This is a genomic window from Aquiflexum sp. TKW24L, assembly GCF_023502205.1.
In the GTDB taxonomy this organism is placed as follows: Bacteria; Bacteroidota; Bacteroidia; order Cytophagales; family Cyclobacteriaceae; genus Cognataquiflexum.
On the sequence record NZ_JAMFLG010000004.1, the window covers coordinates 57672 to 115342 of the forward strand.

Consider the following 57671-nt stretch of genomic DNA (forward strand, 5'->3'; position numbering starts at 1 on the left):
ATAATCATCTGTAGCTGTGTAAGTAGCCAATTTGTAATCCTCCCCAATCTCAAAACCAAAATGTTCTTTCGGGGTCGGAATGCTTTGGGAAAAGGCAGTAGTAAAGGTCATCAAACCTACTATTGCCCACAAGAAGTAATGTTTTCTCATAAGTCTTTGGTGTTAGGTATTTTTTTCAATTTAATACAGACCTTTTTCCCATGCAAAAGCGGGATTGTAGTCGGAAAGAAAAAGGTTTGACTGGTCATATTCCAAAATTCTAATTGGTTAAATTTGGTCTATTCCTATTTCTCAGTTTGCTGCGGGTGTGTTTTGCTTCTCTTTTACCGCCAACAATTTGAATTTTAAACAGTTCTAACCAAAAAACTAACCCTATGTACAAAATCATCATCTACCTCAATCTGATCCTTATTGGCCTCCTTGGCTGGAAAGTTTCAGAAAAAGAAACCGTAAGCGGTTCTGAAGAAATCACCATGTGCCACACCGGCCCTTCCGAAATGATCGCATTTTTAGATGATCCAAAGTTTGTGGCATTTCATCCATCACCTGTTCCTTTTGACTTCGATCCATTGGGTGAGATGACAACTTTCCCAACCGCAGATGGAAAAAAAGCCAACGGATATCTGATCAAAGCAAAGAAACCATCCAACAACTGGCTTTTTGTCTACCAAGAATGGTGGGGTCTCAATGACAATATCAAAGCCGAGTCAGATAAATTTTATACTGACCTTGGAGGAAATGTCAACGTGATCGCCATCGATATGTATGACGGCAATGTGACTTCAAATCCCCAAGAAGCGATGGGTTTTATGAGGGGAACAAATGAAAAAAGACTGGAGACAATCGTCTTAGGCGCAAAGGATTTTGCAGGAAAAGATGCTAAAATCGCCAATGTGGGTTGGTGCTTTGGAGGAGGTTGGTCGTTGAAATCAGCGCTTCTGCTAGGCAAACAAAACGTAGGTTCTATCATCTATTACGGCATGCCGGTCAGGGATGTGGAGCAATTGAAAACGCTGAACTCTGATGTTTTGGGACTTTTTGCAACAGAAGAAAACATCTCCAAAGCAGTGATTGAAGAGTTTGCTGTTGCGATGGATAAAGCAGGAAAAGACCTTGAGTACAAAATATTTGACGCAGTCCATGGATTCTCCAATCCCTCCAATCCAAAATATGACAGTGAAGCTACCACAGAAGCTTATGGTATGGCCTTGGGTTATTTGAAGGGGAAGTTTGAGTGAGGAGATTGGAAGATTGCAAGATTGAAAGATTGAGTCCCCTCCGAAATAATAATTTTACTTAAAATAGTTCCTTTTTGATCAAATTAGAGGGGTAGTTTTCTGATAAAAGAGTTCTCGGAGCAGACTCAAGATTTGTAAGTAGAAAGATAAAAGATAGGAGTTATTTGAAGGTTGAAAAAAAGAAAGATAAGTTGATACATTACTCCAACTTATCTTTCTTCCATAATTATATTAAAAAACCGGGGGATCGATACGCAACTTTCAGCTTTAAAGTTTTTTTAGAATTAGAATCTGATCAGCAAAATCCACTTTTTTCCAGAATTATTTCTCTTCATATTTTTTATGATTGAAAGGCGCAACAGGGTACCCATCTATTGAAAATAAATTCGGTTTCCCATATCCCATCCAAAAGTATCTCACCGACACCGGATTGGTCACTTCATCGGCTTTGGCTTCAATTGTACTACCTTCCAGCTTTGCTTTCGCAGGATAAAACACCCCATCAATTCCGGCAATTTCAAAATATTTGGGATCCTCATTCCCTGAGGTCATCAATCCACTTTCGGCAAAATGGAAGGTTATCAGCACTTTATCGTCTTTGATGATGACCTGATCAACCCTAGGACTGCTGAACCTAAATTCTTTTTTATAAGTCTTTGCCAAGGCTAAATATGCCAATCTCTGACCAACCTCTGTTTTTCTTTTGGGATGAATGTCATTTTCCTCTCCAAGATCAATGGTGGTGATCAAGCCAACCTGTGGCATGCTATCGGCAATACTTTCTTGGATCAACCTGAATTCCTGCCATTCTCTTTTAAATGAGGGCAACTGAACCATGTAAAAAGGCATATCCTCTTGCTCAAAATCCCGGCTCCAACCTTCAACCAAGGTCTTGATGAGTAATGGATAGGAGGTCATTCTAGCAACATTATTTTCGCCTTGGTACCAAATCACTCCTTTGATATTGTATGGTATGAGAGGATGAATCATACCATTGTACCAACTTGAAGGGTATTTGGCTGGTTCGGGAGTGTACAGCGTCCTGACGTTTTCCGGTAATGCATTATAGCTCTCTTTTTGAATCCATTCTTCAGCGCCTGAGGCTCCTCTTGACGCCGAAATGACCCCTATGGGAACATTCAGATTTTGATGCAAAGTCAGCGCATAATAATAAGAAACAGCAGAAACTGTCCTGATATTTCCCTGATCCGCTCCCGAAATCCATTTCCCTCCATTGAGTCGGTCGAGAGGAAATTTGGAATCCTGAACAGGAACTGTGAAAAATCTGATTTCGGGCAATTTATCCAGATCCTTTATTGATACATCGATTTCGTTCAATCTCATTTGCATATTGGATTGCCCTGATCCAAGCCAAACCTCCCCAATAAGCACATCTTCAATATTATTGTCATTGACTTGGATTTTGTAAGGTCCTCCTGCATTTGGAGTTTCCAATTCAAAGACAAATTTTCCTTTATCATCACTTTGGCCAGAAAGCTCGCCTACAAACCAACTAGCTTTTAAGACCAATGCCTGATTTGGTTTTGAAAAGCCAAAAATCGAAACTTTGCTATTTTGCTGAAGTACCATACCATCCGAAAAAATAGCATTGAATTCAACAGTTTGGGCAAATAGAGAACCCCCGTTTGAAAGGATAAATATGAGGACTAAATTTAAAATTATATTGATACTGCCGTTGTTCATAGATTCCTCTGGCTTTTATTCCCAATTTATTAAGGAAGCAAAGGGCTGATTATAAAACCAGCCCTTTATCCCATTTGCTTATTCCACAATCAGTCTCTTTGCAAACCATTGATTGCCATGCTGAACCATGACTACATAAATCCCTTTGTTCAAGGTATTATTCAGATGTATCAATTGGGTCTCTGTGTTGTTCACTGCTTCTGCAAAGATGGTTCTTCCGGTCATATCCGTAAGTCTTACCAAAATAGAGGCATCTGACAATTTGACTCCAGGTACCTGAATTGTTACCGATGCACCACTTTTGACAGGGTTTGGAAACACATTAAATTCCTTGTTTTCCAGTATTTTTTCAGTGGTCAAATCCATATTCCACTCGGTGCTGATTTTCCGCATCACCTCTCTTTCCGGTTCTTGGCTGGTAATTACTATCTTATCCATGATAGGTGCATCACCCTCGATTGGGGTAAGTTGAATCACATTATCACCAGCCTCTAACTGGAGTTCAACAGTTTGTTTACCCGGAACTCCTCCCGCAAAACAGAAAGCGCCCGTAGGTTGGAAGTTCACTGTTCTGGCAACACCATTGGTGATGATTCTTAATTTTCGCACAACATTTGAGAAATAATGGAATTCCACATTGTAAGCACCTGATTGGACGACATTAACTTCATTGAACTTAATCGCATTGCCGGTATTGAATCCCATATTTACGATAAATCCATTAGAAGCTGTGCCGCAAGCCGGACTTGGAAAGGTGCCAATCAATTGTGCTTTTTCTGCTTCCAAAGAAATGAATGAAGGAGCAATCTTGACGGATTTCACAAGTTTGATCTTATCGATAAAAGGTGCATCTCCGCTGAATGGGTTAACCTGAATAATATTTATACCCTCATTCAATTGAACATTGATCTCCCAAATCCCGGGTACTCCTCCTCCAAAACACCAAGCCCCCGAAGAAGTCGCCACCTGTTGTCCTAGATTTTCACCATTGACTGTGAGCCTGAAATTTCTTTGGACAGCGCTCATATAGCTAATTTGAAGCCTATACGCTCCGGCGGTTTCTGCGACAATTTGATCAAACTTAACCCCATTGGTATTGAGGTTTCCCATATTGACCTGCTTTCCATTCGAGGACGATCCACAGTTTACAATTTGTGCTGTACCCAAAATGGTGGCTAGTTCCGCTTCCAACTCAAGGTTTTCCACCAAGTTGACTACATCAGGATCTACATCGGCCGGATTTTTCCCTTTAGTAGCTAAAGCAATTCTATCTATGGCCACAGTTCCCGAAGCGTAAGCGATTTTGACTTTATGTAGTCCTGCTTCCAAAAAGTAGGAGAAGTTTCTTGCTTCAGAAGCATAGCTATAATGGAATTTTTTCCAATACCAGATGAATAAATCATTTTGAAGATCTGACCACTTTCTAAATGGATTATCATCCACCGAGATCCAAAGTGCGCTTTCTCCTTCCATGGTCAACGATTGGATTTTTGCCCATATCTCATATTCATCTGTTGTTTCTACTTCAAATTCGAATTCTACCATTCCCGGCCCTTGCGGAGCTTCCTCCAAAGATGAGTTTTGATCAGCAGTCATGATAAACAAGCCATTGATGGCTTTGGCATCGACTTCCGCTGTCCAGTCTGATCCAAATTGTGCTGTTTCGGCTTCATAGAAATCTAGGACATCAGATTGCTCCAAACCCCAAAAATTATCAGTTGGAAGGCAATAACCCGGTTCTTGGACAACTCCTTCTAAACTGAAGCTTCCATTGATCAATGCAACTTGATCCAATCTGATTGCGGTATTAGGGAATTCAAGGGTGAGCCTGTGCTTGCCTTCTCCCAAGTCATATATTCTTGGCACCTGAAACCAAATAAACTCATTTGAATTGAAAGGTACAATTTGCTCCATTGGCCCGTTGTCCATTTTGAATCTTAGGGCTCCGTTTATTCCTGGTGTAGAAAATGCCTTGATCCAAACCCTGTAGCTATCTGCACCATCAATTTCAAAATCAAAATGAACCTGCCCTGCGATAGGGCTAGCGCCATCATTCTCGAGATTACCTCTAAGAAATTTCCCGTTGGATGCAGTCGCATCATCCAAAATATCCCATTTGGATCCCAAATAATTACCGCACTCCACTTCAAAAATCATTGAATTAACTTCCTTAGGAACAAAGGGCAGATCCAGACCTTCCAAACTATTATTTGGAGCATAATTGGATTCTTTGATGGAAGGTGTGGATTGATGGCTTAGATAAAGTTCACCTATATTGGTAAGGTTGCTGTTCTCATCATAATAGAATGCGGTTGTGACATTTGGATTTGAAGAATTATTTGGATTTGGTTGAAAATAGGCATATCGCTCCACGTAGTCCAAGTTTTCCAGATAAGGCAACGCCAGTTCCAAAAAAGCCTGTTGAATCTCATTTCCCCTGTTTGGATTGGCGTTGAATTCGGTGATCCAGATTGGCATCTTGTAGATGTTATGGACATTTTCTAGGTAGTTTTTGAATCTGTTAAAAATATCCTGAGGATTTGCATTTGGACTATTAGCCGGATTTGAGCCCCAATCATACCAGTGAACAGCAACAAAATCGAATCTTACGTCACGCTCTTTGGCTATATTATAAAAATCTCTCAACCAGCCTGTTGGTCCGTTTTCTCTTGGAGCAGGGCTTCCAAGCCGTAATCCAGATCCCATCAGACTTTCATAGTAGGCAACTGCTACGGAAGGTTGACATAAATTATTGAATTGACCGGATTCACCGCTGCAATTGTCCGATTCATTGAATCCAAGGAAGTGAGTTATATTTTCCTTTAAAATGACACTTTGCACGCTTGCAGGTGAAGCACCACCGGCACCCCAAGCCATTGGGACATATTCATAATTCGGTCTTGATGTTGATCCAAGCCCCCAGTTATAATACCAACCGGCATCAAGTTGATCAAAAAAACCTCCTGTACCTTTTTTTGTCACCCAGTTCCATGGAATAACCCTAATAAACCTGACATTTCCTTGCAATGCCTCTGGCAACGCTTCCACATACATGTCTTCCTCTGAGGCGATATAGACTTTACCTTTACTTGTTCCATTTTCATTGACGGCAAAAGTAGCCATATATCCTCTTTTGAGTACAAATGAATGGGTGGCTTTATCCATCCCATTGGGGATTTGTGCCCCTTTATATATAATAAGTTCGTTAAGTTCTCCTTTATTGCCGCCAAAGTCTATATCAGAGAAGACAGATAAAGCAGTGTAATTGGCATCAATAGGTCTGATCAAAGCGCCTTTTTGGTAATATTGGTTTATTCTATAGCCTGACCCTTTAGTTGTTTCAAGTCCATTGATTTTAATATGATTGTCCAATGAATTTCCAATTAAATCAGGTGTGATACCATTCCAATAAATCCAAGATGCCGCATCCAAAAAGTCAAACTTTAAAGCTAAGGGGATTTTTGAAGCGGATATTTTCAAAGTACTTTCATTATCTAAGGAAATCACCCCCTGAGAAATAACAAAATCAGATTCAAGTTTTGCACCTGAAAGTGTCAATCCAAAATCTGCACATCCAAAAACAATCTCTCCATTTGCGAAAATTTCCGAACCCTCGATATATAAGTTAAAAGAAATAGGTTGTCCAGGAGTTAAACTCCCTGGTCTCGGAATTTTATCCTCATCAGGATTGTGATCATTTAGGCAAATGGTATTAGGTTTTTTATTTGCCCCCGGAAGGCACTCCGGTTTTGCTGATTGGCCGGGAATTCCAGTTTGCCCGGGAGGGTTAGGAGTTGATGGTTTTTGTGTGGTTTCTCTCCAATTCAATTCATTGAAGAAATCATTATCCACATCTCCCACCCAATACAAGTATCGTGAAGAATTATTGCAGGGATTTCCATTCTCTTGAAATCCCCAAACCGGGGATGAATAAACTATTCCTGAAATAATAAGGAAGAGCGCAAACAGGTTGGTTCTGTAAAACTGTTTCATGGTTAAATTGGCTTTATTGTTAAAATTACGCGTTGAATCTGCAACTAAAGTACTCCTAACCAATCCATTCCTTCAGGTCAAATCATTCATTCCAAAGGAGTAAAAAGTCTTATTCACGTTATTTCGATCAATTGTTTACCGTGCAGGTGTTTTCAGTATATTCATAAAAAAAAAATCCGGAGATAATTTCCCCGGATTTAGTAAAATCAACATAACCCAAAAATCTACTTTAATTCCAATTGTTCTATTTTACTATACCCCACGCCTCTCAATTCTTCAAACCTTTGCTTCAGTTTCTCAAGCATTGCCGGTTCTGACGTCGCTAGGTTATTTTTTTGCCCGGGATCCACCTTGATATTATACAGTTGATAATTACTGTCATTGCCTAATTCAATATTGACAGCTGTATTTATGGCAGGTCCGTTATAAGGAGGAATCATGATGTAATCCCCGCTTCGAAGGGCTGTTCTTGTGGTAGCCTCTAAAATAACTTCTTCTCTTCCCAAATCCGATTCACCCATCAAAAGGGTCAACATGTCCTTACTATCTTCTGTGGTAATATCACTTCCGACTAGCTTGGAAAGAGATGACAACAGATCCAATTGAGAGACCAAAGCATCTGAAACCCCAGGTCTGATTTTTCCTTTCCAATAAGTGACCAAAGGCATTCTAGTCCCAGCCTCAAAAAGACTGTATTTCCCACCTCTAAATGGCCCCCAAGGCGTATGATTTCCAAGTTTTTCGACAGCATCATCATAATATCCATCATTCAAAACGGGACCGTTGTCACTGGAAAAAATCACAAGGGTGTTTTCCAAAAGACCTTCTTCCTCCAAAGTCTTCATCAATTCTCCAATTGCCCAGTCTGCTTCCAAAATCACATCTCCCCTAGGTCCCATACCTGAAGATCCTACAAATCTTGGGTGCGGCGTTCTTGGCACGTGTGGTTGCTGCATGGCAAAATAGAGGAAAAATGGATTTTCATCATTTTTCTTTCCCCTGATATAATCCTGAGCTTTGATCAGAAAATGGTCAGCCATATCCTCATCCACCCATTTGGCTTTTTCTCCACCTTTCATAAATCCAATCCTTGGGATACCATTCACAATGCTGCTATTATGTCCATGGTGCCATTTCATTTTCAATAATTCAGGATTATCGATACCCGTTGGTTCACCTTCATAGTTTTTGTCATAATCCACCAAAATGGGGTCATCTGCTTCCAATCCAACCACATGGCCGTCTTGAATATAAACAGTAGGAACCCTATCCTGGGTCGCTGCCATGATATAAGAATAATCAAAACCAACCTCATTTGGTCCCGGAGAAACTCTTTGGTTCCAATCGACATTTCCATCTCCGAGACCCAAGTGCCATTTACCAACAATGCTTGTATGGTAACCCTTGGTCTTCAACATTTTTGGAATTGTCATCTGATCTACAGCTATCAAAAGTGGCGCTGTTCCAGCTAAGATTTTGGCATTCTCGTTTCTCCAAGGATAGATTCCCGTGAGCAAAGCATACCTGCTTGGCGTACAGGTGGCAGAAGTGGCATAGGCATTTGTGAATTTCATCCCTTCATTTGCCAGCCTGTCCATATGAGGAGTCTGTATTTCGGTGGCACCATAAGCACTCAGATCTCCATATCCCAAATCATCCATGTATATGATGACGATGTTTGGAAGACTATTCTCCTCGGTTTGGGTGGCCTTTTCATTACAGCCTACCGAGAGTGGTAAAAGAATTACTGCTAGAAGTTTTTTAATACTTTTCATTGGATTCAGGGTCTTAGTTGAATTAATTGTTACCAACTATTTTTGGTTGGGTAATCGAATATGGTTGATCGTAGAGATCAAGCTGCTTTGGCTTCCATTCTGCTCCTTCCAAAAATAAGGGATGTGGCAGAGACATGTCCCAATCCCCTAGTTTTTTCAAAAGAGATCTGGTCACCTCTATGTTTTCCAAAGCAACATTATGCTGTTCGGATAGGTCTTGGGACAGGTCAAACAGAAGTGGGAGTCTGTCCGGAAGCCGGATCAGTTTCCATTTGTCTTCCAATATTCCTGCACTGATCGTAAACCTCCATTTTAAGTTTTCATGTGGGGAAAGATTATTTTCACTTTTGAGGAAAGGAAGTAAATCCACGCCATCAAGTTGATCTGTTGAAGTAGGTTTTATTCCGGCAATTGCCAAAAATGTCGGCATAAGATCTAAAGATGAAATGGCTTTTGAGTAGGTTATTCCTGCAGGAAGTTCACCTTTCCATTTGATGATAAAAGGCACCCTAATTCCCCCTTCAAGCAAAATTCCTTTTTGACCGTTGTAAGGCGCATTGAGAGATGCGTTTTGATCCGAAGGCCCACCATTGTCACTCAAAAATACAACCATGGTATTTTCTTCCAGATGCTCTGATTTTAGGGCTTGGATGATTTTGCCAATATTCAAATCCAACCTATGGACCATAGCGAGGTATGTCCTTCTCTTTTCATCTTCGATATGTGAAAACAAGGCTAAATCATCTTCCAAAGCATGCATCGGTGCATGAGGAGCATTGAACGATGCATATAAGAAAAAAGGACCGTTTTTGTGTTTTTTGATAAAATCCACACACTCATCCCCTTTGTCATCGGTGATGTAAGTGATGGGCTGAGGGGTTTTATAATTGCTGATAATAGGTCTGAGATAACCTTGCCCATTTTCCTCACTTTTGAAATAATGATGCCCCCCGCCTAGGTAACCCCAAAATTCATCAAAGCCTCTTCTTACAGGATGAAACTGTTCCTTTTCCCCGAGATGCCATTTTCCTATCAACCCCGTCACGTATCCTACTTCTTTCAGCCTGTCAGCCATTGTCATTTGCCCAACGGGTAATCCACCATATTCAGGGTCAAAACCTGTTTGGTTGGCAGCAAGATTATTGTCGTATCCAAATGAAACCTGATTTTTTCCGGTTAATAATCCCGCTCTCGAAGGGCTGCAAACCGGGGCTGAAACATAAGCTTGGGTAAAATTTACACCCTCCCTCGCCAAAGCATCAATATTTGGGGTATTTATCTGCAACGAACCGGTCAAACTTAAATCAGCATATCCCAAATCATCTGCTAAAATCAGAATGATATTAGGCTTTTTGGGATTTTCCTGACCAAATGTGTGGAAAGAAAAAACCAAAATTGCTATGACTGATAGAAGAGTGTCTTTACTATTTCGCATGTCTACTCTATTTGTTATCAAAGAAAGATAAATCCCATTGGTCATACCACCTGAGGACAGGTGTGCTGTTATCAAATTCCACAGGAAGCCAGATGTACCTTCCATCTATGGGATTGTCAGGATTCCACCTGTCCGCCATAAATATAAATGCATCCTTTTTCCCAATTACCGGCAAAACATAGGTGCTTTGAGACCAAAATGTGGTATTCATTTCTTCCTCTGTGCCGACACACATATTGCCCAAGGAAGTCCAAGGCCCCATCGGATGGTCTGCTACCGCGGATTTGCCGGGATTGGGTTTCCATCCGGTAAGACCTGATGAAAACATATAATATTTGCCGTCTTTTTTGAAAATGGCAGGTGCTTCGTTTTGTTCTCCATGGAGAACCCTGGTATAATTGCCGCTAAAATCAAGATAGTCTTCCGTGAGTTCTGCGACGTGTAGGGTCTGGTTGTTTTCTGACGAATGGAAATGATAAGCTTTTCCGTCATCATCCACATAAAGAGTCATGTCCCTTGCCATCTGCCCTTTCTCAAAATCCCTTCTCAAAAAGACACCATCAACCACCGCGTCTTTCCACTCTTGGGAAGGCCTTTTGTATTTTTCCAAATCCACAGGCTTGGATTTTAGGCTATCGGGATAATTTGATGGCCATAGCCCTGCATGGGGATTTACACTTTTGATATAGGTATAAGGCCCGGTGACATGGTCGCTGGTGGCGAGTCCTGTCATAGCTGCGTCATATCCACGGTCTTTTATTTCATGGTGAAACCACATGACATATTTTTTTGTATTCTTATTATAAATCACTTTTGGCCGCTCAATGATGCAACCTTTGACCAAAAGAGAATTAGGGTCATCATGAACTTCAAGTGCGATACCTTCATTTTTCCAGTTGTAGAGGTCCTTGGAAGAATAGACACTCACGCCAACCTGCGCCTTATTCCCTTCTTTCCCTTCTATCTTATGTTCACCAAACCAGTAATAAGTATCTCCCTGGATCAAAAAACCACCTCCGTGGGCATTGATATGCATTCCTTTATCGTCAAGCCAAAGTTCGCCCGGGGAAAAGTGATTAGATTTTACCTGACTCAAAAAAATCAGAAAAACCATTGCCAAAATATTTTGTATGCTTAAGTACATAATCGTTTTTTTTATCTGTCCATTATCATAATTGCTCCTAATCCCACTCCATCACCAATCTGATTCCCAAGAAAATCTTCAACCATTTGAAGGCCATTGGTCAATCCAAAAAAATCCCCCTCCAAAAGCGGAATTTCGATTCCTTTCCTTACTAAATCTTTGTTTAAAGGGATGTAATCTTCGGCATTTAATCCTCCCGGGTTTTTGAAATCTGCCGAGCCCATGATCGGTGTAGCATCCCGGGCCATTGCATCTTTTGGCCAGTTTTTATCATTTAAGAAAAGGTTATTTTCAAAGAAAATCCTTTCTAATGAATCATTGGAAGATTCATCCGGTCTATATTGATCTCCTGAAACCATCTCAACAGGACCTTCCAAATGAAAAATATTGTTGGCAATCAGGATTCCTTTGGACCTGTTATCAATGGCGATTTTTGATGTTTGACCTGATTTGACATAAATGGTATTGTTGTAGAAATAGGAATTAACAGGACCTTTCCTTTCCTTTTTTTCTCCTTGATAACCACTTAGCCAAAAAATCTTACCCTCCTGAAATGCACCGTTTTCTCCCTTTATTCTATGACCATCATTGACGCTGATATTAAACCGATAGGCACAGTTGTAATTGTTTCCCAGAATTTCGCAGAAACCTCCGGCATTATTTGCACTGAAATTGTATTGTAGGACGATATTGTCACAATTAAAATCAATATGGGCTCCTGCCGAATCTCCCGGGCCATTGGCATTCAAAAATCGGTTCTTTTCGATCAGAACATTTGAAGAAGTCCAAGTCCATAGTCCCGATCCCCTGCCCCACTTCCGTGAATCATCATCACTACCGGAATAATTGACTTCATTTTCGGCCACATAGACATATTTGACACCTGACATCTGGATTCCCGGGCCTCCGGTTTGGAAAATCTGATTGTTGGTAATGCGGATCTGCCTGATATTTTGTTGGTTTGCCCCTGTCAGCTTGATACCTGTATGGCTGACATTAGAAATTTTAGAATTGGAAATAAGGACATTTTCAATCGAGGAAGCCGGATCTGATGCAATCAGCCGGATGCCCCATCCATATTTCTGTGTTCCATTGGCTGATTTGACTTCAGCTGCATCTCTTGTGAATCCTTTCGCCTCGTAAAAAATATCATGGACATCCATGTTTTCAAAATGAATATTTTCAATTTTCCCTATATTTTTTGTATCGATCAAAATCCCTACTCTCATATTCCCTTCGCTCTGATTCCCGGAAGGACCATTGGCAGTGATTTCAAGGTTTCTGACCCTGATAAAACTGGAATTTTGAACGTGAATACCATTTAAATTACCAGTTGCATCTATTTTAGCTTTCTCATGTTGGGCTTTCCCTGCAGCGTTGTAAGTATCAATTAGGATAGGCCTGTCGAATGAACCATGACAATTTTCTAAAACCAATGTGCCATAAAACACTTCCCCTGCCGCAAGCAAGATTCGGTCTCCAGGTTGGAGATTCAGGTCCCCCACTTTGGATAAAGTCTTTAGAGGTTTATCAATAGCGTTTCCTAAATGGTTGTCATTTCCACTTTTTGGATGGAAATAATAATCTTTGGCCTGAAGTTCAAGAATTGAAATCAGGATAAAAACCAAGAACATACTGAAGGAAAATTTTGTCATAAGGAAAAGGAAATTAATTTTTAGTACATAAAGGAACAGCGCAGTATCAGACCCCAAGAGGGTCTGACACGGACTGTTATGGAAAATGGGCTTTTCAGATCAATTCCAAACTGGATTTTGGATCAGGTTTTTGTTTGCATCCAATTCTGACTGAGGAATTGGGAATACTTCAGACATTCTACCTTTGTACACAGGGTTGTATGGAGGAACGGGGTCAGCGGTAGCTCTGTCATAGGCAGCCTTCACTTCTCCCCATCTTTTCACATCAAAGAATCTTAAACCTTCAAAAGCAAATTCCACCCTTCTTTCATGCCTTACTATTTGTATCAACTGCGTTTGATTCAAACCGGCACCTTCTACATTTTCAATCTTTGGCATGGAAACACGTGCCCTAACCTGATTGACTAGGTCATATACCTCGCTAAATTGTCCTGTCTCGGCCAATGCCTCGGCTCTCATCAACAAAACATCTGCATACCTGATCACATAGAAATCTTGTCCTCCCGGTGAACCTACCCCAATTCCTTCCGGTGATAGGTTGTTTCGGGTATATTTTTTTCTTGCAAATCTGGTTGCTGTATTGCCTTGAAAAGCTCTGTTTAAGTGAATTAAAAAGATATCACCTTGAAAATAAACGGTGGAGCCAAGTCTTGGATCTCTGTTAACTTTAATATTATTTGGATTATAAAGAGGAGATTCATTGATTGGCAAGCCATCTGTACAATAGTAATCATTGACCAAATTCCTCATCGGCTGTTCATTGACTCTTGGAATTCCTTCAAAAGTAGCGGAGAATGTCTCGCCGTTATTGGATTGATTTTGGATAAATCTAACCGAAAACACAATTTCATTGGATAGCTCCCCGGCTTGGGAAAATAACTGACCGTAATTATTGTAGAGCCCATAACCCAATGACATCACCTCAGAGGTCAGGGTAATTACTTCTGCAAAATTCTTATTGTACAAATGGAATCTTGCAAGCAGAGAGAGAGCCGCTCCTTTGGTAGCATAGCCAAATTGATCAGCTGGGTACCTTTCGGGTAAAGAAGCAATGGCTGTTTGCAGATCTGCAATGATAGCAGTCTGCACCTCTGCATAGGTATTTTTAGGTACATATGCCTGTTCTAAAGTCTGCACTTCCAATATCAATGGTACATCCTCAAAGTAAACTGCAAGGTTGAAATAAAACATGGCCCGTAGGAAATGCGCCTGTCCCAGTAAAACTTTCCTTGCATCTTCAGTGATATTAGTACCGGATATCTGTTCAATGTTTTCTATAGCGGTATTTGCTCTGCCTATACCTCTGTAATTAGCCGCCCAAAAAGCATTGAAATAAGCGTTGGATGGGTCTAATCTTCCTTCAACGAAGTTTCCCGGCCCTTCAAATTTGTAGTTATTGTAAGCATTGTCTGCAAAGCAGTCATGCTGGGGGATTCCTGCCAGTGCATTAAGGTTGCCGCTGTAGAGTACCCTATCCTGCAATGCCGCATAAATGCCATTGACCCCTAGTTGCGCATCTGACTCACTCTGCCAGAAATTTCCTGAAGCCAATTCAGTCAGAGAGCCACGGTCCAGATAGTCCTCAGTACAAGCTGAGAATGCAAGGAGTACGATTAAAGTTATATATCTAAAATTTTTCATGACAATTAAAATTTAAGGTTGATACCGGCAGTGTAAACTTTATAAAGAGGAGTGGTTCTATCTGTGTTGATTCCACTAGGTCTTTCAGGGTCAAAGTTTTTCACTTTGGTGAAGGTGAGCATGTTCTGACCACCCACGAATATTCTTGCTCTTTGGATCAAAACCCTTTGGGATATTGCAGCAGGCAGAGTGTAACCCAATTCCAGGTTTTTCAACCTCAAAAACGACATATCTTCAATGTAAAAAGAAGAAATAACCTGATTATTTACCCCTCCTAATTTTGGCAGTTCTGTCGAAGGGTTATCCGGTGTCCATCTGTCAAGCCAATAGGACAATGCATTGTTTCTGTCATCCAACATAGGTAGCTGACCGTTGCCGATCATCAGGCGATCTACTCGTCCGATTCCTTGGGCCAGGATCGATAGGTCAAAGTTTTTGAAACTCAATGCAGCATTGAAATTGTAAATCCATTTTGGAAAGGGATTTCCAATGATCACTCTGTCATCGGCATTTATCAATCCATCATCATTGATATCAGCATATCGGATATCTCCTGGTAAAGTAAGGTTACTTCCAAACTGGGTGGGTGCGCCATCCACTTCCTCTTGGGATTGAAAAATTCCAATCGCTTGGTATCCAAAAAAGGAATTGAAAGGCGCTCCAATTCGGATGATGTTGGTATTGGTAATGGTTTCTTCTCCTCCGGGACCCAGGTCGGTTACTTTATTATCCGCCATTCTGGTGACATTGGCACCTAGATCCAATTTAAATCCTCCAAAATTCTGCCGGTAATTCACATTCAATTCCAATCCGCTGTTTTCCATTCCAGCTGCATTTTGTGCAGCCAAATTGGTCACGCCAATAGAACTTGGAATGGGGAAATTGGTGTAAAGAATGTCCGAACTGATTCTTTTGAAATAATCGGCTGTGAAGTTTACTTTGTTTTGCAACAAAGCGATATCCATTCCAATGTTATATTGCTCTATTGTCTCCCATGTGATGAAAGGATTAGCCAATGAAGTCAAAGCTACAGCTCCAACCACAGTACTTTGGCCTAAATGATAATCTAAACCTGTATTGTAAGTCTGCTCATAAATATAGTTTCCGATCCTGTCATTGCCACTTAGGCCCCAGCTAGCCCTAACTTTCAAATCAGTTATCAAGTCGGAATTGGCTAAGAATTCTTCTCTCCCAAGATTCCAACCGGCAGATAATGATGGGAAAGTACCATACCTGTTATTTGGACCAAATTTGGAAGAACCATCTTTTCTCAAATTGAACTCAAAGAGGTATTTGTCCTGAAAGTTATAATTCAATCTCCCAAAGAAAGACTGCCATGCTTCCTCAGACGCTCCCCCACTCACAGAAGGATTCAAAACACCGCCACCGTTAAACTCTTCAATATTATCTGTCGGGAATCCCTGAAGTGAACCTTGAAAACCATCTACCTTATCATAAATGATGGCATGTCCCAATAATAATCCGAAGTTGTGAGAATCATTGAAAGATTTGGTATACCGAAGGATATTCTCATTCAATAATCTGTAGTTGAAGTTTTGGGTATTGCTTAAGGAGTTAATGATATTTTGATTTACAATCTGACCTTCCCAATCCCTTGTAGTCCTTGTTGGATTGAAATTGGAAATGTTGGCAAAGTTGAGTACCAAACTTCCACTGGTTTCAAATTCTAATCCTTCTATTATTTTTGCACCTAAGCCGATTCTTTGGCTCAAATTGATGTTATCATTCTCATAATTACCACGATTACCGGTTTCCAAAACATGGTTGATCGGAAAAGAAAAGTTGACATTTTGATACGAACCATCGACGAACGCAAGTTCTCCATTGGGATAACGTACGGGAATGGTGGGTGAAGACCGTTGAAATTGATTGATGATACCTGTTTCGCCTGTGATGGCATCAGCACCTCCATTTGGTCCTACAAACCTGGACCAAAAAGCATTGGTTACATTGGTAACTTTTAACCACTTGTTGGGTGTTGAAGTCAAGTTGATACCCAAATTATATCTTTCATTTTGGAATTTTCCCTGAACAACCGCTTCCTGATTGAGATAGCCCAAAGAAACCCTATAAGTAGTGTTTTCTCCTCCGCCTGAAAATGAGAGGTAATGGTTTTGGATCGGGGCATCTCTAAGGGCGACATCCGCCCAATTGGTATTGGCAAATCTTTCGGGAGAAGATCCATTTCGGATTGCATTGATATCTGCTTCAGAATATCTCAATGGCGAATTCACGCCGTTTACATTGATATCGCGTTCATTCCTCAACAGTGCATAATCAACCCCATCTAAATACTGGGGAACCACCGTCACCCTTTGAAAACCAATGAAGTTATTATAATCCACCGAGAAGCTACCTTTAGTTCCTTTCTTGGTAGTCACCACGATGACGCCATTGGCACCCCTTGCACCATAGATAGCAGCAGCGGAGGCATCTTTAAGAACTGATATGCTTTCGATATCAGATGGTGCTAGATTATTGAATTCCCTAAGGCTTTCATACTGTATGTTATCGATGACGACCAAAGGATTTGAGCCACCGAATGTCCCGATACCACGGATGATTACAGAGGATTGGTCTCCACCCGGTAATCCACTTGATTGGGTCAGCTGAACACCTGAAAATCTTCCGTACATCAATTGCGCTGAATTGGTTACAGGTTGATTGACGGCGTCATCGAAACGCACCGTTTCCACCGCTCCTGTAAGGTTAAGCTTCTTTTGCTCTCCATAACCCACCACCACAAACTCATCCAAAAGTGCCTCGCTTTCTTTTAGGTTTATATTGATGGTTGATTGGTTTCCAACTTGAATTTCTTGTGGCTCGTATCCGATAAAGCTGAATACTAATATAGATTCAGAAGATGGCACATCGAGCTTGAATTTGCCATCGATATCAGTGACCGTTCCACGGTTAGTACCTTTGACGGTGATTGCCACTCCAGGCATCCCATCGGCTTCGGTTTGGGAAGTTACAGTTCCCGAAACCTGTCTGCCCTGCTGAAAGGCCTCGGCTTGATAAGCTATACCAATAAATATGGGTAAGATTAAGCATAGACTCTTTCGCCAGCAATGCGAAAGATAACTATCAAGTCGACTCTGGGTAAATGATGAGTACATAGATATTATTTTAGGTTTATTATAGTTGTCATGGATATTTTCCACAACCAAATATCTTTTTTAACCTTCTATTTTGATGGTATCAATCATTCAACATAGGGGTGAAATCAATCATAATCAAAAAAAAGCCTCCCAAGTAGGTTTGGGAGGCTACAATTAAAGCAATTTAATCCCTTCAAATATCTTATTCTTATATTCTGAGGGAAGGCATCCAAATTGTTGTTCAAAAGAATTTTTGAAGTATTTGTAATCATTGAATCCTGATTCGTGTGCGACTTGGCTGAGTTTTGTATCAGATTGGAGAATCAATTCTGCAGCTTTTTTAAGCTTGATCGATCTGATAAACCCTGTAAGCGACAATCCAGTCAGCGATTTGATTTTCCGAAACAGGGTGGACTGACTCATAAATAGCTGGTCTACCATTGTTTCAATTCCAAATCCCTCATTTTGAAGATTGTCATTGACCAATTGGATTGCTTTTTCAATAAACTCTGCATCAAGGCTGGATTCCTGCACATTTTCGGTATTCGGTTGGAACCTGACCTTATTGAAGAAGTACTCACGCAACTTTTTCCTGTTTTCCAAGATGTTGTTGATTCTTGTCTTTACAATCCCGGGGTTAAAAGGTTTGGTAATATAGTCCTCTGCTCCGGTCTGAAGACCATCCATTTCATAATCAAGTGAAGTCCGTGCAGTCAATAGGATAACGGGAATATGGGAAGTGGTCATTTGGTTTTTGACCTCACGACATAATCTTATCCCATCCATATTTGGCATCATTACATCACTGATGATCAAATCAGGCATCTCCTTATTTATCATAGAAAGTGCCTCCATGCCATCTGAAGCCTCCAAAATCTCATAGTCAGCTTCTAGGAGAGTTTTTAGGTAATGTCGGATGTCCTCATTGTCATCTGCAACCAAAATGGTTAAAGGCTTCGCTTCTTTGGGATCCTCTACCGTTCCGATTATTTCATAAGAATGATCCTCCTCCGCTATGCCATCTGCAAATCCAAAATCAAATAGTTGGATTTCTTCGGTTTTGACAGCTGTGCTGATTGGCAAGGCCACGACAAATGAAGTGCCTTCATTTATTTTACTTTCCACAGAAATATTACCGCCGTGCAGGTCGATGATGTTTTTGGTGAATGCCAAACCTACCCCACTTCCAATCATACTTGTCGGTTCTGCTTGCTGAACCTGAAAGAACCGGTTAAATACTTTCTCTTGGTTTTCCTCAGAAAGCCCGATTCCGTTATCAGAAACCGTCAGTAGAACTTTGTTTTCAGTAACCTTGACCGAAAGTTTGACTTCTCCTGCATCTTTGGTGTATTTAAAGGCATTGGACAGCAGGTTAAAGACTACAATTTCCATTTGATTTCTATCAAAATCCATCCGAAACTTAGCAGAATTACTTTCAAAGCTATAATTGACTTTTTTCTTGGAGGCTATATTTTTAAAGCTTTGGAATATCTCTTCAGCAAATGCCACAATATCTCCGTTGCTTAGCTTTAACCTCAAAAGCCCATGCTCTGATTTTCTAAAATCCAGCAATTGATTTATCAGATTGAGCATTCTTTTGGAATTGGTTTCGATGAGCGTCAATTTTTCCTTGACAGTGGTATCGAGATCAAAGGATTCAATCAATTCGGTTACCGGACTCAGGATCAGGGTCAATGGGGTCCTAAATTCATGAGAGATATTTGTAAAAAATGTAATTTTTGCTTCGTTGAGTTCGTGCTCTTTTTCTTTTTCTATTTGAATAATTCTGAGTTCAGCTTCCAATCTCGCCTTTCTTCTAGAGATGGATCTGATCAAAAATATCATACCTATGGCAATCAAAAAATAAATAACATAAGCATACCAAGAAAACCAAGGGGGCGTAGCAATTTGAATTAAAAGTTTTCTCTCAGGGCTCCAATCTTGGTTATTCCTGCTTGCCTTGACCGATAGTTCGTAATCACCGGGTCTCAATCCGGTAAAGTTGATTTCGTTTTTGACTCCGATATTTACCCATTCTTCATTTAGTCCTGACAGCTTATAGGCATAGGTAATATTATCAGGCCCATAAAAATCATTAGCGGCAAAGCTCAGGGAAAGATGGTTTTGGGCATAGTCCAAATTTATTTTGTCCGTGTTTTGGATTGATTGGTGGAGGACAACTTCTCCCTCAACTGTTTCCCCTACCTGAAGTGGCTTGTTATTCACGACCAGTTTTGTCAGGACAATATCCGGAATATTGAATTTGTCAGAGATTTTTTCGGGATCAAATGAGATTATCCCGTTGGATCCTCCAAAATATACCTGCCCATTCTGGTCAGTTAGTGAAGACCCGATATGGAAAGACTTAATCATCACACCGTCTTCCCTATCATAGTTGATGAAATTCTTCTTATCCTTTTGGTACCTAGTTATGGATGTAGTGGTACTCAACCACAAATTCCCATTTTTATCCTCTTCAATGGCGCAGATAAAATCATTGATCAACGCATTGTTTCTGTCGAAAAATTCGTCTAATACAAGCTTCCTGTCCCTGAAAGACAGAATCCCCAATCCTGTGGGTGTTCCGATATATATCTTATTGTTGCTGAGGTGAAGGTCATTGATAATAAGACTTGAAATCTGCTCCTTCAATAAGCTTGGCTGGTTAAAAAATCGGTCATTCACCGGATCATAAAGATTTAACCCTGCATAGGTGGCAAGCCAGATATTCCCGCCACTATCTTCTTTGACATGACTGATCCTGTTGTTGTCTAGAATTCTATGTTGCTCGGATTCTGAATATACTTTGAGCGATCGAAGTTGGGGGTCATCCACAAAATCCGTCATTTTCAGACCCCTTTCCTGTGTCCCGATCCAAAGTCTGTTTTTTGAATCAAGTAAGATTGCTGTTACTTTCTCATTGGGTAGTGCTCTGAATGCCCCATTAAAATCTTTGTCTTTGACGATATAAATCCCTAAGGCAGTTCCAATAAAAAGCGTGTTGTCTTTTTCAAAGAATGTATTGACTTTCGCATTTACGATTTGGGAGATTTTATCAAACTGTTCCAGGTTATCGCTTACATACAACCCTTCAGTCACTGTGCCTTTATAGAGTTTGTTTTCTTTGTCCTTGTAAATGGAAATAATGTTTTGATCAATTTGGTTTTCCCCTCCATCGGCAGTAATCAACCTAAAACCTTTATTGGGATAGAGAATGAGAACGCCCCCATGGGACGTAGCAAGCCATGCAATGCCATTCCGGTCAATGTCAATATCCAAAATAATTGAATAATTGACATTGTCAAAATTGCTGCCTTGAGGGTTGGTATTGATTCTTTCGAATTTGGTGATTTCGGGATCGCTGATATACAATCCATCTCCCCAGCTTCCCAACCATAATCTTTGCTTGCTGTCAATCGCCAAAGATTTGACAAACCTTGCCTCCAAGTCAATCGGATGTTGGGAAACCAACTGTGTCTCAAAATCAAAACTCCCCAATCTCACTTTCTTTCCTGAATTGCCAACCATCCAAAGCTTGTTTCTGACTACATCTTCTATGATGTTGAACATTAAATTTTCTACGGGAAATTTGAGAAGTCTAGATTCAGATGGATCAAACTTGTGAAGTGTATGTCCCGAAATAAACCAAACATTTTCGTGTCTGTCTTTAATGATTTTATAAACGGGTCCGGTCATCGGGTAATGGACTATCATTTTATCCACTTGAGGGTCTATCACATATACACCGTTTCCCCAGGTACCAATCCAGATATTACCATCTCCTCCCTGGGAGATTGAGATGGCTCTTGGTTTTTTATTTGGCAAACTGGAAAAAACATGGTTAAGACTTCTGATGTCATTTGTTTTGGTATTTAAAACAGAAATACCACCCTCCTTAGTGCCTATCCAGATGTTGTTCAGGTTATCTTTAAAAAGGGTTTCAATGTTCTCATTTTCCAATTCCGGATAATCTCTTCCGGGCCGGAATCCGGTAAAATCATAGCCATCAAATTTTGAAAAGCCACCTTCTGTAGCGAAGTACTTGAAATTGTAATCATCACTGACTGTCTTGGTTACAAAATTGCTCAACAGTCCTTTTCGGACATCAATAAAATCAATGGAAAATTCTTCGTTTCTCTTATTTTGGCCAAAGGCCAAAATAGTAAGAGTCAAAAAAAGGGTAAGGGATAACAGCCTTTTCATGAATATTCTGGGTATAATGGGTCAATAATCTAACGGTTTTGAAATTAAAACCGGGATTGGGTGATGCTTAATTTCAAGTTAACAATCAGGCTCGATTACAGCAAGTGTTATTCTGTAAACCCCCCGCAGGTATTTTTAAGATATCAATAACAAGGTATAATGAAATCAAAATGTTTGATGGGTGAAATCAATCAACTGTTAGGGCAATTCGACCAAATAGCAATACAGAAAATACCTTAAATTGATTTGTATCCGAATTCACGCTATTATTGATAGGATAAACTATTTGAGAAAATCCAGTTCAGCCATTCGTCCAGAAATATGACCCAAAATATTCAAAAGCCCAAAATCCAGATAATTGCAATCCTATTTTGTCTGATTATTCTACATGGAACACCTGCATTTGCCCAAGAGCAAAAGAAGCCCAACGTGCTCTTTATATTGGTGGATGACTATGGATGGAAGGATGTTGGCGTATATGGAAGCAGTTTTTATGAAACCCCTAACATCGACCGATTGGCAAAAAATGGCATAAAATTCAACAATGCTTACACTGCTTCTCCTGTTTGTTCCCCAACCCGGGCAAGTATCATGACGGGAAAATATCCATCTAAAATCTATAATACCGACTGGTTTGGAGCACCACAGCCGTGGAATTACAATAACCATTGGACAAAAGACAAACCCCTCATTCCCGCTGATTATTCCCCAAACATGGCATTAAAGGAATTTACACTTGCTGAAGCTTTCAAAGATGCGGGTTACAAAACCTTTTTTGCAGGCAAATGGCATTTGGGAGAAAATGAGGAGTACTGGCCCGAAAAACAGGGATTTGACATCAATATTGGAGGAAATGACAAAGGGGCGCCGAATACCGGCAAAAAATACTTTTCTCCCTATGACAACCCACAGATGAAAAACGGTCCCGAAGGCGAATATCTGCCATATAGGTTAGCTCAAGAAACCGCTACTTTCATTGATGAAAACAAAGAAAACCCTTTTTTCGCATACCTTTCTTTTTACTCCGTCCATACGCCTTTGATGACTACGGAAGAATTAGAATTGAAATACCTGAGGAAAAGGAGCAAAATGAATCTTACCGATGAGTTTGAGCCTGAATACGCAAATATGAACAGGACCACCCAAGCACATGCAGTCTATGCAGGAATGGTGGAAGCCATGGATACCGCCGTAGGAATGGTACTAGAAAGTCTTGAAAAAAATAATTTATTGGAAAATACCATCATTGTTTTTTTCTCAGATAATGGCGGACTTTCCACAGCTGAAGGGAGTCCCACTTCCAATTTACCACTCAGGGCCGGAAAGGGATGGCTTTATGAAGGAGGCATTAGGGTTCCTTTGATTATTTCCTGGAAGGATCATATTCGAAAAGGAACGGAAAGCAATGTCCCTGTTATCAGTATAGATTTTTATCCTACTTTGATTGAATTGGCAGGACTTTCTAAATCTTTCAAAGGAAATGGGGAAATGGATGGAGTCAGTTTGGAGCCAATTCTCCTGGGGACCAACGAAAAGATCCCTAGAGAAGCACTTTTTTGGCACTATCCACATTATGGAAATCAGGGTGGAAATCCCGGTTCTGTAATACAGGAAGACGGATGGAAACTGACCTACTTTTATGAAGATGAAAGGATAGAACTTTATAACTTAAATATTGACTTGGGAGAAAAAAACAACATGGCTTTGGCCGAAACCAAAAAAGCAGCCTATTTGAAAGATAAACTAATGATTTGGCTCAAAGACACAAAAGCTGCTTTTCCAACATCCAACATCAGATAAAAATAGGAAGGATGGAAGGTTTTAAGGTTAAAATGTTAAAAGGTTAATAATGTTCTAAGGTTTTAAGGTTGTAGGGCTATCCCAACTTTTAAACTTTCAAATCCTTCCAACTTTTTAACCACTAAAGTCTCCTCTTATTAGGATTGAGGTTGGTGTAGCTGATCAACTCGTCATACCTCGATCCCATATCTCTGAAATAGACAAATACCTCGTACTCATTTTCTGTTTCGAAGTAATTACCCTCAAACGGCGTCATGTTCCAGCCTTCGGCTGTTTTATACGCATATTGGTAATCATACCAACCTTGCTTTAGCAGTAAAGTAGATTGAAAAGTTTTGGTGGCTTTATTAAAAACCATTCTTGAGGCCGGGTCATTTCCCCATTTTGTCATGGAACCAATGACATAAGGTGCTTCTTTTCCTTCCTCAGCCTGAAGATTAAACGTCACCAACATATACTCACTTTCAAGTTCGTAATTTCTCCGCTCGAGGTTCATGATGCCATATTGCCCATTGAGATCTAGGTACTCGGAATAGGCTCCCTGAGGCCTAGGTTTGTCAATGCCAGCTTCTGCATAAACCACATCCTCCTCCATTTTGATCGCTTTGACATTCAAGCCTTTTGACCTTACAAATCTCAGATCAATAAACCTGAATTCATTTCCGGCCCAAAAAGAATTACTTCCATCAAAAAGCTGGTATTCGATCAACTTGATGTCTTCCCGGATCATGGTTGGGGTTTTCAATTGTTTGGTATTGTCCCAACGCTGGTTTTGCCGGATCATGACTTTCATGTTGTTTTTGGGATCAAATAATTCCCGCGCTTTGTAATTGATATTGACATTGATCTGCTGGACGGCGCGCCTATTTTCAGTTTGACTAGGGGGAACCACCTTTGCAGCAACGGTCAAAATCCGTTGGAAAACCATAAACCTTTTGGTCAATACTACTTGCTTTTGATCCCTGCCACGATAAACCATAATGGCATAATTCCCTGATTTTGTGACTCGGGGTAAAATAAAATTGTATTGGAGGTATGGGATTCTGGTGTCAATGGAATAGCTGAAATCCAAGATGTTGAATTCATTAAAATCCACCAAATACTCAGGCTCCTTCAGATCAGAAGGTGTCCAATCGAAATTGCAGTGGATGATTTTGGCCGAATACATATCCGGATCATAGGCCAAGTCATCAAATATAAGCTTCATTGGAATGCCACCATTCAGCTCAATCACCGGTGAACTCATCTGCGCTTCATATTCAACGGAGGCAGGAAATATCCTCACGGACTGGATATTCTCCTCAAACACCCTGTCTTCAAATACCTTTTGGGCAAAAAGAGAGGATGAAAATGTGAAAAGAAGAATCAGAGCTGTAATCGAACTACGCATGAGCTTTGGTTTTCAGTAACAATATAAAAAATTATGCCAAAGAAGCCGTCTCCTGCAAAGAACCAATTTCTTCCACCAAATCCTCCCAATTCTGATTAAGTTCGGTTTCCAGGTTTTTGAGTTTGTGATAAGATTGATTGACTTCCTCCATTTTGATATTGTCAGAAAAAACGAGTGGATCGGCCATTTTCTTTTCCAATTCTGCTTTTTTGGAATCTATCTGAAGTATTTTTTCCTCAATCAAGGCAAGCTCCTGTTCTTTCTTCTTTAAGTTTTTCTTTGCTTCATTCACTTCCGTGATACTCAATTCTTTTTTTCGGGTATCCTGTTTTGGTTTGGAATCCTGTTTGGTGTCAGTTGGAGATGCGGCTTGCTGGGATTTCCAATACACAAACTCGTCATAAGTTCCAGGATATTCTTTGATCTTGTTTTCCTCTATGTACCAGATTTTGTTGGCCACACCACGGATAAAATGCCTATCGTGTGAAACGGTGATGAAAGTTCCTTCATATTGCTCCATAGCCTGGATCAGGATATTGACTGACTGGATATCAAGGTGATTGGTCGGTTCATCCAAAAGCAAAAAATTGGCCTCTGAGATCATCGTTTTGGCCAAAGCAACCCTGGATTTTTCTCCTCCCGAAAGGACTTTGATTTTTTTGAAAACATCTTCATTGGTAAACAGAAAGCAACCCAACACATTTCTGAGTTCGGTTTCGGTCTTCTTGGAACCTGCTTGTACCATTTCCTGAATGATTTCATTGTCGACATTCAATGCCTCGAGCTGGTGCTGTGCATAAAACGATTTGATGACATTGTGTCCCTGTTCGCGCTTCCCTTTGATAGCTTCGGTGCCATCGACGATTCTCAAAAGTGTCGATTTACCTTTTCCATTGGCTCCGATCAAGGCGATCTTATCCCCTCTTTCAATCCTTGCTGTGGTGTCTTTTAAGATCACCAAGTCTCCATAAGCTTTGGACACATGATCTAAAACAACCACATCTCTTCCTGACTTTTGGGAAAATTTGAATTTGAAATTCACCGAAATATTGTCATCCACTACTTCATTTACTCTATCCAGTCTATCTAAGGCTTTGATCCTGGATTGCACCTGATTGGATTTGGTGGCTTTGGCACGGAATCGCTCGATGAACTTTTCCGTCTGCTTGATCATCTGCTGCTGGTTTTCGAAGGCATTCTGCTGGATTTCCATCCTTTCCTTCTTTTCCTCTTGGTAGAAAGAATAATTTCCGGAGTAGGAAGTCAGAGAGCCATGCGACACCTCCACAGTGATATCGACGCAATTGTCCAAGAAGTCTTGATCGTGGGAAACCACCACGACAGCACCTTCATAATTTTTGAGATAATTTTCTACCCATTGGATGGATGGCAAATCCAAGTGGTTGGTAGGTTCATCGAGCATCAGCAAGGATGGCTTTTCCAAAAGCAACTTGGCGAGCATCACTCTCATCCTCCATCCTCCGGAAAAAGTCTTCAGCGGTCTACCAAGGTCTTTGGTATTGAATCCGATTCCTTCCAAAACCTCTTCAGCTTTGGCCTTGATGGTATAGCCTTCGTTGGCTTCAAACTGGTCTTGAAGCCTCGCCAACTTATTGATAATCTCATCAGAATGGTCTGTTTCCATCTGATGAAGCACATTTTCTATTTCTTGTTCGAGCTGGAGCGTCTCTTTGAAAGCCTCCAAAGCCACATCCAAAATACTGTCTTCTGATTGGTAAGAAAGCAAATCCTGGTTCAAAAAACCGATGGTACAATCCTTCGCTTTTTGGACTTCCCCTGAACTTGGTTGGATATCGCCATGGATGATTTTGAGCAAAGTCGACTTGCCGGCTCCGTTCAGACCGACCAATCCGATTTTGTCTTTAGGTTTGATATGGAGAGCGGCGTTTTCGTAAAGCGCCCGGCCTCCGATAAAGTAAGAAAGATTATTAATTGATAACATGCTGCAAAAATAACCAAACTCCCGTTTATAAATGATTTCGTTGCAAATATTACTTAGAAAGTGTCTGGACTTTTAATTTTCGATAACTTGTAGGCTGTAATCCAAAACTCTCCGAGGGTTCAAAACCCTTGGAGGGTTACCCAAAAAACCAGTCTCTTTATTCTTTTTACAATTTAAGATTTATGCTTAGTACCAATATCCATAAATATCCAATATCAATGAATATCTATTCCGATAAAACCAATCATAACATGCGCAAACTACTCTTCCTCATTTTTCTTTCCATCAGCCTGTCCTGCAATGCCCAAGGCAACAAAAAAAGTGAGATCCAACTAGAAAAAATCAAGCTCCCGGATGGATTTAAGATCAATGTTTGGGCTGAAGATGTGCCGGATGCAAGATCTCTTGCGATGAATGCTGACGGCAGCATCATATTCGTTGGCAACAGACAGGGAAAAAATGTATATGCCTTGGTCGATACCAATAAAGATGGAAAGGCTGATAAAAAATATACCCTTGCTGAAGGATTGCGGATGCCAAATGGTGTCGCATTCAAAGATGGTGACTTGTATGTTGCAGAAGTGAGTAGAATTTTGAGATTTAGAAATATTGAAAAAACGCTCGACAAGCCGGTTTTTGAAGTGGTCTATGATAAGTTTCCTGACAAAGCGCATCATGGATGGAAATTCATTGCCTTCGGTCCGGATGGCTTGCTGTATGTACCGATCGGTGCTCCCTGCAACATCTGCGAACCGGAAGAAATCTTCGCCTCGATCACGCGCATTGATGTCAAATCCACCAATATCCAACCTGAGATTTTTGCCAAAGGCATCAGAAATACGGTCGGTTTCGCTTGGCATCCTACCTCCAAGGAAATCTGGTTTACCGACAATGGGCGTGACATGATGGGTGACGATGTGCCGGATTGCGAACTCAACCACGCTCCAAAAAAAGGCATGCATTTCGGATATCCATATTGGCATGCAGGAGATGTCAAAGATCCTGAGTTTGGAAGTAAAGGAAAAGATAAGTCTGCTTATACAGCTCCCAAAGTCAAATTAGGAGCGCATACGGCACCTTTGGGAATGAGGTTCTATACCGGAAATCAGTTTCCTGCAGCCTACCAAAATAATATCATCCTTGCCAAACACGGTTCTTGGAACAGAAGCAAAAAATCCGGTTACAACCTGACCCGAGTTGTTTTGGATGCCAACCAAAACGTGGTGAAGCAAGAAATTTTTGCCGAAGGATGGCTTGATGATGCATCTCAAGATGTCTGGGGCAGACCAGTGGATGTCCTCCAAATGCCGGATGGCAGCATGCTGGTATCAGATGATATGGCAAATTGTATTTATAAAATTACTTATTCAGGGAAATAAATATCACTTCGGACTTTAACCAAAAACACCTCTGCAGTCTACTCAGAGGTGTTTTTTTGTTAATATGATGTATGAAGGTATTTTATATTATTTAGAAGCTTTTCCAAAGTTGGGAACTTTGGAAAAGTTTTATTCATGGTTCCAAAATAGGGTATTCTTATTAAAATATTGGTCAGGAAATTATGTTAACGCTTCATCAAAAGCTCATAAGGGATATTTAAATGGGAATGAAGATTTTCGATTTGGCTTAAGCTGAGTTTCCTTTTTTTATTCATAATTTCTGACACCCTACTTGCCGGGCCAAGGATTGGAATTAAGCTTTTTTGAGGTAATCCTTGTTCAGACAAATAATAAGCGATCATATCAATAGCATCCACTTTTTCATCATCAAGTTTGTACCCTTTTTCTTCTTCGTATTTTTCTATTACCAAAGACAAAACTTCCATATAATCTTCATTTTCATCCGAGATTCCTAAATCCATCAAATCTTTGATCGCTTCCAAAGCCTCTTGGTATTCCTTGTCACTTTCTATGATTTTAAGTCTAGGTCTTTCATGAATATCCATTGTAGCTAGAATTTAAATATTAACTGCATCAATTTTGTCGTATTCCGTTTCCTTACATTTTCACCGATTCAAAAAAAATATACGAATTGAGTGCGAAAAAAAATACTGCCGGCAAAATATCATAAAATCTATCCTTTACCCTCAATCTAGCGATTACTCCAAAGAACATCAACAAAGCTAGACCCCCCGCCGATATCAATAAAAGAGGGTTAAACATCAATCCCACAAGAAGGCCTAAACCTCCTAAAATCTCCAAAATTGCCGTAAGTGTGCCAAATTTCTCCAAGCCAAAGCGAACAAATTCGCTTTTCATTATAGGAGAAGAAAAATAAGAAATACCATAAATTAAAAAAGAGATACTCGAGAAAACCACTAAACCATTTAATAAACTCATTAAGTAAATAAATTGAGGGAAACTGCCGCTATAAATAGACATAGAAGCAAAAGGAACAATGAGGGCATACGTTTCTGCCAAGGGTTATTCACTTTGAAGTGAAAATACTGGGCACTGACCATCAGAAAAGCCATCAATAACGCAGGGATAAGAACCAAAGATGGATACCAAATACCTGCGACTAGTAGGGTTGCCAACGCTATTTTGGCAGAACCCACCGCCGAGCGCATCAAAGTATTCAACCCATATTCTTTAAATTCCTTTTCGATATTGTCGAAACGAAATACCCAAACAATTACAATTGAAATTGCAACTATGAGTTGCGCTATAATGGATAAATTTGTCATCGCTATATTTTTTATTTTCTTTGGTTATTCTAGTTTGTGGGTTTTAAACTAAATATCTGAGATAGACCTTTTAGCCCTGTAAAATACATGTAAATATGTTTTAAATCAAAAGATGGAAACCATATTTTGGCTAAATTATAGGATTATATGAATTTAGATTGAATCCTAAATCAGAAGGTAAGAAAATTATAGAAGGACAAATTCGCGTCTACTTTCGGGTTATTTTAACCATTCAGGTTTTGTTGTGTTCACTTCCGCCCTTAGTTGATTGAGTAGATTATAAAGACCAAAGTAGGTTCTATTGATATAAAGTCCGTGACGGGACCCTCGGGCTTGTCTGGATTTTCGAAACATCTTGTCATTGGAAATTCTTTCTCCCAATAGGAAGATTTCATTGAAGAAATCATCGTCCGCGAAATCAAACTTTTCTACATGAAACGGTTTCCCCAAAAGTGAAATCATTTCGGTAAATATTCCTTTAAAGAAGGACTTTTCAATTTCTGTGTCTTTATCAGAAATGAATTCCAGGTCATAGAAAATCTGATCTAAATCTTTCTGATTGATCAACAGTTCTTTTTTGATCAAAGCGAAATAGCCTTGGTAAAAATCTTCAGGGATTACCTTCACGCAGCCAAAATCAATGATACCCAGCTGATCTCCTTCCTGGATAATAAAATTTCCCGGGTGTGGATCTGCATGTACTTGCTTCAGGTTATGGACTTGGTGGTGATAGAAATCCCATAATGCCTGACCAACTTGGTTTTTGGATTCTTGAGAAGGATTGGTATCCATCCACTCTTTTATATGTTTTCCCGAAATCCAATCCATGGTGATGATCCGCTCTGCACTCAGTTCATCGTAATAAATAGGGAACTTGAGATTTGCAATATGTCCACACGCCTCAGATATCTCTCTGGACCGCTTTACTTCCAATAGATAGTCTGTCTCTTCAATCAACCGCTCCTCAACCTCACCCATATAGTGGTCAAGCTCTATTTCATTCATATTGAGCAGACGCAAAGCAAAAGGTCTGACGAGTCTCAGGTCTGAAGTTACGGAATCAGCCACACCCGGATATTGGATTTTGATGGCTAATTTTTTACCATTTTTGGTGGCCTGATGCACTTGACCTATAGATGCGGCATTGACGGCAGATCTGGTAAAAGTATCAAACATTTGATCCGGTGACTTTCCAAAACTCTTCTGAAAAGTTTTCACCACCAATGGATAAGATAGCGGCGGTGCAGAATATTGCGCCATGGTAAACTTGTCTTGATAAGCCCTCGGAAGAAGGTTTTTATCCATGGACATCATCTGGGCTATTTTCAAGGCAGAGCCTTTCATCTGACTCAGAGAATTATAAATATCTGTTGCATTGTCGGTATGAAGCTGTTCGTTGGTCATCGAAGGGTTGACGACCTTTTTGGCGTAGTGCTTCATATAATTGCCACCTACTTTGGCACCTGTACTGATAAACTTCGCTGCACGCTGTACTTTGGATGTTGGGATACTCTGTTGCTCCTTCACTTTGCTTTCCATGGTGTTACTGATTACTTATTTTGGTACAAGAACTTGGCAAAATCAATGAATGAATCAATGGCGCTTTTTCCCATAAGGTCAAAAGCAAGGTTGACGGACTTTTCGATAGCCGCGTCTGTTTTTTCGAATGAAGGGGAACTGTCTTTAATCCAAAACTGGAACACAAACCAAACCTGAAGCCAAAGTGCCTCATCATATCTGTCCGAAATGATCGGTCTGCTGGCGATTTCCTCTGTTTCTTTTCCTTCCAAAATAATCTCATTGGAAAAGTCCTTGAATTTATGCTTGAAAGTTTTGACTTCCTCGGGAAGGATATTTTTCATGCCTTTTTTGCCGCCATATAGAGACAAGAGATAAGACCTGTTCTTCTTGAGTTCTTCCACCAAGGTGAAAAGGAATCCAAGGAATTTTTCACGGGCGCTGTATTCTTTATAAACTTCCTGAGATTCTAGATTGCCAATGGTATCGTCAAAGAGTTTTGCCCAAACAGCTGATTTGATGGATTCGAATGAAGTGAAGTAGATATAAAATTCCTCTTCTTTCATCTTCAGTTCCTTGGCAAACTTAAATACGGATGCAGGTTGCTTGCCGTGTTCCAATACGTATTCGATGTATCCGGTAATGATTTTTGTCTTTTGATCTACTTTGGTAGTTTTCTTGACGGGTGCTTTTTCCATGGTTGGTATTGTTTACTGGAGACATAACCAATAAAAGTAGGAATGGGTTTTGAAGGATATAGAAATAAATAAGTTTGATGTTGTCTTCCATCAAATAAAGGCCCTTGTAAGGTTGGACAAAGAAAAAGAAGGAGGCCTTGGTCAACGGTAACAAACAGGCATTAAAAAATTTATCCAAAGGAAGTTGAATAGTAAAAACTCCCTGATAAAAGGATGAACATTCAGTTGCCATTTTAAATAAAAATCAAGAAATATCCCTTCGACTTCGCTCAGGTAACGCATTTTATAAATAAATAATAGGGGGGAGAAGGGAAAGGGCTCCGCCCTTTCCCTTCTCCCCCTCTCATTAAATCATAATTGGGCCCTGAGCGAAGTCGAAGGATAGGTCCCTGAGCGAAGTCGAAGGGCAAAAGAAATCATTTCACCACTTTTTCCACCACCAGATTATGGTTGGTATAGATACAGACATCAGCGGCGATGCCGAGGCTTTCCCTGACCATTTCTTCTGCGGTAAGTTGAGGAGCGAATTTCTTCAAAGCTCTTGCAGCAGATTGGGCATACATGCTTCCCGAACCGATGGAAGCGATTTCCATATCGGGTTCGATTACATCGCCGTTACCTGAAATAATGAGTATATCCACCGCATCAGCTACGATCATCATGGCTTCGAGTTTGCTGAGCATGCGGTCTGTCCGCCATTCTTTGGCGAGTTCGACGGCTGCCCTTTTCATGTTGTTGCCATAGGCACCGAGTTTTTCCTCGAATTTCTCCAAAAGGGTAAAAGCATCTGCGGTCGAACCTGCAAATCCGGTGACGATTTTTCCTCCCTGTAATTTCCTGATTTTATTGACAGTGCTTTTGGCAATAGTATTTCCCAAAGTGGCCTGACCGTCCGCAGCGATGACTACTTCCCCGTTGTGCTTGATGGCTACTACGGTTGTTGATTTTATTTTTTCCATTTATAAATGAGACTTAAGATACAAGATATTAGACAAAGGACTTTGAATTGGAGTAAGTAGAAATATGGTGGAAAATGATTGAAATTTTTAAATGAAATAAGTAGAAATATTTAAATGAGATATATGGAAATAAAGTAGAAATTCATTGATATAAAATTAAGCCCCCAAGACTTTTTCGGGTACCATATTTCTATTCTATTTCGCACAGAATATTTCCATTATATATCGCGGAGTTTATTTCGCGAAGCGTATTTCAACATTATATCGCTCAGCGTATTTCAACATTATTTCGGGAACCATATTTCAACCTTATTTCGCGAAGCATATTTCATTTCTTCAATAACCATACAAAAGCAAAAAGTCCTGATAAAACAGGACTTTTTGACAGTATTTATCTTTTCTGTTAGATCAACATCCTGACGGGATCTTCGAGCAGGCCTTTCAAAGTAAGCAGGAAGGCTGAACCAACCGCTCCGTCCACTACCCTATGATCGCAGGACAATGTTACTTTCATGACATTCCCGATCTGCATTTGACCGTTTTTCACGATCACGGTTTCTTTGATACCCCCTACTGCAAGGATACAGGCATCCGGCGGATTGATGATGGCTGTGAATTCGTCGATACCAAACATGCCCAAGTTAGAAATGGTGAAGGTATTACCCTCCCAATCTTTTGGTTGCAGTTCTTTGTTTTTGGCTTTCCCACCAAGTGATTTGGCTTCCGTAGAGATCTGCGACAAAGACTTGCTATCCGCAAATCGAATCACAGGAACCAAGAGTCCTTCTTCGACAGCAACAGCCATACCAATATGGATGTGGTCGTTATATCTGATTTTATCTCCGAGCCATGATGAATTCACTTTTGGATTTTGCTTTAAAGCCATAGCTGAGGCCTTGATTACAAAATCGTTGAACGAAATTTTCACGGGAGCGACTTCATTCATGCTTTGTCTTGCGGCAATTGCCTTGTCCATGTTGATTTCCATGGTAAGGTAAAAATGCGGTGCTCCAAACTTACTTTCTGCCAATCTCTTGGCGATGACTTTCCTCATCTGGGAAACTTTCTCTTCACGGAAAGATTCCTGACCCAATAAAGGTACTGAAGCAGGCGCCGTTGTTTCAGCGACTGTGCTAGTTGCACTTGGTTTTACAGAAGCAGGATCGAATGTCTCCACATCTCTTTTGATAATCCTTCCTCCTTCCCCACTTCCTTTTACCAAAGCAATGTCAATTCCTTTGTCGGAAGCCATTTTCTTTGCCAAAGGTGAGGCGATAACCCTTCCATTTTCAGATGAGGTAGTTGGTGCAACTGGTGCAGCAACTTCAGATGGTTTAGATTCTTCCGGTTTTGATTCCGCAGGTTTAGCCTCAGAAGCAACAGGTTTTTCTTCCTTTTTCTCTTCCTGTGCGGGCGCTTCAGCCCCACCGGATTTTGATTTATGGGCTTTTAATAAGGTCTGGTAATCTGCACCCTTTTCACCGACAATGGCTATGACACCATCTACTTCTACAGCATCTCCTTCTTTTACTCCGATATAAAGCAAAATGCCATCATCGTAAGATTCAAGTTCCATGGTCGCTTTGTCAGTCTCTACCTCTGCAAGGATATCACCTGATTTTACAGGGTCTCCGACTTTTTTAAGCCACGAAGCAATCGTGCCCTCAGTCATGGTATCTGACATCTTGGGCATCGTCAGCACAGTGGCATTGATTCCTGAAGCGTCTACATTTTCTTTTGGTGATTCTGCTTTAGGTGATTCAGACTTTTCCTCTTTTGAAGGGGCATTTTCCTCTTTGGGAGCTTCTGTCTTCTCTTCTTTTTTATCTTCAGCTTTTGCAGCGGGTGCATCACCACCATCTATTTCCTTGAGCAAAGCATCAATGTTTTCACCTTTTTCTCCAATAATGGCAATTACCCCATTGACAGCCACAGCGTTTTTTTCCTCCACCCCGATGTACAGCAAAACACCTTCTTCATAAGATTCAAGTTCCATGGTAGCCTTATCTGTCTCCACTTCTGCAAGTATGTCTCCGGGTTTTACGGCATCTCCTACTTTTTTCAACCACGCTGCGATCACCCCTTCTTCCATGGTATCGCTCATTTTGGGCATTCGTATTATCTCGGCCATAAGTTGATTATATCCTAGTCAAAATTTAAGGAGACCAAAAATAGTTCTTAAAATGTCTTAATTCAAATTTAATAGTAGTATTTTCAAGATTGAAAAGTCAGGATTACAAGATTTTGTTACAAAATGCCTTTAGTCAAAAAGACAGATTATGAATACCCAAAATGGCTTTTCAACGGCCATTTACAAACTATTTTCCCGAGCCTTTTTCGTGATACCCACCCTTTATCGTTTGAGAGAGAAAGGATTACTACCTCAGATGGAGACTTTTTAGACTTGGATTGGTTGAGAAATTCATCCCAAAAATTAGTCATTATCAGTCATGGATTAGAAGGCAATAGCAAACGTCCATATATGTCAGGAATGGCAAGACATTTTTTTACAAATGGGTTTGATGTGCTGAACTGGAACTTCCGTGGATGCAGTGAGGAGCCGAACAACACACCCATATTTTATCATTCGGGAGCAACATATGACTTGGATACGATCGTCAATCATGCTATGGTAGATTATGACCATGTTTACCTTATCGGATTTAGTCTTGGAGGTAACCTTACTTTGAAATACCTAGGAGAAAAAAGAAAGCGAAGCCCAAAAATCAAAAAAGCGGTGGCCATCTCAGTTCCTCTTCATTTGGAATCAGCATGTATCAAAATCTCCACCGGAGAAAATATCATTTATGCCAATCGTTTTTTAAAAACATTGAAAGAAAAAGTGATTAAAAAGGCTTTGAAATTCCCAGATGAAATCCCTACCGGGCTGTTGAGAAAAATCAAAACACTTCAGGATTTTGATGACCATTATACAGGACCTTTGCATGGATTTAAAGATGCCCATGATTATTATGAGCAGAATTCATCCCTCTATTTCCTTGAAAATATTATTGTTCCTTCCTTAATTCTTAATGCGCAGAATGATCCTTTTCTGAGTGATCGGTGTTTTCCAATTTCTGTTGGCAGGAAATTAGACCATGTTTGGATGGATTTTCCAAAATACGGAGGGCATGTTGGCTTTAGTCCAAGAAAGAAAGAAGATATTTATTGGTCCGAAAAAAGGGCATTTGAATTTATCACAGGAGATCAGTAATTTTCAAAAAAACCATTACCATGTGCGGCAGATATTCCCTTAGTAAAAGTAAAATTGAATTGGAAGAAAGATTTCAGGCGGAGATGTTGGCTGATTTCAAACCTCGGTTCAATATCGCCCCGACCCAGCTTGTGCCGGTCATCACTTCTGAAAGCCCAAAAGGATTTTCATTTTTTTATTGGGGAATCACACCTGATTTTGCCAAAAACAAACCTGTTTCACAAAAACTGATCAATGCCAAAGCCGAAACGGTAAATGAAAAAGTATCATTCAAATCTTCTTTTGAAAAAAGAAGATGCTTAGTGCCTGCGGATGGTTTTTATGAGTGGAAAAAATTGGGAAAGAAAACCAAAGTCCCCTATCGCTTCACTTTAGCGAATAGCGAGGCCTTTTCTTTTGCCGGAATTTGGGAGGAATACGAAAACGAAAAAGGAGAAATCAAACACACATTTTTGATTTTGACCACCGAACCAAATAAGCTAGTAGCTGAGGTACATGATAGGATGCCTGTTATCCTGAATAAAGAAGATGAGAAAAAATGGCTTGACAAATATAGTTCTGAAGCTAATCTACTGCAGATGCTAAAAACGCATTCAGCAGATGAAATGATGAGTTACACCGTGTCTCCTCTAGTGAACCAAGTCAATAATGACAGCCCGGGAATCATCCGAAAAACCTCCCCCATAGACCAATTTGGAAATTATACTTTATTCGGCTGATGGAAAATATTCAGATTATTGATTTACATTTTCAGAATACCAAAGATGCCATCGCAAGTTTTTTGGTGGAAACTTCTGATGGCCCGATTCTTATCGAAACAGGTCCTGCAAGTACATTCGACCAACTTAGCCGGGGAATTTCTGAATGCGGCTATTCGATGGAGGACATCAAACATGTACTCTTGACCCATATTCATTTTGACCATGCCGGCGCTGCTTGGAAACTTGCTGAAGCAGGGGCAAAAATATATGTTCATCCTATTGGGTTGCCTCATTTGGCTTCTCCTGAAAAACTTTGGAACTCAGCCTCCCAGATCTATGGCGATGACATGGATAGGCTTTGGGGAAAAATGAAACCTATCCCAACCAATCAGTTGGTGGGAGTGGAAGACAATCATGAACTTAAATTTGGAAATACAAAAATCAAATCGCTCCATACTCCAGGACATGCAGTCCATCATATCGCCTGGAAAATGGGTGAAATCATATTTACGGGAGATGTAGCAGGGGTAAAAATCGCAAATGGCCCGGTCGTCCCGCCTTGTCCGCCACCTGATATCCACCTAGAGGCTTGGAAAAATTCTCTCGCAATTATCAAAGGTGAAAAACCCACATCACTCTATTTGACTCATTTTGGAATCATCGATCATGTCGATTACCATCTCGACGCACTTTCTTATACGCTTGACGATTGGGCAGAATGGATCAGACCCCATTATGAAAAAAACACCGACCAAACCGAGGTTGTGCCGCTATTTATGGAGTATTCAAACTCACAATTTTTAAAAGAAGGCTGCACAAATGAACTTATCCAAATCTATGAGTATGCCAACCCTAGCTGGATGTCTGTCGCAGGTCTTTATAGATATTGGAAATTGAAAGGACAGGGACGATTAAAATGATCCCAGAAAATCCCCATTCATATATCATTTGATTCCTCAGACCTCCTTTAGGAATCGATTTTTGGTATTCAAGAAAGGAAGTGGGATATTTGCTTTCTACCAATTAGTCGAAATTTTACCAAACCCAAAATACTTTTACGGCCATGTACAAATCCAAAATTACCGGAGTAGGACATTATGTTCCCGACCGAATCATTACTAATGAATACCTCTCGACTATCATGGATACTAATGATGCCTGGATCGTCGAGCGTACAGGAATCCATGAAAGAAGATGGTTCACTCCAGGTAAAGATACCTTGGCTAGTATGTCGGTAAATGCCTCCAAAATGGCTTTGGAAAGAGCGGGGTTGACCAATAAAGACATAGATTTTATTGTATTTGCTACAATTACCCCAGATTACTTTCTTCCGGGAGAAGGGGTTCTGTTGCAAAGGGAATTGGGAATGCAAGGTATCGGTGCATTGGATATCAGAAATGCATGTTCGGGGTTTATATATGCCTTGTCAATAGCTGATCAATTTATCAAAACAGGGATGTATAAAAACATACTTGTTGTTGGAGGAGAAATCCAGTCTTCTGCATTAGACAAAAGTGATGAAGGCAGGTCAAGTGCGGTAATTTTTGCCGATGGCGCGGGCGCAGCAGTGGTAAGTAGGTCCACTTCAGAAAAATCAGGAATCCTTTCTACACACCTTCATGCCGATGGAGACCATGCCGAAGAGTTGTATTGCTCCTCTCCTAGCAGTTGTCAGGAAGTCAGGATATCGACAGAAATGATAGATAGAGGTGACTTTTTCCTCAAAATGAATGGAAACGCTGTTTTTAAACATGCAGTTGTGAGATTCGCGGAAGTAATCAACGAAGCTTTGGAAGCCAATGGAAAGACCAAAACTGATATTGACCTTCTCGTACCCCATCAGGCCAATTTAAGGATCAGCAATTATATCCAGCAAAAACTAGGGCTACCTGACGAGAAGGTTTTCAACAATATTATGTATTTCGGAAATACCACAGCCGGAACCATTCCAATCGCATTGAGCGAAGCTTTTGAGCAAGGAAGGTTAAAAGAAGGAGATTTGGTTTGTTTGGCAGCATTTGGCAGTGGCTTTACTTGGGCATCTGCTTTATTGAATTGGTAAGAGAATGACTGAGGTGACCCTTGATCTTGATTTGTTAATAAACAAAGCCTTGTTCCAAAGAATCAAGGAGCAAACATCCTTAGTCGAAAATCTCTTTCACAGATTGGCAAATGAATTTACGCAAAAAGAACTTTTAAAATTTCACAGCAATTCCAAAGGATCAAAAGTCTCAAAAGGTCATAACCTAGAAAACTCACCATATCAGGTCTTGGATCTATTAAGGGAATTTGATGAGCAATCGGGGTTTAATATCCGTGTTCTGAATTGGTGGGGGCACGGCTTCTTTATGTTTGTGTACTATGGAAATCTTACTGCGGAGAAATACCAACAATCTATCTCAAGATTGAAAACCACTTACATGGACTGTAACCATCTTTCGCCTTGGGCATATGGTCAAATTTTATCAAAACATGAAGCATATAGTAATTCAGATAGTGATTCAATAATTGAAAAAGCGGGTTTTTTACAATTTTTTAAACAGATAATGCCAGATCCGAATTTCAATAAAACCTATGAATTGATAAAAAAAGAAATTAGGTTTATCTTAGAGAATCATTATTAAAACTTTCCTAATTTCATAATTAGCGCTAATTTAGAACCTCCTTTGTAGGGATACCGTTATTCAACAAAAACAAGAAGTCAACCTTTATGAAATATATTTTTGGAGTAATATTCTTCATAATTTCTTTCTCTTCAATTGCCCAAGACAATCAAAATCTGGTTTCTCTTTACAATTCGGATTCCTCGTTGGTCGGAACGGGTGTTTTGAGGAATGGAAGAATGGAGGGTCTTTGGAGATTTCAAAATCCCAAAACAACTGCAATTGTCCAAACAATAACTTTTAGCCAAGGATTGCGGGAGGGGTTGGCGATCAGCTTTTATCCTAATGCAAACAAACATATAGAAGCAGAATACAGGTCAAATAGGCTTAATGGATTCTATAAAGAATACGACAGAACCGGTTCCTTAAAAACCGAGATAGTATTCAATGACAGTGTCAAAGTAGGGCCGTACCGTGAATATTATGGAAGAGAAGGGCAGCCAGATTTTGTCAATCCAAAACAGGTGAAAGTTGAGGGACAGTTTGTCAATGGAAACAGACATGGAAAATGGGTTACATTCTATAACACCGGAGACTTGGCCGTAATCCAGACTTATGAAAACGGAAAAGTAGAAGGTCCACACATTGAATATTCATCTGACGGCAATATTTTACTTCAGGTAAATTACAGAAATGACCTTCCTCATGGTCAATTTACAAGGTTTGCATTTGGAGGAATAGTAGAAGAAACAGGTGAATTTGTAAATGGGAGAAGGGTTGGAAAATGGATCACATATTTTCCCGGCACCAAGACCGTTGAATCTGAAACCCAATACGATGCCTTGGGTAATAAAACCGGCGAATGGAAATTTTATTATGAAAATAAAAGGGTGGCCCGAATTGAAAAATATGAAAATGACATCCCCGTAGGAACCTGGGAAGAGTTTTTTCCAAACAGGGCTCTCTCTAAAAGAAAAGTATATGAACTGGGGTTACCTGTGGGCGCTTACATTGAAAACCATTCTAATGGCAATATATCCGTACAGGGCCAATACCTGAACGGAGGAAAAGATGGCCTTTGGAAGAGTTATTTTCCGGAAGGAAAAATTTATTCTATCGGTGAGTATAAAAACGACTTAAAAACAGGTCTTTGGAAATATTTTAATAAAATCGGGATTTTGATCGCCGAAGGAGAATACACCTTGGGGTCGGAAAACGGACAATGGTTTTATTACTATGATGGAGGGCAATTGAAATCTGTTGGAAGCTATTTCTTAGGGTTTGAAGATGGCACATGGGGACTTTTTTATGACAACAAACAACTCACTCAAGAAGAATTTTGGACCAATGGCAGGTTGAACAATATAGGAGATTATTTTTCATATGATGGATCCAAAACTTTGGAGAAGGGAAGCCTAAAGGATGGAAATGGTACCCGCATTACCTATTACGTAGATGGTAATAGAGAATCTGAAGGGAGTTACCTTAGCGGAAAACCGGAGGGATTATGGATTTATTACCATGAAACTGCCAAAAAAGCATCGGAAGGCCAAATGAAAGATGGCAAAAAAGAAGGGCCATGGAAATATTACAATGTAAGTGGCAGGCTCGAGCAAGTCATCAATTATAAGGATGATGAAGTTGTGCAAGAAAATCAGGGAACAGGTGATACAGGATTCAATTTTTAATTTTTCTAAACACTTAAAGACCTGTCGGAGTTTTTAAAAATAAAAGCCATGTTTGGATTATTTAAGAAAAAATCAGAATTGGAAAAGCTTCAGGATAGTTACAAGGAGATGCTGGAGAAAGCACATAAATCATCTCATAGCAATCGAACCTTGGCAGATAAGCTAGCAGCCGAGGCTGAGGAAATAGCAAAAAAAATAGACCTTCTCAAAAAACAAGGTTAATTGTGAAAATCCTGGGAGCTACTTACCAGGATTTTTTTTGATACCATTTTTAGATCTTTTTTAACATTTTCAGGTATTTATTATTTGATCGGTTTAAAATAAAAAATTGCTAAAACGATTTTTCAAAATATTTTATTCTTTTTTAACAAAAAGTATAAAACTTAATTCTTTTAACTGCCGTAAAACCCAACAAGAAAATAAACCATACTACTATGAAAAAGTCAATAATTTATCGGCTAAGTTTCGTGATCATTTTCGGGTTGGGATTGATTTTCAGTCACGAATCCAAAGCAGTCCCAAATCACGGCATTTCCTTTCAGGTATTTTACAATGAATTGAGCCCATATGGAGACTGGGTCATGGATCCTTCCTTTGGTTATGTCTGGGTTCCTTTTGTAGAGCAGGGATTTCATCCTTATGGTACAAACGGATATTGGGAAATGACCAACTTTGGAAATACCTGGGTATCAAATTATCAATGGGGTTGGGCACCTTTCCACTACGGTCGTTGGTTCAGGACTGATTACTACGGTTGGGCATGGGTACCTGGTTATGAGTGGGGTCCTGCATGGGTAAATTGGAGAACAGGCGGTGGGTATTATGGTTGGGCGCCTTTAAGTCCAGGTTTCCATGTTAATGTAGGATTCAATGTTCCTTCCAATTATTGGGTATTCGTCTCTCAAAGGAGATTCAGAGCAAGAAATTTCTACAGGTATTATGCACCATCATATTATGTTTCCAATATCTATAATAGAACGACAGTCATCAACAACACCTATGTCTATAACAATACGACCTATAATACCGGCCCTTCCAGGAGAGAAATCGAAAGATCCACAAGAACAACTGTACCGGTATATCAAGTCAGTGATTCAGCGAGGCCAGGAAGAACCGTAGTCCAAAATGATAGGATTAGTGTATACAGACCTGAGGTAAGAGAATCCAATGGGCGCAGTGAAAATTCAAGACCGTCTAGGGTATTTACTGCAGAGGAATATAAAGAAAGGTCTACCATGGGAAATCGACCAAGCGCTTCTTCTCCGAGAAGTGTCCAAAACCAATCCTCCCGTGGATCCGAGGGTCAGGCAACAGCTGTAAGAGAATCCAACAGAAACAATGGTATAAATACCAACTCTGGCGTAATAGAATCTGCAACTCCTTCGAGAAATACTCAAACATCTGATCGAAATAGGTCCTTGGATCAAGTTCAGCCAAGGGTTCAACAAAATCCAGAAAAAGCACGTACAGTGGAACAAAGGTCAAGAAACAGTTCTCCTTCGGTTTCCAATGGAAATTCAAGGACTGGTCAGGCAGCACAATCCCCAAAGCCAGATGTTTCGAGGACAATAGAAAATACTCAAAGGAGAGTTGAATCAACCGGGCAGCAGACTAATCAAAGAACGCAGCAGGAAATCACAAAACCGGCACAAAGCCGTCAAGCTGCTCCACAAGAAGTAAAACCGAGGTTACAAGAAAAGCCTCAAGAATCTCCTGCTTCCAGATCAAGTTCCGGAAGCCGATCTGCAACAGCTCCGCGAGGAGGACGAGGAGGAAACTAGACCATATCAAAAGGGGCCCAATCGGGCCTCTTTTTTTTAAATCTCTGAATAGCATCCAAGCCAACAATTGCCTGTAACAAAAAATGTCTATCGTCAGAAAGTTTATAAAAAAATCAAGATGTTTTTCTTAGAATGATAACCCTAAAACCAAAACAAAAAATAAAAACTTCTATAACCTACATATCAAATGAAATAATGAACCACTCATTTTACATATTTTTACATTTGATACTTAATTTTTTTTATTAAGTTCCTTTGATATGCTTTAAAAAATCATTTAATTGGCTTTCTTAAATCCTGCGAATGAACTTAATAAACCCAAAAAAAAACCTGGAAAAAATCCAGGGGGTGGTAGAGACCAAGAGTTATACCAACAAGCTGAAACTGATCAAAAACCTATATATAAAAGGAAGCAATACTGCTGGAGAAATCTGTACGGAGGTTGGGATTTCACTGCCCACCGTCAATTCTCTTATAAGTGATTTGATGGCATCTGGGGAAGTGATAAAAAACGGCAGGGCAGAATCACAAGGTGGTAGAAAACCTGACCTGTACCAGTTGGCAGGAGACGCATTCTACGTACTTTCTGTGGATATTAATAAATTTCGGGTGAGAGCTGCAATCTATAACAGTGCAAATGAAGCCGTCTCGGAGGCTGAAACAATCAAGATCACCTTGAACAATGAAAAAGATACCTACGAACAGATTTGCGACTTCATTTTGGATCATAAAAACAATTCAGGAATACCAGACGAGAAAATCATTGCCGTTGGGATTTCCATGCCTGGACTGATAGATTCCATTCACGGTATCAACCATACTTACCTAAAATTTGGAAAGAAAAGCCTTGTAGAAAATTTAGAGGCAAGACTTGAAAGAAGAGTCTTTTTGGAAAACGATGCCAGGGCTATGACCTTGGCAGAGTTCAAATTCGGTCAGAAAGATAATTACAAAAACGTCCTAGGTATTTTTATAGGCTGGGGAATTGGTTTGGGTATAATCATAGATGGCAAAATTTATCAAGGAGCATCCGGATTTGCAGGGGAGTTTAGCCACTCTCCCATTTTCGATTCTAGTGACATCACTTGTATCTGTGGAAAAAAAGGATGCTTGGAATCGGTTGCTTCGGGTACCGCAATCGTTAGGATGGCCAAAGAAGCCATTACCACCGATAGCGATTCGATTTTGTCGAGGATGGTCAGGGAAAATAACCAGGAAATAGAACCATTTCTTGTGGTGGATGCGGCTCTTGCCGGAGATCAAAGGGCTATTACAATTCTTTCGGAAGTCGGCCTGGATTTGGGAAGAGGCATATCCATCCTTATCCAGCTTCTAAATCCTGAAATGATCATTATCGGCGGATCTGTTGCAGAAGCCAAACAATATTTGATTACCCCTATTCAGCAGGCTTTGAACATTTACAGTATGGCCAAGGCAAGAGAAAACACCGAGTTGTCATTGTATAAGCTTGGCAAAGAGGTCGGGTTACTTGGCGGCGTAGCAGTGGTAAATGAGAAAATATTTGACGATGTGCTTCAATAAAATCGAGCCCCTCCAAGTAGTAAATTAAGTCCAATTGAAGTATGATTCTTTTGAAAGTAATATGAAGCAGGCGATTTCAAAATCTGTTTTGCCTTTATTGATGGTAATATCAGGTATTTGTCTGTTTTTCTTTTCGGGAACAGAAAAAAATAAAACAGGTGCTTTTGAACTCCTTACACCAAAAAGAACAGGAATAACTTTTTCAAATACGCTTAAAGAAGACCAAAAAAACAACATCCTTACCTACGAATATTTTTACAACGGTGGTGGCGTTGCAGTTGGTGATTTCAACAATGACGGGCTTGAAGATATTTTCTTTACAGGAAATATGACTGATAACGCGCTCTACCTCAATGAAGGTGATTTCAGGTTTAAAGACATTTCTAAAACAGCGGGTATAAAAGGAAAAAAATCCTGGACAACAGGTGTGACGGTGGTGGATATCAATGGTGACGGTTGGCTTGACATTTACGTCTGCTACTCAGGCAATGGAGCTGTCGAAAGCCGAAGAAATGAATTATTCATCAATCAGGGAAACATGACTTTCAAAGAAAGTGCAGCTTTCTATGGCTTAGATGATCCGTCTAACAGTACTCAGGCATTGTTTTTTGACTTTGACAAGGATGGGGATCTAGATATGTATTTACTCAACCATCATATTCAGGTCATCAATGAAATTGAATTTGACCAAGCAAGAGCAGTTAGGCACCCCTTTGCAGGTGATAAACTTTTCCGAAACGATGGAGGAAAATTTATTGACATCAGCCAAGCCGCCGGGATCAAAGGAACGGCTTTGGGATTTGGACTTGGGGTTGCAGCTTCAGATATCAACGGAGATGGATGGATCGATTTATACATCAGCAATGATTATATCGAGCCAGATTACCTGTATATCAACAATGGTGATGGCACATTTTCTGATCGAATGACGGATATGCTTCAGCATATTTCCCACTTTTCAATGGGATCAGATATTTCGGATGTCAACAATGACGGATTGATGGACATCTTTACTTTGGACATGCTACCCGAAGACAATAAAAGACAGAAACTGCTCTACGGTCCAGAAAATTACGAGCAGTATGCCTTGATGGTCAACCGCGGATTTTACCATCAGCAAATGCGGAATATGCTACAGCTTAACCAAGGGAACGGTTTGTTTAGCGAAATCGGGCAACTAGCCGGCATTTCAAACACGGATTGGAGTTGGTCGGCTTTGTTCTTTGACGCCACCAACTCTGGTCACAAAGACCTTTTTGTCAGCAATGGGTATTACAGAGACTATACTAACAGGGATTTTTTGAAATACAAAGGAGATTATTATTTCAAATCAGCTGTCGCAGGAGAAAAAGCAGATACCCTTCATCTTGTCACCAGCATGACTTCTACTCCTGTTTCAAATTACATTTTTGAAAATGGGGGAAATTTAGTATTCAAAGACAAAACAAAAGAGTGGGGTATGCATTTTCCCAATTTCTCGAGTGGAGCTGTATATGCTGATCTGGACAATGACGGGCAACTTGATCTCGTAGTAAATAACCAAAACCATCCTGCTTTTGTCTACCAAAACAAATACAAGGAATATAGTGGAGAAACCCAAAACTGGATTCAAATCAATTTAAAAGGAAATGCCCCAAATACTTCAGGAATCGGCGCTAAAGTAGCTGTCTACAGTGAGGGGCAAGTTCAATATCTGGAGCAAATGCCTACCCGTGGATTCCAATCCTCGGTGTCTACCCGTCTTCATTTTGGCTTGGGAGAAAGGTCAAAAGTAGATTCAATCTTTGTAACCTGGCCAAAGGGAAATATACAATTGGTAAAAGAAATTGTAATTAATTCCATTGTAGAAATAACCGAAAGTTCAGGGTCAGGGAATGGAAATCCAAAATTTACTACTTCGCCACTTTTCATACAAACTGAAAATAAAATTCCTTTTGTTCATGAGGAATATGGTTTCAATGATTTCAAGCGACAACCACTATTGCTAGAAATGCCTTCCTATGTAGGGCCGGTGATGGCGGCGGCTGATATCAACGGAGATGGATTGGAGGAGATTTTTGTGGGTGGAACAAAAGGATCTGAAGGTAAACTATTCCGGTTTTTGAATGGAAAATGGGAAACGATGAATTCCTTTAAATCTGAAAGTGAATTTACAGATGCAGATGCCACATTTTTCGATGCAAATGGAGATGGACATCTGGATTTATATATATGCAGCGGAGGCTATCACGATTACCTTTCTAATGAAGAATCCCTTCAGGACAGGTTGTATATCAATGATGGAAATGGAAACCTGAACCTCAGTACCAATTCATTGCCAAAAATGCTTGCCAGCACCTCCTCTGTAACAGTCGCCGATTTCAACCGGGACGGCAATCCCGACCTCTTTATTGGAGGGAGGGTCATCCCCGGAAAATATCCCCAAACACCACAAAGCTTCCTCTTGATCAATGATGGAAGAGGTAAGTTTATAGATCTCTCAAGTCAGTTTCTTCCTTTGGAAGGGAAAATAGGAATGGTCGCAGATGCAGAAACTTTAGATCTGAACCAGGATGGATTTCAGGATTTGGTTATCGTTGGAGAATATATGCCCGTCACTGTTTTCCTGAATGAAGGTGGAAGCAAATTTAAAGATGTGACCAAAGACTGGGTTGGCGAAGAAACAAAAGGCTGGTGGTCAAGTATTGCTGTCGCAGATTTTGACAAAGATGGAGACATGGATTTGGTCGTTGGGAATTTTGGTTTGAATACCCAATTGAAAGCCAATAAAACCGAACCATTAAGGATGTACTTTGGGGATTTTGATGACAATACTTCCACCGATCCCATTTTGGTTAATTATGTACAGGGAAAACCATTTCCTTTTCCAAGCAGAGATGAATTGCTGGATCAGGTTTATGGTTTCAGAAGCAAATTCACAGATTACGCAACATATGCAACCGCTACAATCGAGCAAATACTGACCAAAGAGCAGATAGAAAAATCCTCCAAATTAGAAGCGACCGAATTGCATACCATGTACTTTGAAAACCAATCAGGAAAGTTCATTCCATATGAATTACCGATCGAGGCGCAGTTTGCTCCGGTACATGCCATCCATGTTTTTGATTATAACCATGATGGAAATTTGGATCTTTTATTAGGAGGCAACCAGACTTATACCAGATTGAGGCTCGGAATGATGGATGCCAATTTGGGTTTGTTGTTCAAAGGGGATGGAAAAGGCAATTTCCAATATATCCCCCAGCGGGTTTCAGGATTCTCTATTTTGGGCGATGTAAAGTCTATCATTCAACTTCCTTCCCAACCAAATATCCTGTATTTTGGTATCAATAACCGGGGCATTATTAATTATCAAATGCAAGATTAAAATGAATAGCCTGAAGAAAATCGGAATTGTATTCCCATTAATCATTCTAATATTGACTTGCCCTGGGTTGTTATCCACTGCCTTTTCTCAAAAAAGCAGCATTACTCCCATCAAAATTTTTTCCGATAATCTCTTCCATATCACCGAAGTCATGGTCACCGATGTGGCCTCTCCACCGGCTGCGGCGAGATTCTATGCCTACACAACTTTGGCATCTCACCTTGCTTGGTACCAAGCATTAGGTAAGACATCAGATGAAAACCTATTGACTAACACCAACATTGAACCGTTTGAATATATTGGAGAAACAGAAAAAAACCTTTCCCCAGAATTTGTCTCGGTATATGCCATGCTAGAAACAGGGAAGAAAATCATGCCTTCCGGAAAACTTTTAGAGTCAAAACAAAAAGTACTGGTAAGCCAATACGCCAAGTCAAAATGGATTTCAAAAAAGGATATAGAAGCCAATATTTTATTTGCAGAAAAAGTAGCTGAGCAAGTTTTGGACATCGCCAAAAATGATGGATACAGACAATTGAGTGCGCTGACTAGATATACTCCCAAAAAAAACGAGGGACATTGGTACCCAACGCCTCCTGCCTACATGGGAGCTGTGGAACCTGAATGGAGAACAATCAAAACATTTTTCCTGAAGGAATTAAAACTATACAAACCTATGCCGCCTGCAAAATTTGACCTGACAGCGGGAAGTTCGTTCAAAAAGCAGTTGGATGAAGTATTTGAAGTTACCTCTTCCCTTTCGGAAGAACAGGAATTGATAGCCAATTTTTGGGATTGCAATCCGTTCAAAGTGAGTTTTTCGGGACATATGGCCATTGGATTAAAGAAAATTTCCCCGGGTGGACATTGGATCGGAATTACAGGAATCGCTGCAGAAAAAGCCAATTTGACTTGGCAGGAAGCTATTTATATCCATACCCTCGTAGCGATGGGATTGCATGATGCTTTTGTAAGCTGCTGGGAAGAAAAATACGACTCAGACCGAATCAGACCTGAGTCTGCTATCCAAAAACACCTCGACTCAGCTTGGCGTCCGTTACTACAGACTCCGCCATTTCCGGAATATACAAGTGGGCACAGTGTAATTTCCAAAACAAGTGCTGTGATTCTTACAAACTATTTTGGCGAAAATTTTGATTTCATTGACACTTCAGAAGTTTACTTTGGATTGCCTGAAAGACCTTTTCAATCATTTTACAAAGCTGCAGATGAAGCAGCTATTTCAAGACTTTATGGTGGAATCCACTTCCGGGATGCCATTGAAGAAGGTGTCAAGCAAGGTGACAAAATAGGCAAATATATCCTTGAAAGATCCGGCTCAAAGCAGCTTTCCAATCGTTAAAAATATGGCATCAAGGATTTTTCGGAAATCCATTGAGGTCGATTTGGATTGAAAAAGGATCAAGAATAATATCCAACAATACCGCTACATTTAACCTCTCAAGTTTGGTTGTAAAAATAGGTGATCCCGTCAGTTTTTGATTCTGCCAAATCATCTTTATATCGTCTTCATTCAATTCTGGTCTGACGACTTTTAAGATCTCCACTAATCTTCCCAAGGTCAAAGGCTCGCCTGAAGCATCCCAATACTGAGCGAATTGAGAATACAAAGGTCTCAACCCGTCAACCAATTCAAATTCTGAAATCTCCCTCTCAGGGTAAAACCAAGTTTGATTTGCCCACTTGTATGGAACCCCAAATCCTTTTAAAATCCCCGTAGCGCCGATTTTTTGGACTGCGTCAAAGTGCGGATGAGCAGCTGACACATCCATAAATGGCATTAGGTAAGCTTTTTTGTTTAACAGATTTTGTTGCACATTCCTTACCGAAACTTCCTGCAAATTTTGATCTTTAAGGATTGCCGTAGCTGCTAAGGCTCCTGCCGCCTGCCCAATTCCCAATACCACAGGCTGAAGGCGGCTCGCCCCATTGACGATATTCGATACGCCTATACTTTTCTCAGCCACTATGAAATGGGTTGATCCTTTTGGTATCAGGCTCCCCATAGGAATATTGTAGGATGGTACCCTGATTTTTATAAAATCAATCTCTGGCGCACTTGGATTCATTTTGTGGTGATGATCGATGGTATAATCCCCAACGGCGATCCCTGTCCTGTAAAAAGCCATTTCCTGCTCATAAGGAGCCAAGACATAGGGCAGAGAAAACATCGTTTCAGCAGCTATTCTCCTTGATTCTCTGTGATAGGGTACAAATGGCAGTTTGTCATTTGTCTGAAATTCGTCCTCTGCAAGTCCAAGGTTCTTGTATCCAAGTTCGTTTTGGATGTAATAGATAAATCTCAAAGAATGCAGTTTGGCTTCTTCCAAGGCCTTCTTCCTCTCGAATGGAGACATTTCGATGATATTCATGTACAGGTCATTGCCACAGTTGGGCCAATTGATCATGTATTTACCATTGGGCAGCTTTCCATAATTCAACATTTTTTGACAGTCATTTTGAGGACTGTCAAAAGAAATGGGATCGGCATGGTTGCAGGCGCAGGCAAAAATCTCTGGATCATATCCTTTTGGTTTGGGAATGGTTTTGTCTGCCCCATTTCCAAAGTCCTTCAAAACCACCACGTAAGTCAAATCCTGCACGATGTCATTTGCCTTTGCCGGAGCAAAAACTTCCCCAAAACGGTCCTGACTGTCCATTCCCACATAATATTTATAGCCAAGCGAAGCCATGACATCTCCCAATTCGGTGGCATCGATAAGCATTTTGGCTTTGATGGTTTTCAATTTTCCTTTCTCAAGATATTGGACAACCCACTGACCATTTTCAAAGACTGCCTTTTGCCAAGTAGTTTCAAAAAGTACTTGAAGATTTTTTTCTTCTTTGACCCAATTTTGAAAAATCCCATTCCCGATAGATGGCTCAAATAAGGTATTGCTTACCCATCCCGTACCCACAGCGGAAGGTCCTCCATAATGAGCATACAATTTCTCTCTAAATTCTCCCCAAATTCCGGAAGGCAATTTATGGTTGCCGTCAATTGCCGAAACTCCAGCAGCGGTAATCATTCCGCCAAGCCAGGTTGTTTCTTCCAAAATAACGGTTTTGACACCCATTTTTGCAGCCTGAATCCCGGCTGAAGTCCCGCTTGCTCCTCCACCGATGATCAATAATTGCGTTCCATCTTGGGAAAAAACTGAAACTGAGGAAAAAAGAAATGACAGAAATAAGATTATCGACGGGAGATGTTTCATTGAAATTGGGTTAAAGGATCGAAATCTCAAGTTACGATTCTTGATCCAATCCTAATAACACTTTTTGACCAAAAAAATGGGAAGCAGCACCAAAAAGTGCACTCATATCCCCAAAATCACTTATAAAAACCGGTATATTTTTTTGATTGTCCATAAGTATAGAAATAGTTTCTTCCAAAAACAGTCTCCCGGCTTTGGAAATATTCCCTCCTAAAACAATGGCTTCAATTTGAGAATTTTCTAATTGCAACAAGATAAACTGAGCAAGATTTTTTGAGAACTCAGAAAATGCAGGAATGGCTTTTTTAATTAGGACCTCATTCTCGGCAATTTCTTTGACACCAATTACTTGTAACGATAAATTCTCTTTGACCCAATTGATAAACCAAGCCGTCCCCAAATAATCCTCTGCAATACCATCTTTGAACTTGGATGACCACAGGGCTGCATCAAAAATCTGTCCTCCAATTTTCAATGCCGAACCTAAACCTGTTCCCAAAGTCAATCCCAAAATGTTTTTGAAAGCTGATACTTGACCAAAATTTGCCTCCCCCATTAAAAATGCCTTTGCATCATTGACAAAATGAATTTGCGAATTCATCACCCCCAATCTCCCAGCCAATTCCTGTTTAAGGTCAATTCCAAAAAGATGGATAAATTTTCCCTGATCCTTAATCAGGCAGATTCCATTGACATAATCAAACGGTGCCGGCATGGCTAGTATGATACAGGCCTTGCTAAAATCCGAATTAAGCTCTGAAAAAAGTGAAACCCATTCCCCAAGAATGAAATCTTTGGACAAGGTCGAATCAACATTTTTTCTAATACTTGACCTTAAATAATATCCATCCTGCTTTTCTTCAAAAGCCGCTGCAGTAATATGGGAACCACCGACATCAGCTGATATAATCAATCTATTCGTCATTGGAATTATTAGTGTGTGGATGAATGAGGTATCCTTTAAGATCAGAATATAAGAATAGGCGATTTGGCTTTGCTAAAAGGATTTACCAAAAGTAGGTAAAAACAATCATATTTCTAAATTTGACAAATGAGCTATATTTTTTTAAAATCTGAGGATTCCCTAATATGCAGCGTATTGGGCAAGATAATTTTGAAATCAAGTTTAGGGTCACCATTGCCATTGAGCATCTTCAACATCCCTTCCATTAATTTTTCAGCGATGGTTTCGAGAGGTTGTTCAATGGCGGATATATTGGGTTGAAAAAGTGTAAAAAAGTAATGGTCATCAAAAGAAACTACCAATAGGTCATTAGGGATTTGCTTTTTCAAATTATTCAAGGCTTGTAAGCCTTCGAAAGCCAAGTAATTGGTAGCAAAGAACAAGGCATCTAAATCAGTATTACTTTTAACAAATTGTTGGATTTTATGGCTTGCACTATTTTCCGATAAATGATGGAAAGGAAGCATGAGTACTTTTTTATTTTGTCCATGCGCTTCAATGGCTTTTCCGTATCCCTCAAGTCTGTCTATCATCTGGATTTGATCAGAGGCCACAGTTACAAAACCAATGTTCATACAGCCATTTTGTATCAAATGTGAAGTTGCCTCAAAGGCGCTTTTTTCATTTTCGACTACCACATAACTGCAATCAATGGAAGGAATCCAACGGTCAAACAACAAAACCGCAAAATCCTCTTCAATGAGCTCTGTTATGGTACTTTCAAGATCCGGTGTGGGCGTTATGATAAAGCCATCTACGCTTCTTACTTTGAAAGTATCAATTAGTGCTTTTGCCTTATCGGGATCATTATCAGTACTACAATAAATGATTTTGTAGCCATTTTTATAGGCCTTTTCTTCAATCTTTCTTGCTATCGATGCAAAAAACTGGTTTGAAATATCTTCAACCATAAAGACAATAACTTTCGATTTTCCCAGCCTGAGACTCTGTGCAAGATGGCTAGGTCTATAACCTACATGCTTGATATATTCCTCCACTTTCAAGGTCAATTCATCACTGATCCTTTTTTCCTTTGCTTTCCCGTTGAGAATAAATGAAACTGTGGTAATCGAAATTCCAAGGGATCTGGCAATGTCTTTAATCGATATCTTTTTCTTTGGCATTTTATTTCCAATCCAAACTTTTAATCAAGCTAGCAATATGCCGAATTTTTGTAATTAATCCATTAAAACAGGGATTTTCGGGCTATTTCAAGCTTTTGAAAAGTGCATTGAGCAAAATATGGTCATCAGTGTCTTCATTGTATTCCCAAAACATGGCACCTCCCATTTTATGCTTTTTTATAAATTCTGATTTTTGGGCTATGGATTCTGGATCTTCAAATGTTACAAATATCCGGTTATTTTCATTGTATAAATAGGGCGCTTTAGATTTTTCATCCCAATGTCTCACATAAGACGGATCTTGCATCAACTCAACAATGGCGCTATAGGGATACCCTTTGGAGCCTTTGCCAAATTGGAAAAGACCGTTATTTGTTGAAGACACATTCTCCCAACTCCGTCCATAGAATGGTATTCCCATCACCAATTTTTCAACCGGAACACCAGCAGCTACATGGTCCAAGACAGCTTTTTCGGAGGACCTTACATTTGGATCATTGGTATACAAATTGGCATGATGTCCGGTTGTATCTCTCCAAGATTGAACTATGAAATCATAGGACATGATGTTGATAAAATCAAGGTACTTCTGGGCTTCACCTAAGTCATTGACATCTAAGTACTCCTTAAAACCAGCTGAAGCAATTGTGCTTAGATAATGGGTATTATCCTTAGAACCCAGGCTATCCAATGCCTCTCTTACTGATTTGAGCATCAAAATAAAATTTTCCTTGTCTTCAGGCCGATAAATATTGTCATCTCCGGGATAGGCAGGATATTCCCAATCAAAATCCAAACCGTCCAGGTCATGCCGGATGAGATAATCCAAAGCGGAAGCAGTAAATGTTTTTCTGGATTCGGGGGTCAATGCTGCATCTGAGAATCCTTTGGACCATGTCCATCCACCGATAGAAATCAAAATTTTCAAATCCGGATTAACCTTTTTGAGTGAATTCAATTTGGCAAGATTTTCTTTGTCGGCTAGTTCCCTTCCCTCTCCTTCGATGACTTTGCCATCAATGACATTTGCGAAAGCGTAATTGATGTGGGTGAGTTTAGTGGCATGGATTTTTGTGGTATCCACTCCTTTCCATCCGGCTATGTACCCGATGATTTTGTATTTGTTTTCCTCAGGCTCAACCTTAGATTCCTTAGGATTATTTGATCCACAGGATAAGAGAAATGATGCACAGAGGAAAAAAAATGGAATTTTGAAGTAGTTCATATCGTTTTTGTTTTAATGAAAAAAGGTGCCCGAAAGCACCTTTTCTATAGTTAAAATTTTTATGGAAATCAATTTCCACCGTCCCACCACATTTTGGTCATCAGGTTATCTCCTCCCATTCTGGTACGGGCTGCTTCATAATTCACAGGATTTCCACCTATTTCAGCTTCCCAATATCTCAATCTTCTAGGGATTTGATTGGCTTCAAATCTGTTTGGATCTTGAGTTGGAGCCAAAACAGGAAAACCTGTTCTCCTCCAGTTGGTCCAAGATTCGATATCGTTCAACCAAGTAGCTGCCCAATATTCCTCTCCGATAAGTCTCAATTTGTCAGCATTAGATGCAGCTGCAAATCCCCTTCCTGTAATATATGAAGTGATTTGAGGACCTGTTCTTGCAAATGAAGCGTCAAAGTCCACCCATGAGATAATCGCGGCTGTTACACCATTTGTAAAATGGGTATTGGCATCAGTAGTAATCCAACCTTTTACGGAAGCTTCAGCCTTCATCAATTCGGTCTCAGCATAAGTAATTAAAACATATGGGTCTTCCCAATCCAAATATTTCAAGTTTAGCATAGAGAACATTCTGTTTCCTCTTGGCTGAAGGGCTTCAAATTCTGCCAATTCAGAAGGGGAAAGGATAGTTCTTAAGGTCTGAGTATTGTAACCGTTTGGCATGCCGCGCTGTGCAGCAGGATCAGTATTCCAAGTACTTGCAGCAGCGGTTGGATCACCCAAACCACCCGAAATGATCATCAATCTTGGATCATTATTCGTTTTCATCCAATCAATAAAGGTCTTAGAGATCTTACAATCCTGAGAATATTTGTAAGTATTCCAATACCCATCATTTAGACCGTTTCTATTGTTACCGATTGGACCTGTAGTATATTTAATGTATCCATTATCTGCAACTGAACTGAAAGTACCACTTGTGTTTGCTTCAAGAAATACTTCCCTCGCTTTTGCTGCGTCCTTATTGGACATCCTCATGGCGATTCTCATCAAAAGCGCATTTGTAAAACGCTTCCATTTATCAAGATTCCCTCCATAAATATAATCCTGTACACCAAGTGATTTTGCTGAAGGAGAAAATTTATCCCTTGCAATTTTAAGCTGGTCAATCATATCTAAATAGATATCTCTTTGGTTGTCATAAGTAGGAAACCAGTTGGCTTCACTTTCCAACCCTCTTCCGGCTTGGAAGTATGGAATATCCCCATAGATGTCCGTCATTCTGTGAAGGTCATAAATCCTAAGAACAGTTGCTGCAGCATTCAGATTGGCATCAGCAGGATTGTCTTTGGTTTTGTCTATCACATGAGAATAAAGCCTGATCACATCTGTATAGTGTCTTTCCATATATGCGCCGCTGTATTGGGCATTGTAGAAATACTTGTCACCACTGAAATACCCTGCCAATGAAGATGAATGTTGGATCATAGTTGCCGCATACAGCATATTGGCACGGGTATTTTCATATTCTCCGCCTATCCTGAGGGTAGCAAGAGAAAACAAGAATGCCATGTCAATATCCGTAACTGCATTTTGGTCTGTATTCAGATCCAACAAAGCCTGCTCATCACATGAACTGAAAGTCAAGGTAAAAGCAAGTAGGAGTCCGGTTATTTTATATATACTTTTCATTTTTCCGTGAATTAGTTTGTTAAACATCCCAATTAGAAGTTAAGATTGATATTAAACCCGAAGCTTCTAGTCGTAGGCATTGCAAAGAATTCCAATCCCTGAGAATTACCTCCAACAGTGTAAGCAGATTCAGGATCTATATTTGGAACTTTTGAATAGAGCAAAGCAAGGTTTCTACCTACCAATGAAATGGATGCTGCGGTAAATGGAGTCTTACTTAGCAATGTACCCGGAAGGGTATAACCAAAAGAGAATTCTCTTAACTTGATGAATGAAGCATCGTACACGATATTATCAGTAATCTGCGCATACCTATTGAAATAATCATCAACCAAATATTGAGTAGGATCCGCAGGATTTGCCGGAATGTTCCATGTTCTGGATTCTCCGTTGGCATCCACACCAGAAGTAGTCAAACCATTCGCACGGCTTGCCACGGTTTCTTCATGCAAACCGTTGTTGTAAGCAAAGAAATTGGTTCCTGAAACCAAATGTCCACCGAATCTACCGTCAAGCAAGACCATCAACCTGAAATTTTTGTACCTGAAGTTATTGATAAAACCTGCTGATATCGGGTGACGTCCCTCGGCGATAGTTTCCAATCCATTGGTAGGTACTGGAAGTCCTCTTGCATCATAGACTTTTTGACCATTGATCTCAAGATGTTTGAAACCTGCGATCATGCCCAAAGGCTGACCAACAATGTGACGGATCCTTTCTCTTCTCAACCTAGATTCGTCAAGGTTAATGAATTCAATCGATTCGCCTTTTGCGTTTGTTCCAAGACTCACGACGTTACTTTGATTGTTGGCATAGTTCAAAGAGAAGTCCCACTGGAAATCTTTCCTTTGGTAAGCTACCACGTTCAATAACAATTCGACCCCTTTGTTGGTCAACTCACCGATGTTGATGATGGTAGATCCAAAACCTGAAGTAGCAGAAATTCCTGTCGCAAGGATATCATTGGTTGTATTACGGCTGTAATAAGCCACATCCAACCCTATTTTATTTTCAAAGAATCTTAAATCAGCCCCAAATTCATATTCAGTAGAAAGATAGGGCTTGAGGTTTGCATTAGGGATCGAACCGTTGTTGATCTGTCCCAAGCTTCCACCCAAGTGACCCGCACCAACCAATCCATAAGTCAGGTTGAGTGCATAAGGATTCGGTGCACCACCGCCAGTCTGACCCCAAGAAGCTCTGAACTTAGTGAATGTAAACGCTTTTGGCAATTCAATGACATCTGACAATACAAAGCTGGTTCCTACTGATGGATAAAACAATTTGCTGTTAGCCGGAGACAAAGTTGAGAATTGATCCTGACGTGCTGTAAAATTCAAGAAAAGGAAGTTTTTGTAGCCCACGTTTGCATAACCAAACACTGAGTTGATTCCTTGCTCATTAAAACCATAACCCACCTGAGGAGCAGCTACGTTTCTTACACTACTAAAGAAAGGAACAACTAGGTCATTTCCTCCTCCTGAAAGGCTTTCAAAAGACCTTCTCATTCTGTTTCCACCGACCAATGCATCCACAGAAACATCCCCAAATTGCTTTTGGGCACCGATGAACAAATCTATGTTATCCTCTCTGATCGTTCTTTTACTAACATTGTAATCACCTCTTGGCTTGTAAGCAGTACCATATGGT

At 40.1% G+C, this 57671-nt stretch carries 39 protein-coding genes (2 of these 39 cut by a window edge); 14 read left to right on the forward strand and 25 right to left on the reverse strand.

The window, feature by feature from the left end; translation table 11 throughout:
* Window positions 1–150: the 5' portion of a M14 family metallopeptidase gene (locus M3O96_RS04090; protein WP_249719017.1), read on the reverse strand. Its footprint begins 2565 nt before the window's first position; 150 of the gene's 2715 nt are visible here — the first part of the coding sequence; it begins with the start codon at window positions 148–150; its stop codon lies beyond the left edge, outside the window.
* A gap of 224 nt (window positions 151–374) precedes the next feature.
* Here M3O96_RS04090 and M3O96_RS04095 point away from each other — a divergent pair, with 224 nt between their 5' ends.
* The gene (locus M3O96_RS04095; protein WP_249719018.1) at window positions 375–1238 is read left to right on the forward strand and encodes a dienelactone hydrolase family protein; all 864 of its coding nucleotides are present in this window, start codon (window positions 375–377) and stop codon (window positions 1236–1238) included.
* Window positions 1239–1559: 321 nt separating this feature from the next.
* On the opposite strand, the gene M3O96_RS04100 is transcribed toward M3O96_RS04095, so the two are convergent.
* The 9 genes from M3O96_RS04100 to M3O96_RS04140 form a co-directional block, all read right to left on the reverse strand.
* Window positions 1560–2942 (reverse strand): sialate O-acetylesterase, encoded by a 1383-nt coding sequence (locus M3O96_RS04100; RefSeq protein ID WP_249719020.1) that lies wholly within the window; start codon window positions 2940–2942, stop codon window positions 1560–1562.
* Window positions 2943–3020: 78 nt separating this feature from the next.
* Window positions 3021–6935, reverse strand: coding sequence for a glycosyl hydrolase (locus M3O96_RS04105; RefSeq protein ID WP_249719023.1), 3915 nt, complete (start codon window positions 6933–6935; stop codon window positions 3021–3023).
* A gap of 224 nt (window positions 6936–7159) precedes the next feature.
* Window positions 7160–8710, reverse strand: a complete 1551-nt coding sequence (locus M3O96_RS04110; RefSeq protein ID WP_249719024.1) for a sulfatase family protein — start codon at window positions 8708–8710, stop codon at window positions 7160–7162.
* Window positions 8711–8732: 22 nt separating this feature from the next.
* Window positions 8733–10145: a sulfatase-like hydrolase/transferase gene (locus tag M3O96_RS04115; protein ID WP_249719026.1), complete on the reverse strand. Its 1413-nt coding sequence runs from the start codon at window positions 10143–10145 to the stop codon at window positions 8733–8735.
* Between the two features lie 7 nt (window positions 10146–10152).
* On the reverse strand, window positions 10153–11289 hold the full coding sequence (locus tag M3O96_RS04120; protein WP_249719029.1) for a glycoside hydrolase family 43 protein: 1137 nt from the start codon (window positions 11287–11289) through the stop codon (window positions 10153–10155).
* 11 nt (window positions 11290–11300) lie between these two features.
* Complete coding sequence (locus M3O96_RS04125) at window positions 11301–12944, reverse strand: right-handed parallel beta-helix repeat-containing protein (RefSeq protein ID WP_249719031.1); 1644 nt, start codon at window positions 12942–12944, stop codon at window positions 11301–11303.
* Window positions 12945–13043: 99 nt separating this feature from the next.
* Window positions 13044–14585 carry a RagB/SusD family nutrient uptake outer membrane protein gene (locus M3O96_RS04130; protein ID WP_249719032.1) on the reverse strand — a complete coding sequence of 514 codons (1542 nt, stop codon included), beginning with the start codon at window positions 14583–14585 and terminating at the stop codon, window positions 13044–13046.
* Between the two features lie 5 nt (window positions 14586–14590).
* Window positions 14591–17725 (reverse strand): SusC/RagA family TonB-linked outer membrane protein, encoded by a 3135-nt coding sequence (locus tag M3O96_RS04135; protein WP_249719033.1) that lies wholly within the window; start codon window positions 17723–17725, stop codon window positions 14591–14593.
* Window positions 17726–17881: 156 nt separating this feature from the next.
* Window positions 17882–21910, reverse strand: coding sequence for a hybrid sensor histidine kinase/response regulator transcription factor (locus M3O96_RS04140; protein WP_249719034.1), 4029 nt, complete (start codon window positions 21908–21910; stop codon window positions 17882–17884).
* A 321-nt stretch (window positions 21911–22231) separates the two neighbouring features.
* Between M3O96_RS04140 and M3O96_RS04145 the strand changes: the two genes are divergently transcribed.
* Window positions 22232–23710: a sulfatase gene (locus M3O96_RS04145; protein WP_249719035.1), complete on the forward strand. Its 1479-nt coding sequence runs from the start codon at window positions 22232–22234 to the stop codon at window positions 23708–23710.
* A 121-nt stretch (window positions 23711–23831) separates the two neighbouring features.
* Here M3O96_RS04145 and M3O96_RS04150 read toward each other — a convergent pair whose 3' ends face one another.
* Window positions 23832–25100, reverse strand: a complete 1269-nt coding sequence (locus M3O96_RS04150; RefSeq protein WP_249719036.1) for a type IX secretion system plug protein — start codon at window positions 25098–25100, stop codon at window positions 23832–23834.
* A gap of 31 nt (window positions 25101–25131) precedes the next feature.
* Window positions 25132–27063, reverse strand: a complete 1932-nt coding sequence (locus tag M3O96_RS04155; protein WP_249719037.1) for an ABC-F family ATP-binding cassette domain-containing protein — start codon at window positions 27061–27063, stop codon at window positions 25132–25134.
* Between the two features lie 251 nt (window positions 27064–27314).
* Between M3O96_RS04155 and M3O96_RS04160 the strand changes: the two genes are divergently transcribed.
* Complete coding sequence (locus tag M3O96_RS04160) at window positions 27315–28442, forward strand: PQQ-dependent sugar dehydrogenase (protein WP_249719038.1); 1128 nt, start codon at window positions 27315–27317, stop codon at window positions 28440–28442.
* A 185-nt stretch (window positions 28443–28627) separates the two neighbouring features.
* On the opposite strand, the gene M3O96_RS04165 is transcribed toward M3O96_RS04160, so the two are convergent.
* The 7 genes from M3O96_RS04165 to M3O96_RS04195 all read right to left on the reverse strand — a co-directional run bounded on the left by M3O96_RS04165 (window position 28628) and on the right by M3O96_RS04195 (window position 35055).
* Window positions 28628–29008: a helix-turn-helix domain-containing protein gene (locus M3O96_RS04165; protein WP_249719039.1), complete on the reverse strand. Its 381-nt coding sequence runs from the start codon at window positions 29006–29008 to the stop codon at window positions 28628–28630.
* Window positions 29009–29060: 52 nt separating this feature from the next.
* Window positions 29061–29402: a DoxX family protein gene (locus M3O96_RS04170; protein WP_249719040.1), complete on the reverse strand. Its 342-nt coding sequence runs from the start codon at window positions 29400–29402 to the stop codon at window positions 29061–29063.
* Window positions 29402–29749, reverse strand: coding sequence for a DoxX family protein (locus M3O96_RS04175; protein WP_249719041.1), 348 nt, complete (start codon window positions 29747–29749; stop codon window positions 29402–29404). The genes M3O96_RS04170 and M3O96_RS04175 overlap by 1 nt, the downstream gene beginning before the upstream one ends.
* A gap of 219 nt (window positions 29750–29968) precedes the next feature.
* Window positions 29969–31288 (reverse strand): ABC1 kinase family protein, encoded by a 1320-nt coding sequence (locus M3O96_RS04180; RefSeq protein WP_249719042.1) that lies wholly within the window; start codon window positions 31286–31288, stop codon window positions 29969–29971.
* Between the two features lie 11 nt (window positions 31289–31299).
* Window positions 31300–31965 carry a TetR family transcriptional regulator C-terminal domain-containing protein gene (locus tag M3O96_RS04185; protein ID WP_249719043.1) on the reverse strand — a complete coding sequence of 222 codons (666 nt, stop codon included), beginning with the start codon at window positions 31963–31965 and terminating at the stop codon, window positions 31300–31302.
* A gap of 416 nt (window positions 31966–32381) precedes the next feature.
* Window positions 32382–32924, reverse strand: coding sequence for an ATP-dependent protease subunit HslV (gene hslV, locus M3O96_RS04190; RefSeq protein ID WP_249719044.1), 543 nt, complete (start codon window positions 32922–32924; stop codon window positions 32382–32384).
* Between the two features lie 403 nt (window positions 32925–33327).
* Window positions 33328–35055 carry a pyruvate dehydrogenase complex dihydrolipoamide acetyltransferase gene (locus M3O96_RS04195; protein ID WP_249719045.1) on the reverse strand — a complete coding sequence of 576 codons (1728 nt, stop codon included), beginning with the start codon at window positions 35053–35055 and terminating at the stop codon, window positions 33328–33330.
* A 123-nt stretch (window positions 35056–35178) separates the two neighbouring features.
* On the opposite strand from M3O96_RS04195, the gene M3O96_RS04200 reads away from it, so the two are divergent.
* The 11 genes from M3O96_RS04200 to M3O96_RS04250 all read left to right on the forward strand — a co-directional run bounded on the left by M3O96_RS04200 (window position 35179) and on the right by M3O96_RS04250 (window position 49186).
* Window positions 35179–36138 carry a YheT family hydrolase gene (locus tag M3O96_RS04200; RefSeq protein ID WP_249719046.1) on the forward strand — a complete coding sequence of 320 codons (960 nt, stop codon included), beginning with the start codon at window positions 35179–35181 and terminating at the stop codon, window positions 36136–36138.
* A 20-nt stretch (window positions 36139–36158) separates the two neighbouring features.
* Entirely contained in the window at window positions 36159–36857 is a 699-nt protein-coding gene (locus M3O96_RS04205) for an SOS response-associated peptidase (protein ID WP_249719047.1), read from the forward strand.
* Entirely contained in the window at window positions 36857–37759 is a 903-nt protein-coding gene (locus M3O96_RS04210; protein WP_249719048.1) for an MBL fold metallo-hydrolase, read from the forward strand. The genes M3O96_RS04205 and M3O96_RS04210 overlap by 1 nt, the downstream gene beginning before the upstream one ends.
* Before the next feature lie 143 nt (window positions 37760–37902).
* A complete protein-coding gene (locus M3O96_RS04215; RefSeq protein WP_249719049.1) occupies window positions 37903–38901 on the forward strand; it encodes a 3-oxoacyl-ACP synthase III family protein in 999 nt (332 codons plus the stop codon).
* Window positions 38902–39004: 103 nt separating this feature from the next.
* Entirely contained in the window at window positions 39005–39463 is a 459-nt protein-coding gene (locus M3O96_RS04220; RefSeq protein ID WP_249719050.1) for a hypothetical protein, read from the forward strand.
* A gap of 86 nt (window positions 39464–39549) precedes the next feature.
* Window positions 39550–41130 (forward strand): toxin-antitoxin system YwqK family antitoxin, encoded by a 1581-nt coding sequence (locus tag M3O96_RS04225; protein ID WP_249719051.1) that lies wholly within the window; start codon window positions 39550–39552, stop codon window positions 41128–41130.
* Between the two features lie 48 nt (window positions 41131–41178).
* Window positions 41179–41352, forward strand: a complete 174-nt coding sequence (locus M3O96_RS04230; protein ID WP_249719052.1) for a Lacal_2735 family protein — start codon at window positions 41179–41181, stop codon at window positions 41350–41352.
* Window positions 41353–41564: 212 nt separating this feature from the next.
* Window positions 41565–42911 carry a DUF6600 domain-containing protein gene (locus tag M3O96_RS04235; RefSeq protein ID WP_249719053.1) on the forward strand — a complete coding sequence of 449 codons (1347 nt, stop codon included), beginning with the start codon at window positions 41565–41567 and terminating at the stop codon, window positions 42909–42911.
* Window positions 42912–43214: 303 nt separating this feature from the next.
* The gene (locus M3O96_RS04240) at window positions 43215–44453 is read left to right on the forward strand and encodes an ROK family protein (RefSeq protein ID WP_249719054.1); all 1239 of its coding nucleotides are present in this window, start codon (window positions 43215–43217) and stop codon (window positions 44451–44453) included.
* A 61-nt stretch (window positions 44454–44514) separates the two neighbouring features.
* Complete coding sequence (locus M3O96_RS04245) at window positions 44515–47823, forward strand: VCBS repeat-containing protein (protein ID WP_249719137.1); 3309 nt, start codon at window positions 44515–44517, stop codon at window positions 47821–47823.
* A 1-nt stretch (window position 47824) separates the two neighbouring features.
* A complete protein-coding gene (locus tag M3O96_RS04250; RefSeq protein ID WP_249719055.1) occupies window positions 47825–49186 on the forward strand; it encodes a vanadium-dependent haloperoxidase in 1362 nt (453 codons plus the stop codon).
* Between the two features lie 10 nt (window positions 49187–49196).
* Here M3O96_RS04250 and M3O96_RS04255 read toward each other — a convergent pair whose 3' ends face one another.
* The 6 genes from M3O96_RS04255 to M3O96_RS04280 form a co-directional block, all read right to left on the reverse strand.
* The gene (locus M3O96_RS04255) at window positions 49197–51059 is read right to left on the reverse strand and encodes an FAD-dependent oxidoreductase (protein ID WP_249719056.1); all 1863 of its coding nucleotides are present in this window, start codon (window positions 51057–51059) and stop codon (window positions 49197–49199) included.
* A gap of 31 nt (window positions 51060–51090) precedes the next feature.
* Window positions 51091–51984, reverse strand: coding sequence for an ROK family protein (locus tag M3O96_RS04260; RefSeq protein WP_249719057.1), 894 nt, complete (start codon window positions 51982–51984; stop codon window positions 51091–51093).
* A gap of 131 nt (window positions 51985–52115) precedes the next feature.
* On the reverse strand, window positions 52116–53147 hold the full coding sequence (locus M3O96_RS04265) for a LacI family DNA-binding transcriptional regulator (protein ID WP_249719058.1): 1032 nt from the start codon (window positions 53145–53147) through the stop codon (window positions 52116–52118).
* Window positions 53148–53229: 82 nt separating this feature from the next.
* Entirely contained in the window at window positions 53230–54372 is a 1143-nt protein-coding gene (locus M3O96_RS04270) for a glycoside hydrolase family 18 protein (protein WP_249719059.1), read from the reverse strand.
* 68 nt (window positions 54373–54440) lie between these two features.
* A complete protein-coding gene (locus M3O96_RS04275; RefSeq protein ID WP_249719060.1) occupies window positions 54441–56021 on the reverse strand; it encodes a SusD/RagB family nutrient-binding outer membrane lipoprotein in 1581 nt (526 codons plus the stop codon).
* A gap of 32 nt (window positions 56022–56053) precedes the next feature.
* Window positions 56054–57671: the 3' portion of a SusC/RagA family TonB-linked outer membrane protein gene (locus tag M3O96_RS04280; protein WP_249719061.1), read on the reverse strand. The gene runs 1508 nt beyond the window's last position; the window shows 1618 of its 3126 coding nt (coding positions 1509–3126); its start codon lies off the right edge, out of view — the gene reads right to left on this strand; it ends in the stop codon at window positions 56054–56056.

Coding starts and splice junctions, on each gene's coding strand:
- M3O96_RS04170 (WP_249719040.1), bottom strand. CDS start 29,402: ATGAGTTTATTAAATGGTTTAGTGGTTTTCTCGAGTATCTCTTTTTTA.
- M3O96_RS04215 (WP_249719049.1), top strand. CDS start 37,903: ATGTACAAATCCAAAATTACCGGAGTAGGACATTATGTTCCCGACCGA.
- M3O96_RS04260 (WP_249719057.1), bottom strand. CDS start 51,984: ATGACGAATAGATTGATTATATCAGCTGATGTCGGTGGTTCCCATATT.
- M3O96_RS04095 (WP_249719018.1), top strand. CDS start 375: ATGTACAAAATCATCATCTACCTCAATCTGATCCTTATTGGCCTCCTT.
- M3O96_RS04155 (WP_249719037.1), bottom strand. CDS start 27,063: ATGTTATCAATTAATAATCTTTCTTACTTTATCGGAGGCCGGGCGCTT.
- M3O96_RS04150 (WP_249719036.1), bottom strand. CDS start 25,100: ATGCGTAGTTCGATTACAGCTCTGATTCTTCTTTTCACATTTTCATCC.
- M3O96_RS04235 (WP_249719053.1), top strand. CDS start 41,565: ATGAAAAAGTCAATAATTTATCGGCTAAGTTTCGTGATCATTTTCGGG.
- M3O96_RS04110 (WP_249719024.1), bottom strand. CDS start 8,710: ATGAAAAGTATTAAAAAACTTCTAGCAGTAATTCTTTTACCACTCTCG.
- M3O96_RS04225 (WP_249719051.1), top strand. CDS start 39,550: ATGAAATATATTTTTGGAGTAATATTCTTCATAATTTCTTTCTCTTCA.
- M3O96_RS04270 (WP_249719059.1), bottom strand. CDS start 54,372: ATGAACTACTTCAAAATTCCATTTTTTTTCCTCTGTGCATCATTTCTC.
- M3O96_RS04265 (WP_249719058.1), bottom strand. CDS start 53,147: ATGCCAAAGAAAAAGATATCGATTAAAGACATTGCCAGATCCCTTGGA.
- M3O96_RS04120 (WP_249719029.1), bottom strand. CDS start 11,289: ATGTACTTAAGCATACAAAATATTTTGGCAATGGTTTTTCTGATTTTT.
- M3O96_RS04250 (WP_249719055.1), top strand. CDS start 47,825: ATGAATAGCCTGAAGAAAATCGGAATTGTATTCCCATTAATCATTCTA.
- M3O96_RS04105 (WP_249719023.1), bottom strand. CDS start 6,935: ATGAAACAGTTTTACAGAACCAACCTGTTTGCGCTCTTCCTTATTATT.
- M3O96_RS04195 (WP_249719045.1), bottom strand. CDS start 35,055: ATGGCCGAGATAATACGAATGCCCAAAATGAGCGATACCATGGAAGAA.
- M3O96_RS04185 (WP_249719043.1), bottom strand. CDS start 31,965: ATGGAAAAAGCACCCGTCAAGAAAACTACCAAAGTAGATCAAAAGACA.
- M3O96_RS04230 (WP_249719052.1), top strand. CDS start 41,179: ATGTTTGGATTATTTAAGAAAAAATCAGAATTGGAAAAGCTTCAGGAT.
- M3O96_RS04255 (WP_249719056.1), bottom strand. CDS start 51,059: ATGAAACATCTCCCGTCGATAATCTTATTTCTGTCATTTCTTTTTTCC.
- M3O96_RS04160 (WP_249719038.1), top strand. CDS start 27,315: ATGCGCAAACTACTCTTCCTCATTTTTCTTTCCATCAGCCTGTCCTGC.
- M3O96_RS04205 (WP_249719047.1), top strand. CDS start 36,159: ATGTGCGGCAGATATTCCCTTAGTAAAAGTAAAATTGAATTGGAAGAA.
- M3O96_RS04145 (WP_249719035.1), top strand. CDS start 22,232: ATGACCCAAAATATTCAAAAGCCCAAAATCCAGATAATTGCAATCCTA.
- M3O96_RS04100 (WP_249719020.1), bottom strand. CDS start 2,942: ATGAACAACGGCAGTATCAATATAATTTTAAATTTAGTCCTCATATTT.
- M3O96_RS04115 (WP_249719026.1), bottom strand. CDS start 10,145: ATGCGAAATAGTAAAGACACTCTTCTATCAGTCATAGCAATTTTGGTT.
- M3O96_RS04210 (WP_249719048.1), top strand. CDS start 36,857: ATGGAAAATATTCAGATTATTGATTTACATTTTCAGAATACCAAAGAT.
- M3O96_RS04175 (WP_249719041.1), bottom strand. CDS start 29,749: ATGACAAATTTATCCATTATAGCGCAACTCATAGTTGCAATTTCAATT.
- M3O96_RS04125 (WP_249719031.1), bottom strand. CDS start 12,944: ATGACAAAATTTTCCTTCAGTATGTTCTTGGTTTTTATCCTGATTTCA.
- M3O96_RS04180 (WP_249719042.1), bottom strand. CDS start 31,288: ATGGAAAGCAAAGTGAAGGAGCAACAGAGTATCCCAACATCCAAAGTA.
- M3O96_RS04240 (WP_249719054.1), top strand. CDS start 43,215: ATGAACTTAATAAACCCAAAAAAAAACCTGGAAAAAATCCAGGGGGTG.
- M3O96_RS04165 (WP_249719039.1), bottom strand. CDS start 29,008: ATGGATATTCATGAAAGACCTAGACTTAAAATCATAGAAAGTGACAAG.
- M3O96_RS04140 (WP_249719034.1), bottom strand. CDS start 21,910: ATGAAAAGGCTGTTATCCCTTACCCTTTTTTTGACTCTTACTATTTTG.
- M3O96_RS04200 (WP_249719046.1), top strand. CDS start 35,179: ATGCCTTTAGTCAAAAAGACAGATTATGAATACCCAAAATGGCTTTTC.
- M3O96_RS04135 (WP_249719033.1), bottom strand. CDS start 17,725: ATGTACTCATCATTTACCCAGAGTCGACTTGATAGTTATCTTTCGCAT.
- M3O96_RS04130 (WP_249719032.1), bottom strand. CDS start 14,585: ATGAAAAATTTTAGATATATAACTTTAATCGTACTCCTTGCATTCTCA.
- hslV (WP_249719044.1), bottom strand. CDS start 32,924: ATGGAAAAAATAAAATCAACAACCGTAGTAGCCATCAAGCACAACGGG.
- M3O96_RS04275 (WP_249719060.1), bottom strand. CDS start 56,021: ATGAAAAGTATATATAAAATAACCGGACTCCTACTTGCTTTTACCTTG.
- M3O96_RS04245 (WP_249719137.1), top strand. CDS start 44,515: ATGAAGCAGGCGATTTCAAAATCTGTTTTGCCTTTATTGATGGTAATA.